Here is a 56,655-nt window from a genome sequence, read left to right as displayed (position 1 = left end):
CCCCGGAAACCCCGCGGTGCGGCGGGTGCGCCCTCTGCGCCGCTTCCGCTCTGCGTTAGGGGAGACCGCGATGCTCAAGAAGCTGCTGATTGTTGCTGGCATCGTGGGGGTCGCAGCCCTCGTCGTCAAAAAGGTCAAAGCCTCCAGCGATGAGCGGGCGCTCTGGCACGAGGCGACCACCGCACCCGATCTGCGATAGTTTTCCGGTAGGTGTCGGGGCCTTAGCTCAACTGGCAGAGCACCGCCTTTGCAAGGCGGGGGTTAGGGGTTCAAGTCCCCTAGGCTCCACATGTTGTGGGCCGCCTTTGGCGGCCCGCTTTTTTGTGCCCTGGGGGCGCCGGCGGGGGCGGGCTAGGTGGGTAGGACGACGATCATGGGTGGGATGGGGACTCCGTGGGCTTGCTCGGTGGGCAGCTCGGGGGCCGGCAGCCAGTCCAGGCCCAGGGGCTCGGGGCCCTTGCCGTTGTCGGCGGCCAGGCGGGGCTCGCCGTCTATCACCGTTACGGCGAAGACTGAGGTCATGCCGGAGGGATAGGGCATCTCCAGGACGTAGCGGGCTTTGCTGACAATCAGCCCGGTCTCCTCGAAGACCTCGCGCTTCACCGCCTCCTCGGGGGTTTCGCCGGGCTCTATGCCGCCGCCTGGAAGTGTCCACCATTCGCCGCCGCCGGATCGTCGGCTTCGCTCGTGCACCATCAGGACTCGGCCGTCACGCACGATCACGGCGGCGGCCCGTTTTCGTTCGCTCACGAGTCGCAGGCTAACCGGATGAAAGCGTTGCTGCCCAAGGGCTGTGGATAACTTCCGGATCTTTCGGGCGGTAAGCGGCAAGTCACCGACCGAAATGGACACTCGGGGGGTGAGCCGTGATGCCCCGTCGGGGCAGGTGACGAGGCATCACGGCGGTCTGGTCGGCGCTCGGGTCAGGCCGCGTAGCCCGCCCGTGTGGCGGGCATCTCACTGTCGCCGTTGCGGTGTGTCCTGATCGCCAGCACCTGGTTCACGCCGATCCGGGACTGCTCGAAAGCCAGCGCCGACGCCGCCATGTAGAGCCGCCACACCCGGGCGCGGCCAGGGCTGGTCAGCCGTACCGCCGCGGGCCACTCGGCCTCCAGGTTCGCCACCCACGCGCGCAGCGTCGTCGCGTAGTGCTCGCGGAGCGCGTGCACGTCGCGTACCTCGAAACCGGCCTCCTCCAGCGCCGTGACCGTCACGCCGACCGGGGCCAGTTCACCGTCCGGGAAGACGTACGCGTCGATGAAGGACCGCGGCTGGTGCGGCTGCTTGGGCGGCAGGTGCAGCCGGGAGATCTGGTGGTTGAGCAACCGCCCACCCGGCTTGAGCTGCGAGTACAGGATCTCCGCGTACTCCCGGTAGGGCTCGGTGCCGACGTGCTCGGCCATCCCGACGCTGGAGATCGCGTCGAACGGGCCGTCGTCCAGGTCGCGGTAGTCCTGCACCCGGATCTCCACCTGGTCGGTGAGGCCGGCCTCGGCGACCTGCTTGCGGGCGTAATCGGCCTGCTCGACGGAGAGCGTGATGCCCAGCACCTGGACGCCGTAGGTCCGGGCCGCGTGCACGGCCAGACTTCCCCACCCGCAGCCGACGTCCAGCAACCGCATGCCGGGCTTGAGGTCGAGCTTGCGGCAGATCAGGTCGAGCTTGTCGCGCTGAGCGTCGGCGAGACCGTAGCCGAGTTCGTCGGACGCCCAGTAGGCGCAGGAGTAAACCATGCTCTCGCCGAGCACGATCCGGTAGAAGTCGTTGCCCACGTCGTAGTGGTGGCTGATCGCCTGCCGGTCCCGGCGTTTGCTGTGCCTGCCGCCGGTGACCTGCATTTCCTCCGGCGGCGGCTTGGGCTGGGTGCCGAGCACGCCCAGTCGCAGCAGATCGCCGGCGACCGTGTGGAACGGCAGGTCCTTGCGGTCCGGCGCGCGCCAGACCAGTCCGGCGAGCCGGTTGAGGGCGTCGTACAGATCGCCTTCGACGTCGATCTCGCCGGCCACGTAGGCGCGGGCCAGGCCGAGCTCGTTGGGCTGCCACAGGATGCGGCGCAGGGCCCGCCGGTTACGAATGATCAGGGTGGGTGCGTCGGTGGGGCCGGCGGTGGAGCCATCCCAGGCTCGGACTCGTACCGGCATCGGCACCTGTAGTACGGCCTCGAGGAGGCCGGCCAGTTTGCTGGCGGTGGTGACATGGGGGGTGTTGATGATCGCCATGGATCCTCCCGGGGGCGCAGCCAGTCGTCGCTGCGATTCGCGAGATCGCAGAGGCGGCGGCCGGGGTTGAACTGATCCACTATCCGCCCGGCGGGAGGTTTTCCATAAGGTGCTTTTATAGTTTTGTGATCGACGACTCACACTGCGCGCATGACCCGCTCGAGCTTCTCCTGCGGCATCGTCCGGGCCCTATCGCGCCTGCTCTCGGCCAGGGCGGTGAGTACCGTACGGCGTTCCACTTCGGACAGGATGCCGGTGAACGGCGACGTGTCGCGCAACTCAACGGCGTACTCGGAGGACGAGGTCAGGGCGTCCAGCACCGCCTCGTGGCCGTTGTCGAGCACCACCTGCCAGCGGTCCAGCCACTCCCAGGACCGGCCCTCGGGGTGCTGTCGGCGCAATCGCCGGAGGGTGATCGCCACGGCCGCGAGCAGCGCGTCCGGGTTCGACACGAACTTGCCGGCGATCGCCTGATGCAGCCAGAGTTGCTCGAGTTGCTGACGGGACAGGGCCGGCCGGATCAACGCCTCGACGTCGGCCCGGCGCACCCGATGCTGGGTGCCGCCGACGGTCACGTACGGAAGCAGCCCGCGTAAGCACAGGTCAAGGACGTGTTGCCGCGAGGAGCGCAGCAGGATCGCGGCCTCGCCGATGCTCAACAACTCGGAACTACGCATCGCCACGGATGAATGTTGGCCGTCCGGGCGTCCGGCATGCAACAACCGAACGGCTATTGATTCTTTCGTGACATAGACGGGACGCTCGTGAACAGGTAGGTGCGGCTGATCAGCAGCGGCCGGCTCATCTGTTTCCCGGTCAGTCGCTCGGCCAACGCGAACGACGCGGCCATCGAGGTGCCGGCATCGATCCCGGGCGCGAAGCCGACCGCCGACATCTCGGCCGTCACGGTGACCGGGGCGGCCGGGTCGAAGTCCAGTTGCACGCGACCGTCGGACAGCTGCAGGAACCGGCCCCGCCCATCGGCGCCGCGATAGTTGGCCACCACGGTGGTGCCGGCCGACAGCGGCCGGACCAGTTCGTCGGTCACCCCGAGATCACCGTTGTCCTCGACGATCAGCGACCAGTCGTCGACCCGGGTGATGCCGATGAAGTAGCGGTACGCCGTGCCCTGCTGCCCGTCCCCCGACTGGACCAGCTGCTCCCAGCTGATCCGTTCCAGCTCTTTGCCGCCGAGTCGCTTGATCACCTGCTGCGGGATCAAGCCGCGAACCCACGTGAAGCAGTACCCCTGCCCGAAATCAGGCGTCGGGGAGAACCAGCGGTAGTCGTCGGCGACGGCGTCACGCGGGGTGGCGGCGGCGGCCGGACTGCCGGTGGTGCGCGGTGTGCACGCACTGAGGGCACCGGCCGCGACCAGAAGGACGAGAGATCGACGACGCACGGGGGTCAGTAGATCAAAGGTCGGCGCCCGGCGGGAGACGTCAGGCGGCCCGACGTCCGGAGACCGAGGTCTCCAGCTCCGCCGGAGGAGGCAACGGGGAAACTTCGGCGTTGATCGTCCGCCTGCGCTCGGTGACGAAATAAACACAACATCCGGCGTACGCCGCGGCCAGCACCCCGCCGACGGCCCGCACCGAGACCGGCCCCGCCTCGAGGATCGTCAGGATCAACGCGGCTTCCGCCCAGCACCCGAGCAGGATCGCGTTGATCGTGTCGGTACGAACCCAGCGCCGGGTTCGCCGGCGGGCCTGGCGGCGGATCTCGACCAGCAGCGAGTGACCCATACCGATGGCGAGCAGGCCGAGAAGCACGGTCGCGAACACGGAGTGGGCGCCGCCGGCGACGGCCGCGATCGCGGTACCCCCACCAAGCAGCGCGAGACCACTCACGGTCCCGATGCGCGCACCTCGACGTTCCTCCACAACATCTGAAGGTCGGCAAGATCGGCCCGACCCTGAGGATCCTCGGTGATCGGAGACACGTCACGCGAAGGCTGCGCCGATCGTCCGGTTGGTATGAGCGAAAAGATCACGGTGCTGGTCACCGGAGCGAGCGGAACGCTGGGGTCCGCGGTGGTCCCGCGGCTGCAGAAGCAGGGGTACGCGGTACGGCCGATGACCCGGTCGGCGCGGGCCGGCTGGGTGACGGCCGACCTGCGTACCGGGGACGGACTGGCCGAGGCGGTGCGTGGGGTGGACGTGATCGTGCACCTCGCCTCGGCGCCGGGCCGGCCGCAGAAGACCGACGTCGAGGGAACCCGGCGGTTGATGGCGGCGGCAAGGAACGCCGGCGTCGGGCACGTCCTGTACGTGTCGATCGTCGGCATAGACCGCGTGCCGTACCCCTACTACCGGGCGAAACTCGACACCGAGAAGGTCGTCGAAGGAAGCGGCGTCCCGCACACGATCGTCCGGGCCACCCAGTTCCACCAGTTCGCCGAGATGCTGCTGTCCGCGCTGAGCAAACCGGGCCCGGTGATCATCGACCCGAGCTGGCAGGTGCAGCCGTTGGACGTCGAGGACCTGGCCGAGGAGATCGCCGAGCTGATCGGCCGGCCCGCGGCCGGCAAGGCGATCGAGTACGGCGGGCCGCAGGTGCTCACCTTCGACGACCTGGCCCGGTCGTGGCTGGCGGCCCGTGGCCGGAAGCGGCCGATCTGGCGGCTCGGCATCCCGGGCAAGGTCTCGCGGGCGCTCCGGGCCGGCGCCCTGACCACCTCGGCCACGCCGACCGGGTCCCGAACGTGGCGGGACTACCTGGCCGAGAAGTATTGAGCGAGGATGGCGGGCGTGATGGGAACCCTGCAGCTCGAGCCCGCCCAGTCCCGCCCCGACCTACTGGCCCCGCCGGTGGAGAAGGCTCTCGCGGTGTGGCCGGTCGAGGCACCGATCGACGGCGACCAGGTGCTTGTCGCACCGATCGACCCCGGCCTGGCCGACACGGCGGCATTCTGCGAGGCGTACGGCGTGGGCCTGGACGTCTCGGCCAACTGTGTGATCGTGGCCGGCAAGCGCGACGGCGTCACCAGGTACGCGGCCTGCATCATCCTGGCCACCACCCGGGCCGACGTGAACGGGGTGATCCGCCGCCGGCTGGACGTCCGCAAGTGCAGCTTCGCCCCGATGGACGAGGCGGTCAGCCTGACCGGCATGGAGTACGGCGGCATCACCCCGATCGGTCTGCCCGCCGATTGGCCGATCCTGGTCGACAGCCGGGTGGCCGCGACTCCGCACGTGATCATCGGCTCGGGCGTGCGGCACAGCAAGATCGCGGTGGCCGGCCCGGCGCTCGGTGCCCTGCCCGGCGCCGAGGTCATCGAGGACCTGGCCAAGCTGATCTAGGTTTGTCGATCTCGTTCCACGTGAAACCTCATAGATCGATATCGACGGCTTCGCGCCGCGCGATCTCCTCCAGCGCGGCCAGCAGCGTCGCCGGTTCCTGGGCACCCTGCACCGTGTACTTCCCGTCGATCAGGAAAGTCGGGACGCTGGTGATGCCGAGCTCGCGAGCCTCGGTGAGATCGGTGGTCACCGCCCCGGTGCCGGCCTCGGACTCGAGGTAGGCCAGCGCGGCCGCGCCGTCCAGCCCGATCGAGGCGGCCACCCCGGCCAGTGCGGGCCGCGAACCCAGGTCGGCACCGCCGGTGAAGTGCGCCCGCTGCAGCGCGTCGAGCATGTCGGCCTGCCGGCCCTGGCCGCTGGCCCAGGCGATCAGTCGGTGGCTGTCGAACGTGTTGGCCGCGATCGCCCGGTCGTAGTCGAGGCGCAGCCCGTCCGCGGCCGCGATGGAGGTGACGTGCGCGAGCATCTCCTCGGCCCGATTCCAGCCGCCGACTTTCGCAGCCATCGCGTCCCTGATCGGGACCGGCCGCGGCACCGGTGCCGGGTCGAGCTGGAACGCCCGGTATGTCACGGTGACGTCGCCGTCGAACTGGGCGATCGCCTTCTCGAGACGCGCCTTGCCGAGGTAGCACCAGGGGCAGACGACGTCGGACCAGACTTGGATATCCACGGACGGCCTCCACCTAGGACTGGGCGGCTACCTGCCGCTTGAGGCGAGCGAGGATGGCCGACCCGCCCCGGAGGCGAAGCGGACTGATGGCGTTGGCCAGGCCCATCCGCGCATACAGGTCGTCCGGCACGGCGACGATCTCGGCCGCCGACGCCCCGGCCAGGCCCTCGGCCAGGATGCCGGCGAACGCCCGGGTGGTGGGTGCCTCCGGCGGACAGTCGAACCAGATCTCCACCGTGTCGTCCGGCCGGACCGTGGCCTTGAGGAAGAACTGGGTCTGGCACTCCGGCACCTGTTCCATACCGTCGTGCCCGGCCAGGTCGGCCGGCAGCGGCGGCATGGCGTCGGCGAACTCGAGCAGCATCTCGAGGACGACCTCGCGCGGGGCCGAAGCGAACTCGTCGACGATCTCGGCCAGCTTCGGGGGCATATCACTCACAGGAACCGACCCTACTTCGCCATGTCAGGCCGGCGTCGACGTAGGGAGGAGGGCCACGTCACTCAGGCTGATGATGCCGACGACGTTGCGATCGGAGTCGCAGACCAGCAGCCGGCGGACGCCGCGCTCGCGCATGGCCTGCACCGCCTCCTCCACCGTGGCCGACTGCTCCACCATGATCAGCTCATGTGAGGTGATCGAGCCGAGCGTCGTCTGCTTGGGGATCCGGTTCTCGGCGATCGCCCGGATCACGATGTCCCGGTCGGTCACCAGGCCCACCATGGTCGGCCCGCTGGTCACCACCACGTCGCCGATGCCCTGATCGCGCATGGCCTGCGCGGCCTCGTCGAGAGTCGTTGCCTCCGGCAGATAGACGACCTGCCGGGTCATCACGTCCGCGACCGAGATCTTGGCCATGTGTACCTCCCGTGTGGAAATCGGTTACCCGAGTGCACTCGTGATTACACGCGGTATGTCGCTCATCAGCACGTCGGCGCGCTCACCGGTTCGCCGGTTGCGGAATTCGGTGATCCCCTCGCACCTCTGCCCCGGCCGGCTCCTCGCGCAGGGTCTTCAGGAGCAACGTGGACATCCGCAGAAGCATGCCGAGCAGCGTAGAGAGGGAGTCCGACATAAGCACCCAATATTCGGAGTGTCGCCATCGTCACTCTGGGATTGGTGCTTGTTAAGTGGAAAGCTGTCCCCACAACAAGAGGTGAAGGAACGTTAAGGAGGCGGCCAAATGCTCTGGCGCAGCTTCGTAGCAATGGGGGACAGCTTCACCGAGGGTATGAACGACGCGTACCCCGACGGAACGTTCCGCGGATGGGCCGACCTGGTGGCCGCGCGACTCGCGATCGACACCGGGCCCGACTTCGGGTACGCGAATCTCGCGATCCGCGGCAAGCTTCTCGATCAGATCATCGACGAACAACTCGAACCGACCCTGGCAATGGCGCCGGGCCTGGTCAGCATCGCGGGCGGCGGAAACGACTCGCTGCGGCCCCGGGCCGACCCGCACGCGCTTGTCGACAAGCTCGACGCGGTGGTCGGCCGGGTGCGGTCCACCGGCGCCGACGTCATTCTCTTCCGGTTCGCCGACATCACCGCCCACCTGCCGGGGCAGCGCATCGTCGGGCCGCGCGCGGCGGTGCTCAACGACGGCGCCACCGCGATCGGCGAGAAGCACGGCGCGTACGTGGTCGACCTGTTCGGCGACGACGCATTCCGGCACCCGCACATGTGGGCCCCGGACCGGCTGCACCTCTCGCCGGCCGGTCACCGGCGGGTCGCTGCGCAGGTGCTTACCGCGCTGGGCGTCGGGGTGGAGGAGGAATGGCTGCTGGTGCCGCCGTTGCCGGAGCCGACCCCGTGGCTGATGGCCCGCGGTGCCGACATGCGCTGGGTGCGGCAGCACTTCGTGCCGTGGGTTGGCCGCCACCTGCTCGGCCACTCCAGCGGTGACCTGGTCACCGCGAAGCGCCCAGCTCTCGCTCCGATCGAATAGCACCGTCCGCCGCCCCGCCACCACCCTTAACCGGACTGAAGGCATAGTTGAACCATGTCCGTAGGAAACGATCCGGCGCAAAACCTCCAGGCGTACGCGCATCCCGACCGGCTGGTCACCACCGAGTGGCTGGCCGCCAATCTCGACACACCCGGCCTGGTGGTGGTCGAGTCGGACGAGGACGTGCTGCTCTACGACACCGGGCACATCCCGGGCGCGGTCAAGGTCGACTGGCACCTCGAGCTGAACGACCAGGTCACCCGCGACTACCTCGACCCGGCCGCGTTCGCGGCACTGTGCGAGGCCAAGGGCATCGGCCGGGAAGACACGATCGTCTTCTACGGCGACAACTTCAACTGGTGGGCGGCGTACGCCCTCTGGGTCTTCCGTCTTTTCGGGCACCGCGACGTTCGGCTGCTGGATGGCGGCCGGCAGAAGTGGGTGGCCGAAGGCCGCGCCGTGACCAGGGACAAGACGTCCCGGGCGAAGGCCGACTACCCGGTTCCAATCCGGAACGACGCCGAGATCCGCGCCTTCCGTGACCAGGTCATGGGCCACATCGCCAGCGGTCGTCCGCTGGTCGACGTGCGTTCCCCGCAGGAGTACACCGGCGAGTTGACCCACATGGCGGCATATCCGCAGGAGGGCGCGCTGCGCGGCGGGCACATCCCGGGCGCGGTGAGCAAGCCGTGGAAGTCGGCGGCGAACGAGGACGGCACGTTCAAGTCGGCCGACGAACTCACCAAGATCTACCGCGACGAGCTGGGCCTCGAGTCGGCCGACGACATCATCGCCTACTGCCGCATCGGCGAGCGGTCGAGTCACACCTGGTTCGTGCTGCACCACCTGCTCGGTTACCCGCAGGTCCGGAACTACGACGGTTCCTGGACAGAGTGGGGCAATCTGGTCAAGGCGCCGATCGCCCGAGGCCCGGAGGCCGGCGGTCTGAGCTGAAGGTTAGGAACGGGCGAGATTTCTGTCGGGGGAACCCGGTAACTTCTCGCCCGTGAGCAACACCTTCCAGGTTGATCTACGGGGAATCGTCGACCTGCTGAGTCACCACCTCTACGCGAGCCCCCGCGTCTACGTCCGTGAGCTGCTGCAGAACGCGGTGGACGCGATCACCGCGACCGCCTCGGAAGACGGCCGGGTCGAGATCACCACGGGCGCCGACGCGCTGCGCGTCAGCGACAACGGCATCGGCCTCACCGAGGCGCAGGTCCACGAGCTCCTGGCTACGATCGGCCGCAGCTCGAAACGCGATGAGCTGGGCTTCGCGCGGCACGAGTTCCTCGGCCAGTTCGGCATCGGCCTGCTCTCCTGCTTCCTGGTGGCCGACGAGATCCGGGTGCACACCCGGCGGGCCGGTGCCCCGGCGGTGCTCTGGACGGGTTACTCCGACGGGCGCTACGAGGTGCGGCCCGGCGAGGACCGCGAGCCGGGGACCACGGTCACCCTGCTGCCGCGCCGAGGCGTCGAGACGCTCCTGAGCGGTGCAACGGTGAAGGAGCTGGCCGAGCTCTACGGTTCCCTGCTCCCGGTGACGGTGGAGGTCGACGGCGTCCCGGTGACCAGCGGCGAGCTGCCCTGGAAGACCGGCCGAGAGGCCTACTGCCAGCGCGTCTTCGGCTTCACCCCGTTCGACGTGGTCGAGATCAACGTGCCCGAGGCCGGCCTCACCGGCGCCGCGTTCGTGCTGCCCACGGCGGTCAACCCGGCCGCCCGCGGTGGCCACCGGGTCTACCTCAAGCGGATGCTGCTGGCCGAGAACATCGAGGGGCTGCTCCCCGAGTGGGCGTTCTTCGCCCGCTGCGTGGTCGACAGCACCGAGCTGCGCCCGACCGCGAGCCGTGAGGCGCTCTACGAGGACGGCCTGCTCGACGACGTCCGCGATGCCATCGCCGACCAGCTGCGCGGCTGGCTGGTCCGGCTGGCCGCCACCGACCCGCGCCGGCTGGCCCGCTTCCTCGGCGTGCACCACCTCGGCGTGAAGGCACTGGCCCTGCACGACGACGAGATGTTGCGCCTGGTCGAGCAGTGGTGGCCGATGGAGACCAACATGGGCCGGGTCACCCTCGCCGAGTTCCGCGAGCGGCACGGCGTGATCCGCTACGCGGCCACCACCGACGAGTTCCACCAGCTGTCCGCGGTCGCCGCGGCACAGGACATCGGCCTGATCAACGGCGGTTACGTCTACGACGCCGACATCATCGAGCGGCTGGCCACAGTGGACCGGACGGTGCGGGTCGAGCGGCTCGAGCCGACCGACCTGACCACCCGCTTCTCGAGCCTCGATGCCGAGACCGAGCTGCGGCTGCGCCCGTTCCTGGCGGTCGCCCAGCGCCGGCTCGACAAACTCGGCTGCGAGGTGGTGATCCGGGCCTACGACCCGGCCACCGTCCCCGCGCTCTACCTGGTGAGCCGGGCGGCCGCCTTCCACGACGAGTTCACCACCAGCCGCGACAAAGCCGACGACCTGTGGGGCGGCGTGCTCGACGCGCTGTCCCAGGTCGCCGCGCCGGAACGACCGCAGCTGGTGCTCAACCACCGCAATCCGCTGGTGCGCCGGGTGCTCGGCCTGGCCGATCCCGAGCTGGCCGGCCTGGCGGTCGAGTCGCTGTACGGCCAGGCGCTGATGCTCGGCCACCACCCGATCCGGCCGGCCGACGCGGCCCTGCTGAACACCTCCTTCCTGGGCCTGCTGAACCGGGCCGTGACCGCCGAGGAGCAGAAATGACGAGCGCACCCGAGTTGTGGTCTCTCCTGGGCCAGGCCGAGGAGATGCCGTACGGTTCCGCCCAGATCGCCCTGGTCGAGCAGGTGCTGCGCCGGGTCGACGAGGCCGGTGACCCGGGGTTGGCGTTCTCCGCCCGGCTCTTCGCCACCACGGCCTATGTGTACGGTGGCGAGCCCGGCAAGGCGTTCGTCCCATTCTCCTGGTGCGTCGCCGACTTCGACCGCAACCCGGCTCCGTACCACCAGCGCTGGCAGCACAACCTGCTCTGGCTGTTCAAGGCGATGGTCAGCGCGCTGACCTCGTTCCCCGAGGTGCCGTTGGCCCGCACCTACGCCGTGCTCGACGACATGGAACGCCGTTATCGCGAGAGCGGTCACGGCATGCACGCCGTCTACAAGCATCGCTACGTGGTCGCCGCGCATATCGGGCAGACCGAGGAGGCGGACGCCTGGTTCGAGCGGTGGCAGTCGGCGCCGCGTGACAGCCTCTCCGATTGCGTCGGCTGCGACCCGACCGACGTCGCCAAATATCTTTCGTCCCGGGGTCGTTACGCCGACGCGGTGGCGCTGGCCGAGCCGGTGCTGTCCGGCGATTTGTCCTGCACCGAGCAGCCGCAGGGCATCCTCCGCGAGCTGACCGTTCCCTATCTGCTGACCGGCGAGACGCAGAAGGCGGCCGACGCCCACCGCCGGGCCTACCGCCTGGAACGCGGCAACCTCGCCGACCTACGGAACATCGGCTCCCACCTGGGTTTCGCCGCGCGCACCGGCAACGAGCACCGCGGCCTCGAGATCCTCCAGCGGCACATCGACTGGCTGGAGAAAGCACCGTCACCGGCGGCCGAGATGAATTTCGCGGCCGATGCCGCCATGCTGCTGCGCCGGCTCACCGAGTCCGGGCACGGCGATCTGACCGTCAGTCGCAAGGATCGCGCCGACATCACGGTGGCCGCGCTCGCAACCGAGTTGGCCGAGCGGGCCACCGCCGTCGCGGCGAAGTTCGACGCCCGCAACGGCACCGGCCACCAGGGCGAGTTGATCGCCGAAAAGATCAAGGCCCAGCCGTACGAGACCGACGTGTCGCTCTCGCCCACCGCCCGTTCGGCCCGACCGGAAACCAGCACCCCCGAGCCCGCTCCCGAGGTTCCGGCGGTCGCCGACCCGGCCGAGCTCCTCGATCTGGCCACCGAGCAGTTCGAGCAGGAGCGGGTGCCGGCGCTGGCCGCCACGCTGGCCGCCCTCGACGAGCGCTTCCCGGAGCTGGCCGATCCGTTGCTCGCGGCACGTCGGCTCGCGATGATCGGCAACCTGGCGAGCTGGCGGGGCGACGACACCTTCGTCGAGACGTGGGCCGACGCGGCCGATCTATTCAGTGCCGCGGGCGCCGAGGGAGAGGCGATCGTGCTCCGCGCCCGGACCGCCGTGGCCCGCGCCCAGCAGGGTGAGCCCGGCCAGGGCCCGGCGATCCAGGCCGACATCGACCAACAGGAAAGCACCGGTGGCCCACGCGAGCGGGCCAACGCGTGGGCCCGGCTCGCCGTTCTGCACGCGGTGAGCGGCGAGTTGCCGAAGGCGATCGAGGCGATCACCCGCTGCACCACCTGGGCGGCGGAGTCGGCCATCCCCCGGACCATCGCGTCGCACGCCGAACTGCAGGCCCGCATCCTCGGCAACTCCGGCGACCGCGAGGGCGCCGCGGTGGCGGCCCGGGTCGCCTGGGAGTTCTACCGCGAGCACGGTCCGCGCTTCCGGCTGGCCTCGTCCGCTGCCCTTTACGGTCAGCTGGTCGACGACCCGGCGGTGCAGATCGATGCGTTCGGCTCGGCGATCGCGGCCGGTGACGCCGGCGAGGTGCTGCCCGCCCGGATCGGTCGCGGCCGCGCGCTCAAGCAGGTCGGCCGTCCCGTCGACGCCGTCGACGACCTGGTCGAGGCGGTTGCGCTGTGCGCCGAGCTCGACCTGGTCGCCGGCGGTGCCCACGCCCGGTGGGAGCTGGCCGAGGCGTACGCGATGGCCGAGCGCCCGGTGGAGGCCGCCGAGGTGGCCGAGGAAGCCCTGATCGTCTTCGACGAGCTGGACGATCAGGAGTCCGGCAACAACGCCCGGTTCCTCCTCGCGAAGCAGTACCGCGAGATTGGTGACATGGCCGGCGCGGTCGAGCGCTACCGCGAGCTGATCGAGCGGCTCGCCGACAATCCGGACGGCCGGGGCCAGGTCGGTGAGGAGGCGGCCGGCCTGCTCTTCGACCTGGACCGGGACGCCGAGGCGGCCGAAGCCTTCCGGGCCGCCGGCGAGGACCTGCACGGGGCCGGCGACCTGATCGGCGAGCTGCGCACGCTGCGCCGCCGGATCTCCGCGCTGCACTTCGCCGACGACCCGGAGGCCGCGACCGAGACGTTCCAGTTGGCCGGCGAGCGGTTCGCGGCACTGCCCGAGGAGTTGGCCGCCGAGCCCAACGCGATCTGGCAGAACGGCATGACCGCGTTCGAGCAGTCCCGCGTCCTGATGTCCCGCGAGCGGTACTCGGAAGCCGTCCCGATCCTGCTCGGGGTGCCGCCCCGGCTGCGCGCGATCGGCGCCGTCGATGACGCCGACCACCTCGACGGCATGTACGCCGAAGCCCTGCTCCGCTCGGGTGATCCGGCCGCGGCCGAGGCCCATCTTCGCGACCTGCTGGCCGGCATGGCGCCGGACGCTTCGGGCCGGGAACTGGCCGAGAAGATCTATCAGGAGGCCCAGGATGCCAAATCCTGAACGGCCGTTAAGGCAACCGCTTGACAGCGGGTTAAAGTTGCCACGTGACGACGGTTGATCAGCAACAGCGGTCGGGGCCGCCCGCTCCCCGGCGGCGGTCGCGCCGCGACGAGATCCTCGAGATCGCGGTAGGGCTCTTCGCGGCCCGCGGATATCACGGTGTGTCGATGGACGACATCGGCTCGGCCGCCGGTGTCACCGGGCCGGCGCTCTATCACCACTTCGCCGGCAAGGAGGCGATGCTGGTGGCCGCGCTGATCCCGGTCAGCGAAGGTCTGCTGCACGGCGGCAAGGCCCGGGTCAGCCAGCATGTCGACGACGCGAGCGCCGCACTCGGCGACCTGATCGACTTCCACGTGGAGTTCGCCCTGGCCAACCCGGCCGTCATCGCCCTGCACCTGCACGAGCTGGACCGTCTGCCCGACGAGCCCCGCCGCCAGATCCGCCGGCTGCAGCGCCTCTATGTCGAGGAGTGGGTCGGCGTCCTGGCGACGCTGCGCCCCGAGCTGGAGGCGGCCGAGGCCCGGGTGCTCGCCCACGCGGCGTTCGGCCTGATGAACTCGACGCCGTTCCTCGGCGGCGAGGTGGACCGCCGCCGCCGAGCCGCATTGCTGCGCGAGGCAACCATCCACGCACTGACTGGTAAGTAAGTAAAACTGAAGAAACAGGCGGGAAGCCGGCCACAAGCCAGGCACCGCCGCATCAGTGCGGCCCAGGGCCACCGCCCAGGGCCGGCGAAGACGACAAAGGGGTCGCCATGATCGAGTCGTTGCTTGTCGCGAACCGGGGCGAAATCGCCCGCCGGATCATCCGTACCGCCAACCGGCTGGGGATCCGCACCATCGCGGTCCACTCCGAGGCGGACGCCGACCTGCCCTTCGTCCGGGAGGCCACCGAGGCGATCTGTGTCGGCCCGGCCAACCCGGCGCAGAGCTATCGGAACACCGAGGCCATCCTGGCCGCCGCGAAGTCGACCGGCGCCCAGGCGATCCACCCCGGCTACGGGTTCCTCAGCGAGAACGCCGACTTCGCCCGCACGGTCGAGGCGAACGGACTGATCTGGGTCGGCCCGCCGGCCGACGCGATCACCGCGATGGGCGACAAGATCAACGCCCGAAACCTGATGGCCGAGGCCGGCGTGCCGGTCGCGCCGGGCGCGCACGACCCGGCCGCCACCGTCGAAGCCGCGATCGCGGCGGCCACCGCCATCGGCTATCCGGTGATGGTCAAGGCCGCGGCGGGCGGCGGCGGCATGGGCATGGCGGTCGCGGCCGACGAGGCGAGCCTCCGCACCGAATACGCCAAGGTCACCGCGTTCGCCGAGCGGATGTTCGGCGACGCCGCGGTGCTGATCGAGCGCTACTACCCTCGAGTGCGCCACGTCGAGGTGCAGATCCTCGGCCTGGCCGACGGCCGGGTGATCGCGCTGAGCGAGCGGGAGTGCTCGGTGCAGCGCCGCAACCAGAAGCTGGTCGAGGAGGCCCCGTCCCCGGCGGTGAGCCCCGAGCTGCGCGAACGCCTGCTGGCGGCGGCGGTCCTGGCCGGCGAGGCGGTCGGTTACCGCAACGCGGGCACGGTCGAGTGCCTGCTCGACCCGGCGACCGGCGAGTTCTTCTTCCTCGAGATGAACACCCGCCTGCAGGTCGAGCACCCGATCACCGAGCTGATCCACGGCATCGACCTGGTCGAGCTTCAGCTGCGGATCGCATCCGGGGAAACGGTCGAGCTGCCGGCTGGAACACATGGACACGCGATCGAGCTGCGGATCAACGCGGAGGACCCGAAGCGCTTCCTCCCCGGCCCCGGCAAGATCACCACCTGGGTCGAACCGACCGGCGACGGCACCCGAGTCGACTCCGGCTACGCCGACGGCAACACGGTCACCCCGTTCTACGACTCGCTGATGGCCAAGCTGATCCTCTTCGGCACCGACCGGGACGACGCGCTGGCCAAGGCCCGCGCCGCGGTGGCCGGCTTCCAGATCGCCGGCCCCAAGAACAACCTGCCGTTCTTCGCCGAGCTGCTGGAAAACGACGAGTTCCGCTCCGGCGACTACGACACGGGCATCGTGGGGAGAATGCGATGAGTGAAGTCAGCATTCGCGAGGTGGCACCACGGGACGGCCTGCAGAACGAGGAGCCGATCCCGACCGAGTCCAAGGTCCGCCTGATCGACGCCCTGAGCGAGACCGGCGTCCGGCGCATCGAGGCCGTCTCGTTCGTGCACCCGAAGGCGATTCCGCAGATGGCGGACGCCGACGAGGTCTGGCGGCAGGCCCACAAGAACCCGGAAGTCCGCTATTCGGCGCTCATTCCGAATACCAGGGGCGCACAGCGCGCGATCGCCGCCGGTTTCCGGGAGATAGAGGTCGTCGTCTCGGCCAGCGACACCCACAACCGGCGCAACCTCAATCGGTCCACAGAGGAGTCGGTGGACGACATCGCCGCACTGATTCCGCTGGTCCACGACGCGGGCGCGACCCTCGAGGTGATCGTCGCGACGAGTTTCGGCTGCCCGTTCGAGGGCGACGTGGATCCGGACCGGGTGGCCGGCATCGTGGCTCGCGTCCGCGCCGACGGCGCGGACCGCATCGCCTTCGGCGACACGACCGGCATGGCGACTCCGCGCCGGGTTCGTGATCTTCTTTCGGCCGTACGCCCCGACCTGCTGCACTTCCACAACACCAGGGGTACGGGGTTGGCGAACATCCTCACCGCTCTCGACCTCGGGGTGACCGAGTTCGACGCGAGCGTCGGTGGAATAGGCGGCTGCCCGTACGCTCCGGGCGCTTCCGGCAATGTCGCGACCGAGGAGGTCGTCCACATGCTGCACGACATGGGCATCGACACCGGAATCGACCTGGACCGCCTGATCGAGACGGCCGAGATGGCCGAAAAACTGCTCGGCCGCACCCTCCCATCCGGTGTCCTCCGAGCCGGACCACGTACGAGATTGGTGTGATTTCCTTCGCAGTCTGCTGCGATCATTTTTCCTATTTGTCGGCGTGACCCTCGCTCGGCCGCTTCGTTACCAATACCGAGTGGCCGATGTCGCCGGAATACCGGCGGATCCGCCACCGGCCGAACGGTCGACAACGAGGGGCGGAACCGATGACGGGACTGGGAGTCGAGCGCTTGATGCGCGCGGCGTACCCGTCGCCGTCCGTGTCGCTCACCGCAGCGTCCATGCCCTTGCCGCCTCACATCCAGGGGGCGGAGCGGCAGCGGAGCCGGTGGGGTCTGCGCCTTCTCGTCATCGGCGGACTGGCCGGTGCGGCCTGGCTGCTCACCGGTAGTGCCGCGCAAGCCGCGGACTGGGCCGACGAGCCATCCGGCTCATTGCTCGGCGCGGTTCTGGGCGGCGACGCCACCGCGCCGGTCACCGATCTCCTCGCAGCGGCCGCTCAGCCGCTGGAGACGGGGCCGGCCCATCAGCACCACGCCGTGGCCGACATTCTCGAGGTTCCGCAACGGGTGCTCACGCATTCGGCGGAAACCGTGAACGAGATCGCCCGCGGCGGCATCGAGAACGATGTGGACGCTGGCCCACGCCGCCTCACCGGCGGATCGGCGCCCGATCAAAAGCGGATCGGCACCCAGGACAACGCGCGCCCGGCTACGGAACAGCCTCTACTGGAACCGGTCGATGAGCCGGTGCAGGTGGAAGCGCCTCCGACGCCGGTCGCACAGCCGAACCGCGTACGTCTCACCAAGGCTTTGCGTGCCCCGGCCCCCGCCGCCCTCCGGTCCGGTACCGCCGTCCGGCACGTCAAGGCAACAACCTCCGCACCGGTCGCGCACCGGAACCGCCATGTCACCGCTCACGCGGTCGTCGCGGTACCGGAAGTGGTGCGCGAGGGCACTCCCGGCGGACCGGCTGCGCCACTGCAGCTGCACCTCGGGGACGTCAGCGGCACCCCGACCACCGGGTCGGGGACACCGACGGAAGGTGGCTCCGCAGCCTTCCTGCCGGCTGCGATCGCGAGCAGCACGATGGCCTGCCAACGGCTGCCGATCGCGTCCGATGTCGAGGTCCGGCGGTACGACGCCGAGGCACCGACCGTCTCACCTGACTGAGTGATGGCGTCCGGCGGTCCACCCGACCGCTGGTAACCGGCCGGCACCGGCTTCGGTGTCCGCGTTCCGGCTCGATTCCCGAACCGCTTGCGAACAAGCGGCGAATCAACGACGCCTGAAATCACGCAACCGCACCGAAGCGCAATTGGCGCATGTCGACAAAGCGGAGTCAGGACAGAAGCTAAAGAGCCAGGGCACCGCTGCGCCCGAAATGCAGTTCCGGAACGTCATTAACTAAATACGTAACACCATTTGTCGAAACATTTCTGAAAGGCATCTTCCCCCATGAAGACTTGGGTTCGCAAAACTCTGAGCGTCGGTGTCCTGGCTGCTGGCGCCCTGCTGTTCGCCCCGGGCGGCGCCGCCCACGCCGATTCCCGTCAGGTGACCGGCGCCAACAACGGCATCCTCAACGGCACCCAGATCGCGGTGCCGGTGCGGGTCCCGGTCAACATCGTCGGCAACTCGCTCGGCATCCTCGGCGTGGCCGACTCCCGCGCCGTCGGCCTCAACCGGACCGAGAGCACCCACGGCGGTCAGGCGACCGGTGTCAACAACGGGATCCTCAACGGCACCCAGGCCTACCTCCCGGTCAGCGTGCCGTTGAACATCGCCGGCAACTCGGCCGCGGTGCTCGGCTCGGCCCAGTCGAACGCCATCGCCGCCAACGCCGAGAGCGCGCACACCACCGAGGGCTTCTTCCCGGGTGACGGCCAGTTCACCGGGGCCAACAACGGGTTCCTGAACGGCACCCAGATCTACGCCCCGGTCGACGTTCCGATCAACGTCTGCGGCAACTCGCTCGCCATCCTCGGCGGCGCGTCCTCCCAGGCGCTCTGCGCGAACAACGTCTCCGTTCGCCGGAGCAGCTTCAAGAAGGAGAGCGGCAAGACCACCGAGGGTGGCTGGCAGGTCACCGGGGCCAACAACGGCATCGCGAACGGCACCCAGCTGCTGGCCCCGATCAGCCTGCCGGTGAACCTCTCCGGCAACTCGGCTGCCCTCCTCGGCTCGGCCAGCTCCCGCGCGGTCTCGGTCAACGAGTCGGCGCAGGGCGGCCCGGGCGGGTTCGGTCAGTTCACCGGGGCCAACAACGGGATCCTGAACGGCTCGCAGATCGCGGTTCCGATCAGCGTTCCGATCAACGTCTGCGGTAACTCGCTCGGCATCCTGGGCGCGGCCAGCTCGACGGCGGCGTGCGCCAACGGCGTCGACTTCGGCGGCTTCGGCGGCGGCAGTGGCTTCGGCGGCGACTTCGAGGACGACGACTGGGGCTTCGACGGCGGTCACGGCCACGGCCACGGGCACGGTCATGGCCACGGCCAGGACCCGGACGACAACGCCGGTGTCAACGGCGAGGACCCGGACGACGACAGCTACCTGGGCGACAGCGGCGAGGAGCCGGCGACCAACGGCTACGGCCAGACCCAGGGCGAGGAGCCGGCGTCGAACGACGGCTACGGCACCCCGCAGGGCGAGGAGCCGGCGGCCCAGGACGACAACACCGACGACACCTACGCCGGTAACCAGAACGCTGCCACCGGTTCGAAGACCGACGCCAAGGGCGGCCGGGCCAAGGGCAAGAAGGCCGAGTCCTCCCCGGTTGCCGGTCTGACCGAGACCGTCAGCGGCTTCTCCGACAGCTCCGGGCTGGCCGGCCTGGGCCTGCTCAACACCCTGCGCTGAACCACGGCGACAGCGGTAAATACCGGGTAGCGCCGTCCCGGGCGCGACCTGGCGACGCCACGAGGCGTCGAGCAAGACCCGGTGCCCCTCCACGGCACCGGTCGTAAAAGAACGAACGGGAGTCTCCGCAACCGGCGGAGGCTCCCGTTCGTCGTTGCCGTTCGCTCTCCGGATGCGCTAGCCTAACGATCGTTCAGGTTCTAACGACCGTTAAGGAACCTGGCGATTCAGGAGGGAACGAGTTGACCATCGACGAGGAGTCGCTCGCGCAGGTCCGCAAGCGCGTGCTGGCCGGCGGCGCAGAGCGTTACCACACGGCCAACGCGGCCAAGGGCAAGCTGTTCGCCCGCGAGCGCATCGCCCTGCTGGTCGACGACGACTCCTTCGTCGAGGACGGTCTCTACGCCAACAGTCTGGCCGACGGATTGCCCGCCGACGGCGTGATCACCGGAACCGCCCGCATCGACGGCCGCGACGTCTGCCTGATGGCCAACGACTCCACGGTCAAGGCCGGTTCCTGGGGAGCCCGCACGGTCGAAAAGATCATCCGAATCATCGAACGCGCCTACGAATACGGCGTTCCGATGGTCTATCTGGTCGACTCGGCCGGCGCCCGCATCACCGACCAGGTCGACCTGTTCCCCGGCCGCCGCGGCGCCGGCAAGATCTTCCACACCCAGGTCCGGGCGTCCGGCTCGATCCCGCAGGTGTGCGCGCTGTTCGGCCCGTCCGCCGCCGGTGGCGCCTACATCCCGGCGTTCTGCGATGTCGTGATCATGGTCGAGGGCAACGCGAGTATGTACCTGGGCTCCGACCGCATGGTCGAGATGGTCACCGGCGAGAAGACGACGCTCGAGGCGATGGGCGGGGCCCGAGTGCACTGCGCCGAGTCCGGCGTCGGTCACTTCCTCTGCAAGACCGAGCCCGAGGCGCTCGACACGGTCCGTCGCTACCTTTCTTATCTGCCGGCCAACTGGCAGCAGAAACCGCCTGCGGTGCAGGCCCCCGAGGGCCAGGCGTCGGTCGATCTGGCCGCGCTGGTTCCGGCGAGTGAGCGCCAGGCTTTCGACATGCGGCGGTACGTGAAAGGCCTGGTCGACAAGGATTCTTTCTTCGAGATCCACGCGTTGTGGGCCCGGGAACTGACGGTCGGCTTCGCTCGGCTGAACGGCGAGGTCGTCGGGGTGCTCGGCAACAACTCGATGTTCAAGGGCGGTGTGCTCTTCGTCGACTCGGCCGACAAGGCGACCCGCTTCATCCAGCTGTGCGACGCGTTCAACGTGCCGCTGATCTTCCTGTCCGACGTGCCCGGCTTCATGGTCGGCTCGGCGGTGGAGAAACAGGGCATCATCCGGCACGGCGCCAAGATGATCACCGCGGTCTCCGAGGCCACGGTGCCGAAGATCTGCGTGGTGGTCCGCAAGGCGTACGGCGCGGGCCTTTACGCCATGGCCGGCCCCGGCTTCGACCCGGACGCCACGATCGCCCTGCCCACCGCCAAGATCGCGGTGATGGGTGCCGAGGCCGCGGTCAACGCGGTCTACGCCAACAAGATCGCCGCGCTGCCGACCGACGAGGAACGGGCCGCGTTCGTCGCAGCTCGCCGCGCCGAATACGAACAGGACATCGACATCATGCGCCTGGCCAGCGAGCTGGTCGTGGACACGGTCGTCGAGCCCGACCAGCTTCGCACCGAAATAGGCCGGCGGATCGCCGCCGCGCGCACCAAGGACCGCAGCTTTTCCCGGCGCCGGCACGGCGTCACGCCCGTCTGACAGGAGAGGGACATGGTCGACTTCCGGCTCGACGAGGAGCAGGAGGCGCTGCGCGCGAGCGTGCGCGACTTCGCTCAGGAGCAGGTCGCGCCGGTGATCGGCGAGCATTACGAACACAAGACTTTTCCGTACGACCTGGTCCGGCAGATGGGCAAGATGGGCCTGTTCGGGCTGCCGTTCCCGGAGAACTTCGGTGGCATGGGCGGTGACTACTTCACCCTCTGCATCGCCCTGGAAGAGCTGGCCAGAGTGGACAGCTCGCTCGCCGTCACCCTCGAGGCCGGGGTCTCGCTGGGCCTTATGCCGATCTACCGGTACGGCACACCCGAGCAGAAGAAGCAGTGGCTACCCCAGCTGACCAGCGGCGAAGGGCTGGCCGCGTTCGGACTCACCGAGCCCGGCTCCGGCTCCGACGCGGGTGCGATCACCACCCGCGCGGTGCTCGACGAGTCGACCGGCGAGTGGGTGATCAACGGGGCCAAGGCGTTCATCACCAATTCCGGCACCGACATCACCCGGCTGGTCACCGTGATGGCCGCGACCGGCACCAACCCGGACGGCTCCAAGGAACTCTCCACGATCATCGTCCCGGCCGGCACACCCGGCTTCGCGGTGGCACCCGGTTACTCCAAGGTCGGCTGGTGCGCGTCGGACACCCACGAGCTGTCCTTCGACGACGTGCGGGTGCCGGCCGCCAACCTGCTCGGCGTGCGGGGCCGCGGCTTCGCCCAGTTCCTGCGCATCCTCGACGAGGGCCGGATCGCGATCGCGGCGCTCGCCGTCGGCCTGGCCCAGGGCTGCGTCGACGAGTCGGTCAAGTACTCCAAGGAGCGCGTCGCGTTCGGCCGCCCGATCGGCAACTACCAGGCGATCCAGTTCATGATCGCGGACATGGATCTGCGGGCGCACACGGCCCGGCTCGGCTACTACGACGCCGCGGCCCGGATGCTCGCCGGTGAGGACTTCAAGCGGTACGCGGCGATCGCGAAGCTCAACGCCAGCAACGCCGCCATGGAGAACAGTCGGTACGCAACGCAGGTGCACGGTGGCTACGGCTTCATGAACGAGTCGCCGGTGGGCCGCTTCTACCGCGACGCCAAGATCCTCGAGATCGGCGAGGGCACCTCCGAGGTGCAGCGCATGCTCATCGCCCGAGGTCTCGGTCTGTAACGGCACAATGGACACATCGGGCGAATCGGGACCAGAGATCCGTCCGCTTTCCGACAGGGTTGGATGTCTGCTCGCCCGTATGCTCCCACGTGCATAGGTTCGGACCATGGCGGCAGATGGGGGCGCGGGCCAGGGTGGCTCTGGCTTCGACATCGTGCTGCGCCGGCACCGTCTCCAGGCCAAGCTGACCCAGGAAGAATTGGCCGCTCGCGCAGCGATCGGGGTCCGGACGGTCCGTGACCTCGAGCGCGGTCGCGCCTCCCGCCCGCAGCGCACCACCGTCGAGCTGCTCGCCGCGGCTCTCGGTCTGGCCGGCACCGAGCGGGAGGCATTTCTCGCCGCCGCCCGCGGTCAGCACGCCGAGGAACCGCTGCCGCCGACCGCGTTCCAGCAGATGCCGCCGTCGGCCGAGTTGATCGGCCGCGACTCCGACGTCGCCGAACTGGTCGCCCGACTCACCGATCCCGACGGCCCGCGCGGGGTGACCCTCGTCGGCATCGCCGGCGTCGGCAAGACCAGCCTCGGCCTGACCGTGTCGCACCGGGCGGCCGCGGCCTATCCGGGTGGCGTGGCCGGCATCGTGATCACCGAGGGCTCGTCGGCCGGCGAGATGCTCAGCGTCATCGCGGCGGTGTTCGGCGTGGGCCGCGCCGACGACCTGCTCGGCCACTTCGCCGACCGGGCCGCCCTGGTCTTCGTCGACGCGGTGGAGCGTGCGCCCGAGGCCGGCGCCGAGGCGCTCAGCCGACTGCTCGACCGGATTCCCTCGATGCGGTTCCTGGCCACCGGCCGGCATCCGGTCGGGCTGCCGGTCGAACGCGTCTGGCCGCTCGCCCCGCTGGTCGCGCCGCCGCCCGAGACGAGCAACACGATCGCGGCAATCTCGGCGTACCCGGCGGTGGGTCTCTTTCTGGAACGTCTTGGCCGGGTGCGCCACACCGAGCTGGAGCCCGATGAGGTCGCGCCGCTTGCCATTCTGGTCCGCCGCCTCGGCGGCATTCCGCTGGCCATCGAGCTGGCCGCGGCCCGCGGCCGCGTCCTGACCATCCCCGAGATCCTCGATCGGTACGGCGACCGCGTGCTCGATCTGGACCGGCCGTCCAGCTCGCCGGATGGTGTGGTCTCGCTGCGCGAAGCCGTGGCCGCCAGTTATCGCCTGCTCAACCCGGGTGAGCAGCACGCGCTGCGCCGGCTGGCGATGTTCCAGCACCGCTGGTCGTTGGTGCTCGCCGAGCAGATGACCGCCGGCACCCAGACCGACGGCGCCGACGTCGTGCACCTGCTCGATCGTCTGCTCGAACTCGGCCTGCTCAGCGTGCGCGGACGCCGCACCTTCCGGTTCCGGCTGCTCGACGTGGTGCGCGACTATGCCGCGGAGCAGGCCGTCGCGGCCGGCGAGTTGACCGACGCCCGCCGGCGGCATGCCCGGGTCGTCGCCGAGCTGATCCAGCAGATCGCGCCCGACCTGATCGGCACCGGCCTGACCGACGCCGCCACCCGCCTCGACGATGTGGCAAGTGACCTCGGCTTCGCGATCGCCTTCGCGGCCGGCGAAGATCCGCACACCGCGCTGCGCATCGCCGGTGCGCTTCCGCGCTGGTGGCGGTTCCGCGGGCGGGATGTCAGCGGCCGGCAGTGGCTGCGCCGCCTGCTCGACGATCCGCGCACCGCCAACGCCGACCCGGAACTGCGGGCCTGGGCCAAGATCGGTCTCGCCCAGCTGGCCCTCGAGCACGGCGCCGGGGCCGAGGAGATCGAATCGGCGACCGCCGCGGTGGCCGAGTTCGAGCGGCTCGGCTCGCTGACCGGCCAACTCGCCGCGCACAACCAGCTCGCCTCGCTGTGGATGACCACCGGTAGTTACGGCGAGGCCCGCCGGCATGGCGAAGCGGCCCTGGCCCTGGCCCGGGACAGCGGCAAGATCCGGGACATGGCGGTCGCCGAGAACAACCTGACCTGGCACGAGATTCGCGAGGGTGACCTGGCGGCCGCGCGTCGCCGGCTCGCCGCGGTCGACGAGCTGGCCAGTAGGTGCGGCGAGGAGCGGTTGCGGGCGGTGGCCCTGACCAACCTGGCCGAGGTGGCGCGGCTCGAGGGCCGGCCGGAGGAGGCCGAGCGGCTGGGCCGCAGCGCCGTCCCGGAGCTCGACCGGGTCGGCGACCCGAACCACCGGCGGCGGCTGCTCGCGACGATCGGCCTCGCGCTGGCCGAGTCGGGGCAGGTCGAGGAGGCGCTCGAGATCCTGGAGCGCCTGCGCCTGCCCGACGAGCTGCCGCCGGACGGGCCGGCCGCGGTGGTCGAGGCGGCGGTGGCGTTGCGGCAGGGCGAGCAGAAGCACGCGGCGGAGTGTTTCGCCCGGGCCGCCGAGGCGTACGACGGTGCGCATGATCCGCGAGACGTGGTGGAGGCGCTGGTCGGGCTCATCGTGAGCACTCCGAACCAGGACGAGCAGGCAGCGGGGGTGCGGCGGTTGGCCGACCTGTGCCGGTCGGGCGGAATCACGCTGCTTGCACGTGAACGTGCCCGGCTCGGCCCGGCGATTACCGCCCAGGTCGTGGCGCTTGACCCCTGATGTGGCGCGGACGGCCGGCGATCGTGCCCCCCACGCGCCGGCCGTCGCAACGCCCCACCAGTAACGCGGCGAAAACGAAGGCTCCCCCGTCAGCCCCGTGCGTTCGCCTCGGTCGCGCCGCATCCCCCTTGCGCTGATCACAGTAGCCGCGGGCGCACCGGTCACTCAGGAGATATGTCCGTTTGCGCCCTCGGGTGGCGCAGTTCTGCCGGTATTTCTGCCGGTCTTACGCGGCCTGGACGGCAGTCTGGTCGGAGCTGCCGGCGGTGGCGCACGGGTTGACCGCGTCCCGGATGGTGCGCAGCGAGTCGAGCATGCCGGCCAACTGCTCCGGGGACAGCTGCCCGATGAACCACTGCTGGATCAGGGCGAGGTGGCCGGGGAGGACCTGGTCGAGGCGGGCGCGGCCGGCCTCGGTGATCACGGCGTAGGAGCTGCGGCGGTCGCTCGGGCAGGCCTCGCGACAGACCAGGCCGTCGCGGTCCATCCGGTCGACCACGCGGGTCACCCCACTGGTGGACAGCGACGTCTGACCGGCCAGATCGGTCATCCGCAGGCGACTGCCGGGCGAGCGGGCGAGGCGCATGAGCACCTCGAACTCGACGGCGGACAGTCGGTGTTCCTCGAACTGCGCGGCGAAACGTGCGGTCAGGCCCGTGTAGGCCTCGGAGAACAGGCCGGCTGCGGTGAAGCGGGGGTCATCCAGGTCGGTACTCACGGGCAACAGCCTACCTCAAACACTTGACAAGCGGAATATTGCTGCCGCTATAGTTGCTGTGTCACGCAATCATCCCCGCTCGTTGCTCGAAAGAAGGAACAAGTCATGACCGAGTCCGTCGCCAGCACCCGTCCGTTCGAGGGTCTGCAGATCCCCGCGGCCGGCACTTACGAGCTGGACGCCGCGCACAAGCGGGTCGGGTTCGTGGCGCGTCACCTCATGGTCAGCAAGGTTCGCGGGCAGTTTGCCGAGGCCGGCGCGACCATCACGATTGCCGAGGACCCGCTGCAGTCCTCCGTCACCGCCTCGATCACCACGGCCAGCATCGAGACCGGCCAGGTCGACCGGGACAACCACCTGCGCAGCGGCGACTTCTTCGAGTCGGAGAAGTACCCGACCATCGAGTTCCGCAGCACGGGCATCAAGTCGCACGCCGGTGCCGAGTTCGTCCTCGACGGCGAGCTCACCATCAAGGGCGTGACCAAGCCGGTCGAGCTGGTCGTCGAGTTCGAGGGCGCCACCACCAGCCCGTACGGTTTCGGGGTCTTCGGTTTCAGCGCGCACACCGAGATCGACCGTGAGGACTGGGGCCTGACCTGGAACATGGCGCTCGAGTCGGGCGGCGTGATGGTCGGCAAGAAGATCAAGATCGAGATCGAGGGCGAAGCCATCCGCCAGGCCTGAGCCTTCTGACAGTCCACAAAGAGCCGCTGCCCGATTGCCGGGCGGCGGCTCTTTTGGTGTCTGGCGGAGGCGGCCCGAGGATGGCAAGGTGGACCGAGCGCACACGTGCGCTCACATAGTGGTGATCGAAGTCCGTTTTCGTCCCTGGCGATGCCGGGAGGGGTGAGTGGGCAAGGATCTGGCAACGATCGCCTTTGCGCCCGAAGGCCGGGTCAATTTCCGGCATAAGGTGCGCAGCTGCATGGACGCGCTGGCGCAGATGCTCGACAACGACGCGTTCGACGACCAGGACGGGATGACCGGGCTCGAGATCGAGCTCAACCTGGTCGACGACGAGGGCCGGCCCGCGATGCGCAATGCCGAGGTCCTCGGCCACCTCGCCGATCCGGTCTTCCAGACCGAGTTGGGGCAGTTCAACCTCGAGCTCAACGAGCCGCCGCGGCCGATCGCCGGCCTCGGAAGCTACGAACAAGACATTCTGGACAGACTTCGCCGAGCGGCCGAACGGGCCGCGAAGGCCGACACCGGACTCGTGCTGATCGGAATGCTGCCCACCCTGACCCCCGACCACCTGGTGCTCGAGAACCTGTCGGCCAACGAGCGCTATCGCCTGCTCAACGACGAGATGGCCGGGGCCCGGGGCGAGCAGTTCCGCCTCGACATCCACGGCGAGGAGCGACTGCGCAGCGCCAGCGACTCGATCGTGCCCGAGGCGGCCTGCACCAGCGTGCAGTTCCATCTGCAGGTGGCGCCGGGCCGGTTCGCGCGTTACTGGAACGCGTCCCAGGCCATGGCCGGCCCGCAGGTGGCGATCGGGGCCAATTCGCCCTGGTTCCACGGGCGCCGGCTGTGGGCCGAGACCCGGATCGCCGTGTTCGACCAGGCCACCGACGTGCGGCCGGACGAACTCAAGGCCCAGGGCGTACGCCCGCGGGTCTGGTTCGGCGAACGCTGGATCACCTCGGTGTTCGACCTCTTCGAGGAAAACGTGCGGTTCTTCCCGCCGCTGCTTCCGATCATGGAGGACGAGGACCCGCTCAAGATCCTCACCGCGGGTGGCATCCCGCGCCTGGGTGAGTTGCGCCTGCACAACGGCACGGTCTACCGCTGGAACCGGCCGGTCTATGACGTGCTGGACGGCCGGCCGCACTTGCGGGTGGAAAACCGGGTGCTGCCGTCCGGCCCGACGGTCGCCGACCTGCTGGCCAACGCCGCCTTCTACTTCGGCCTCAGCCGCCAGCTGGCCGACGAGGAACGCCCGATCTGGTCGCAGCTCCCGTTCGACACCGCCGAGGACAACTTCTATCGCGGTGCCCGGGACGGCATCTCGGCGGTCATGCACTGGCCGGGGACCGGCGAGATCGCGGTCACCGACCTGGTCCGGTCGGTGCTGCTGCCGAAGGCGGCCCAGGGCCTGGACCGGTTCGGCGTCGACCCGGCCGATCGGGACCACCTGCTCGGCATCATCGACGGCCGGTGCCGCACCGGCCAGAACGGCGCGAGCTGGCAGACGGCCGTGGTCCGCGACGCCGAACGCCGAGGCCTGACCCGGGAGGCCGCGCTCTACGACATGCTCCGGCGTTACCGGACCCACCAGGACACCAATGAACCGGTGCACAGCTGGCCGGTCTGATCAGTCCTCGGCCTTGGGGTTGATCCGGGCGACCGTGGGTGCCTGGGGCGGGGGCGTGACCGTCGACTTCGGATCTTTCACCTCGGGGGCCTTGGCCGGCTGACTCGCCTTCCGGCCCCGGAACCGACCGGGCCGGGCCGCCGCCGCGATCTCCGGATCGGCGATCTCGGCCGGCGGTGCGGGCGGGTCGTTGAGCGGCGCCGGTGTCTTCGGCGCGGAGACCGGGGTGGGTTCGGCGTCGCGCTTGGCCGGCGTGCCCGCGGCCTTGACCGGCTTCGGCTTGGGCGCGGTGCCGCTCGGCTGCGGCTGGGCGGGCAACTTCGCCCGGCCCGTCGGGTTCGCCGGCGCAGACTCCGCGGCCTCGCGCGTTACGGCGGATTCCGGCGGGCTTACCGGCTCGGCGGCTCCGCGGGCTTTCGGGGGCTTGCCGCCCTCGGGGACCCGCGCGGTCTCCGTGACCCGTGCGGTCTCCGTGACCCTTGCGGTCTTCGAGAACGCGCTGGTCGAAGCCGGTTCAGGCCGGTTGGCGCCGGCGGGCCGCGCCGACGGGATGGCGGCGGCTCGGCCGGTGGCCGGGGCTGTCGCCGGCCAATCCGTTGCTGTTGCGGGTGTGGTCGTTTCGGTGTCCGCCTCGTCGGCGTCGGCGAACTGGCCGGCGCGGCGGTCGGTCCAGGCCCGGGCGGCGGTGATCGTCAGGGCCGAGCCGGCCAGACCGGCCAGGACGGCGTACGGCGCGATCAGGTAGGCCGACTCGAGCGGGCCGAGGTCGCCGGTCAGGCGCGGGGCCAGGACCAGGAACGAGGCGGCCACCAGCAGCGGGCCGACCGCGCCCGAGGTGGTGGCACCGAGGCCCAGGTCGCCCCGGCGGGCGGCGGTGAACGCGGCCAGCGCGCCGACCAGGAACGCGGCACCCAGCGTGAGCAGGGCACTCGGCCAGTAGATGGTGCCGTACCGGCCGCCGGATGTGGCCTCGGCGAACTGCCAGCTGGTCAGGTACGTCGCGGAGTCGCGGTGCAGGGACAGCTCCACCACGATCGCGGTGATCGCCAGCGCCCAGAGCCAGGCGGCGGTCGCGATCAGGTTGACGGCCACCGGCCGGGAACGAATGGCCCAGTACGCCACCAGCACCCCGAGGATCACGCCGATCAGCGCGTACGCCGCGGCGATCGTCTGTGGGGTGCGTGCTTCCATCCGTACGGCATCGCGGGCCGGAAGCGCGATCAGCGCGACGGCCACCAGGGCCCCGACCCCCGCGGAGATCGCGAGAGCCACCCCGAGAGGCCCGCGGGACCGCTCAGCGGTTGCCCCGCCCAGCCGGCTCGCGATGACCGCGCCGAAGACCGTGGCGCTCGCGGTGATCCATGTTGCCCAGCCGAGACTGCCCAGCCAGATGCTGGTGTCGGCGGTCGTGGTCTGTGGCCAGACGACGACGCCCAGGCCGTAGCCCAGGCCCAGTTGTGCGGCACCGGTGCCGGCGGCGACTCCGGCCGCGGCGGCAACCCGTGTTGTCCAGCCCTTGTCGGCCATGCGGGGCACTGTAGCGGTCACTTCCTATGCCTGCTAATCCATCGGTGGTGGTCATGCGGGCTCTTCGACCCGCCTGAGTAACACATGTGCAGCAAGATTGAGTACGTTGACCCGTGCGGGTGACGGACGCGGAGGAGCGGAGATGTCCGACGAGAGCGACGAGACGCGAAGCTTCTCGCCGTTGGACGAGACGGATGCCGATGGCCGTCCGGTCCGCAAGCCGGAGCTCGACGAGACCCAGGCAGACGGGCCGGCGGTCGACGCCGACCCGACGACGGTGACTCCGCGTGCTGACGCGACCTCGGTGATGCCACCGGCAGCCGACGACGACTGGGCCGCGCCGAGCCGGGGCAACCCGGTCTGGTCGGGCCGGGCCGAGGTCCGCGCGCCACAACCGGGGCGTACGTCCTACGACACCGACTGGCAGGCCGGCCCGCCGCCGGTGCCGTCCGAGCGGGATCGCTGGTGGATGCCGATCGTGGTGGGCATCATCGTGCTGATCCTGCTGGCCGCGCTGGGCTGGGGCATCTATCAGATCGTGCAGAACTCCGGCGACGAGACGCCGGCTACCACCCCCACCACGAGCGCGGCCACCACCGCCCCGACCAGCGCGGCAACGACCGCACCGTCGACCGCGCCGACCGTGACCACGCCGGAGACGACACCGCAGACCACCGAGCCGACCCAGACCGAGGTGCTGGTGCCGGCGCTGAAGGGATTGGCGCTGGACGACGCGCGGGACGCGCTGAACCAGACCGGGTTGCGTTACCGGGTGCTTTACCGGGAGAGCACGTCGCCGCCGGGAACCGTGATCGACAGCGATCCGGCGGAGGGGCAGGAGGTCCCACCGGACACCAGGGTCACGATCGTGGTCTCGGGGACGGACCCCTCGGCGGCCACGCCTTCCACGCCTTCCACCTCGGCGAGCGCCGGCGGTTAGCGGTTGGTGCGGACGCCGCGCGAGATGGTGCCGGACACCACGCCGGGCTGACGGCCGTTGCGAGCCCGCGGGTCGGGCGCCTTGCCGACCGCACGCAGGCCGCTCACCTGCACAAAGATTGAACGACGCTCCACCGCGTCCCCGGCCGTGTTGAGCTCGTAGCCGTCCAGCCAGATCCAGCCCTCATATGTCGGCCAGTCATGGACCCGGATGACCCTGAAGAGCATCGGCGCCGCGAATTGGACGCTCGCTGCCTTCGTCACGTGTATGACATCACCGGACCGAGGAAGCACGTCATCTCCTGCCCTGAAACTTGTCGCGGGGTGAACCTTGACACAGAAGCACTTAGTGTGCCCGGTCGAAACACCATTGCAAGCTTCCGACAATGCCAATCGTCAAAGCGTTGCAGAACGTTACCGTCGCCGTTGTCAACCTCGTCCTGAAGTGGATCTGTCCACGTCGGACGGCAGGTTAACCTGGCACCCCGTAAACGGCACCGTTTCGGTGCATCGAGCCGGACCGGACCGCTTCACTCGATGGTGCGTAGTGATGCGGGCCATACCGAAAGATTGCACCACGAGTGGAGTCGATGCAAGTTGCATGTCAGCCTTCCGTGATTGTTGGTCTTCGTCACGGTGCTCTTGAACGATTAAATGATCGACAGAGAGACTGAAGCTGTGAATCTGCACCGGAGTCCCACCATTCGCCGGCGCCGGCTCGGTGTCGAGCTGCGCCGGCATCGGGAGGAGGCGGGCGTCACGATCGACGTCGTGGCGGACCGCCTTGGCTGCTCGACGTCCAAAGTGTCCAGGATTGAGACGGGTCATACCAGCGCCTCGCCCAGCGACGTCCAGAACATATTGGACATTTACGGCGTCGGCCCGGCTATCACGGCGGAATTGGTCCAAATAGCCAGAGAAGCTCGCCAGAAAGGATGGTGGCACCCGTATTCCACTGTCCTGACCGGCGCATATGTAGGGCTCGAGACGGCTGCAAGATCTATTTGGAGCTACGAGCAACAACTGGTTCCGGGGCTGTTGCAGAGCGAAGAGTACGCAATTGCCCTTATTCGGGGCGCTCGTCGTGACTTCACAGATCAAGAAATAGAGCAACGAGTCCGTGTCCGGATGGAACGTCAAGCGTTATTGATTCAGGACGATCCGATTGATCTTCGGGTGGTGCTGGATGAGGCGGTACTGAGCCGGCCGGTCGGCGGTGATGCGGTGATGCGCGGTCAGTTGCAGAAATTGATCGAGGCCGCTCGCCTGCCGAACGTCACGTTGCAGATCTTGCCGTTCGCGGTAGGCGCCCATGCGGCCATGGACGGCACGTTCGTGATCCTCGAGTTCGAGGAGGAAGGAGACGCCGATGTCGTGTTCATCGACAACGCAACCGGCGGCCTCTTTCTCGAGAAGACCGAGGAGCTGCGCAAGTACACCTCGATCTTCGACACCCTCCGAGCGGCCGCGCTCACCGCGGGCGAGTCCCTCGAGTGGATTGAAATGCTGGTAGAGGAGCCATTGTGGAAGTCGAAGCGAAGGGTTTCCGGCTAGATCTGAGCCGGGCACAGTGGTTCAAGAGCACGCGCAGCGGTCCCAACTCCGACAACTGCGTCGAAGTGGCCTTCGTCGACGAAGCCATCGCGGTCCGGGACTCGAAGAACCCCGGCGGCGCGGCGCTGGTCTTCACGGCCGCCGAGTGGGACGCGTTCGTCGGCGGCGCGAAGGACGGCGAGTTCGACCGCTGACCTCGCAAAATGCCCTATTTCGGCCGGCTTGCCCGCGTAGCGCGGGTGGGCCGGCCGTAGTCATTTCCGGACTCGCCTCGTTGAACGGCACAAGCGCGGCCGGTCCGCGCCGACGGCCGGGTCATCACCGAGCGAGGCAAGGCAGACAAATGACGATAGGTTCAGAAAATCTGAACAACGGTAGCGCGACGGCGCAGGACCGATTCAGTGGTGGAGTCAGCGCGTACCGGCAGAATCGGCGCGAAGCGCTGTCCGGTGATACCGGCGAGACCGACCTGATGTCCCGGGCCGGGTTGCCCACCCGGTCGCCGGGCCGGTCGCACAGCATCGAGCCGACGGGCGTGCTGGACCGCGCGGGGATGCTGCCGTCGCTGGACCTGCCGGCCCTGACCGAACCGGTCTTCCCGTCGTCGGGGTGGCCCGACTCGAGCTCCGGGTCGTCGCAATCGATGGCCGATCATCCGCTGTTGCGCGGGTTGCTCCTGGAACTGCCGACCCGCGGCTCGCTGCCGCCGTCGGATTGGCTGGACCGCTGGTTCGAGGCGGCCCGTTCCATCCTCGAGCTGCTCTACGTGCAGGAAGCCAAGAAGAACTGAAGTTCAGCGTGAGCTGACCGGGATCCGTGGACGACTGCGGCCGATCGGGGCCAGCGCCAGCAGGCTGAGTCGGCTGTGCCGGACCGCCGCTCGCACCCCGATCGCCACGACCGCGACGCCGACCGCGGTGATCGCGTAACCGGCCACATCGGACGCCGGCACCTCTACCAGGCGCGCGGCGATCGGCACTCCGAGAAGTGCCGCGAGGCCGGTCACCTGCATCGGTACCAGGATCAACGGATGGGCGGCGGCGGCCCGGAGGCCCGGCGGCAACGGGGCATGCGGTGCGGTGGCGAACGCGCCGGCGCCGCGCCGCACCTGACCCAGCCGCCGCACCCCGATCGTCAGGACGACGAGGGCGGGGATCGCGGCCAGCAGGACCGCGGCGGGGGCGTTCGATTCGCCCGGCCGGACCCAGGCGGTCGCCGGGACCGCCACGAACACCGCCGATCCGATGATCACCAGCGCGCTCAGCCAGCCGGCGCGGCGGCGTAACTGGGCTGCGGACCGGGCTCCCTGGAGTCCGTCCGCGACCAGACCGGCGGCGGTCCAGGCGATGGCCAGTGCGCCTACCAGCGTCAGATCAGTGATGATGTCCACATCGACAGCCTTCACCGATGCTCGGACGACCAGAACCGGGTTATCACCGGACCGGTCCCCTACGTCTGGCCGGTGCGCACCCCTAGTGGTCAGACCGCGAAGGTCTCCACCGGCGTGGTGGCCGGGGCCGGGGGTGTCGCTTTCCACAGGCCGAGCTTCTGGGCCGCCAGCCGGGACAGGTAGTTCGGGTTGAGCAGCACGTAGCGCCTCCACAGGCGCTTGGGCTCCAGGCCGAGCCGCCACAGCCATTCCAGGGCGTACTTCTGCATCCACGCGGGCGGGTTCTTCAGCAGGCCGGCGTGGTAGTCGAAGGCGGCCCCCACGGCCAGCAGTGGCATATCCAACAGTGGGCGCATCGCGTAGGCGAACACCTCCTGCCGGGGGCATCCGAGACCGACCAGGACGACCCGCGCGCCGGAGGCTTTGATCCGCTCGGCGATCTCGACCGGCTCGCCCGGCGTCGACTTCCGGAACTTGGAGGCCTCGACACCGGCGATCTTCAGTGCCGGGAACATCTTCTCCAGCGCCGGCACCAGCCGGGTAAGCGTCGGCTCGGTCGACCCGTACAGATAAACCGGGAGACCCTCGGCCGCAGCCCGTTCGACGACCTTGAGCGTCAAAGTAGGCCCGTAGACCCGATCGGCCAGCCCGGCGGAGTGCAGAACGTTCAGCCCCCAGCGAACGGGTTGCCCGTCCGGTGTGACGAGATCGAAGGAATTGAGCCGGGCGTTGTGGGCGGGATCCTGAACTCCGGTCATCACTCCGTGAACAGCGAGTGCCGTAACGGCAAACCCACGGCGCTCCCGGGCGGCGACCATGATCCGTTCGGTCGCATCCGCATAGTCGGTCACATCGACCAGAACCCCGAGAACGTTCCGTTTCCCCTGGCCAACACCGTTCTGAGCAACGGTCACGAGACGACTCTCCAGGATCCGACAGCAGGAAGCCAGCCGCGAGCTTACCTCGCTGCTGCTATTTCACCCGTTAGGCGACGCCCCGTCGCACCCCAAGACCCCGAAACCAAATCGTGATCAAGAAGCCAAGCCACCCCGACGCGCCCTGCGCCGCGTGAGTCGAGATCAAACCGCAACCAACAGCGAGAAGCAAGCATCTCACGCACGGTGACCGCAAGGGGGTGACCGTCAGCACGTTGAGCGACCGCAACGTGGGGGTGACCACGCCCACGGCGGTCTAGGCGCAGCCACAGCGGTCTGGGCGCAACCATCGCACCGCGGGGTTTCCGGGGGCTCGGCCCCCGGAGCAGATATGACGAGGGGGCCTGCGTTCGCGCTTTCTGCGAACACAGGCCCCCTGGCCCACTCGTGGGGATGGGGGGAGTTGAACCCCCACGTCCTTTCGGACACACGGACCTGAACCGTGCGCGTCTGCCATTCCGCCACATCCCCGTGGCAAGTTGGCTTGCTGGGCCAACTTCTTGTTACTGGCTGCGACAGACTACGCTGTCGCTCGTCACCAAGCGAGTTGTTATCGCCTGCAACGCCGAGAAGATTAGCACGGCGTTTGTGGGGGTCATACGAGGGTCAGAAGTGCCGGTCGTGCTTGAGCTGAAGATGCGGAAGCGGCGGCCGGATACCATCATGTCCTCGGAAGCCGAGGAGGAGCCGGTGAGCGTGCTGCAGCGCTTTGAAAAGCGATTGGAAGGCCTGGTCGAGGGGGCCTTCGCGAAGGTGTTCAAGGGTGTCGTGCACCCGGTGGAGATTCTGAATGCCATGCAGCGGGAGGCAGAGGCGCACAAGGCCATCCTCGCCGGTGGCCGCACCTTGGTGCCCAACCGCTACGTGATCGACCTCTCACCTTACGACCACAGCCGGCTCGCGCCGTACGCTGCCGCACTCGCCCAGGAGTTGGCGCAGTCGCAGGCAGAGTTCATCGGCGAGCAGGCGTGGACGGTCTACGGCGATGTAATCGTCGAGATCGAGCGAGGCGAGGGTCTCGACACAGGCATGTTCCGGGTGACCGCGGAGGTCTACACGGGTGGCGAGGTTGCCCCCGTGCAGCAGCCGGCTTATGACGCCGGCCCGCAGTACCCGCCGTACGACCAGCATCAGGGTGGATATCAGCAGCACGGCGGCCCGAACGGCCGCAGTGTGGGTCTGGTCTCCGGGGACGGGCGCACCTACCCGTTGCAGATGGGTTCGACCGTGATCGGCCGTGGCGACCAGGCGAACCTTCGCCTACCCGACGTCGGCATCTCACGGCGGCACGCCCGTCTGGACTACGACGGCAACCAGGTGGTCCTGACCGACCTTGGTTCGACGAACGGCACGATGGTGAACGGCCAGCGGGTTTCCGCCGTGGCGCTCAACCCGGGCGACATGATCCAGCTGGGCACCACCACGTTGACCTTCCGAGTGGACGGCTAGGCACCTTGCCCGAATTCGTCCTTACCGTCGCCCGGTTCGGGTTCCTCATCCTTCTGTGGATCTTCGTGTTCACAGTGGTCGGGGTGATCCGGCGGGATCTCTTCGCGGGGGTCCGGTCCAAGAGCATCGTCGCCAGCCCTCGGGGGGTGGGTGGCGCGATGCCCGCGGGCCGGCCGGCAAAAGTGAAACGCGGTAAGGCCGCACGGCAACTCGTCGTGACGGCCGGCCAGTTGGCCGGCACTCGCATCACTCTGGGTGAACTGCCGATCACCATCGGTCGGGCAGAGGATTCGACGCTCGTCATCACCGACGACTTCGCCTCGGCCCGGCATGCTCGGATCGTCCCGCGGGACGGAGGGTGGTTCGTCGAGGATCTCGGCTCGACGAACGGCACCTATCTCGACCGCGGTAAGGTCTCCGGACCTACTCCCGTCCCCCTTGGCGTTCCGATTCGGATCGGGCGCACATCTCTCGAGTTACGGCCATGACCCTGACCCTGCGCTATGCCGCTCAGAGCGACCGCGGTCTGATCCGAGACCTGAACCAGGACTCCGTCTACGCCGGGCCGCGGCTTCTTGCTGTCGCCGACGGGATGGGCGGCATGGCCGCCGGCGACGTGGCCTCCAACATCGTTATTGCCGCGATGGCGCCGCTCGATGAGGACGTGCCGGGCGATGCCCTGGTCGACGCTCTTCGGCACGCCGTCGGCCAGGCGAACCAGCATCTGCGGGACACCGTCGACGCCAACCCTCAGCTCGAGGGCATGGGCACGACGCTGACCGCGGTGCTTTTCACCGGTAGCAAGTTCGGCATGGTGCACATCGGTGACAGCCGTGCCTACCTGCTGCGCCGGGGCGAGTTCGCCCAGATCACCAAGGACGACACGTACGTCCAGATGCTGGTGGACGAGGGCCGGGTCAGTCCGGAGGAGGCGAGCAGCCACCCACAGCGGTCGCTGCTCACCCGCGCTCTGGACGGCCGCGACATCGACCCGGAATATTCGGTCCGCCAGGTGCTCGTCGGCGATCGCTACCTGATCTGCAGCGACGGCCTGTCCGGCGTGGTCAGTTCGGACACGATCGGGCAGACGATGCGGGAGATCGCCGACCCGCAGGCGTGCGTCGAGCGGCTGGTGCAGCTGGCGCTGCGCGGCGGCGGCCCGGACAACATCACCGTGGTCATCGCCGACGCGATCGACAAGGACATCGTCGAGCAGGCACCGATCGTGGGCGGCGCGGCCTCCCTGGACCGGGGCAACACGACGGTGGCCGACAGCTCGACCGCGGCGGCCCGCGCGGCCGCTCTGCAGAAGCCGCGGCAACCGCAGCCCCCGCCGGCCGAGCCGGAGAACTACGACCGCGAGCCGCGGCCCAAGCGGCATCCGGTGCGTACCGGTCTGCTCGTGGTGGTGCTGCTGGCGGTGCTGGGCGGCGGCCTGTGGCTGGGCTATCGCTACACCCAGGATCAGTACTACGTGGGTTCGACCGAGGCCGGCCAGCTCGCCATCTTCCAGGGCGTGCCGGGCCAGATCGCCGGGCTCGACCTGTCCAGCGTGAACGAGACCAGCCCGGCCCGCCTCGACGACCTGACCACGGTCGCGCAGGAGCGGGTCAAGCAGGGCATTCACGCGCAGAACCGGTCGGACGCCGTCGAGACGCTCAACGAGCTCACCGACGACGACCCGGCCAATCCCAATCTGAAGCCGCTCTGCGCCACGGCCGGCACCACGCCGAACACCACGGCCACGACGGCTCCGGCCGGCACGGGGCAATCCTCGGCGCCGGTCGCTCCGAATGCCTCGGCGACACCGACCGTTGCTGCCACTACGCCATCCGCTCAGGTAACCGAGAGCGCCCCGCCGGTTGACGATCCGGCGGCGTGCCGGACCGTCAACTGACCATCCGCTCGACACGTCTGGGGATGTCTTGACCGCGCCCGCCGTACCGGCCCCTTCGCCCTCGTCCACGGGTGAGATGTCGCGTATCCCGGGGATGAAGACCCAGCGCAATGCCGAGCTGGGTCTCCTGGCGTTCGCGATGGTCCTGGTGGCGGCGTACGGCGCCACCGTCGAGGCGAACCGGATCGGGGAGATCACCCCGACCTTCTGGGTGCCGGCCGCGCTGCTCAGCGTGCTGTTCCTGGGCCTGCACGTGGTGGTCCGGTTCACCGCGCCGTACGCCGATCCGGTGCTGATCCCGGCGGTGGCGCTGATCAACGGGCTGGGCGTGGGGTTCCTGCGCCGGCTCGACATCGGTGACGCGCTCTCCGAGAAGCTGCCGGTGCCCGGCATCTTCGCCGGCATCGGTGGCCGTCAGCTGGCCTGGACACTGGGTTCGTTGATCCTGGCGGCGATCCTTCTGCTGCTGGTTCGCGACCACAAGGTCATCTCCCGGTACGCGTACACCCTGGGCCTGGTCGGCATCGTGCTGGTGATGATCCCGGCGGTGCTGCCGAGCAGCCTCTCCGAGGTGAACGGCGCCAAGCTGTGGATCCGGCTGGGCGGGTTCTCGATCCAGCCCGGTGAGTTCGCGAAGCTGGCGCTGGTGTCGTTCTTCGCGTACTACCTGGTCCGCAAGCGCGAGGTGCTCTCGCTGGCCAGCAAGCGGTTCCTCGGCATCGACTTCCCGCGCGGCCGCGACCTCGGTCCGGTCGTCACGGTCTGGCTGCTCAGCCTCCTGGTCCTGGTCTTCGAGAAGGACCTGGGCACCGCGTTGCTGTACTTCGGCCTGTTCGTGGTGACGCTCTACGTCGCCACCGAGCGGGCCAGTTGGCTGATCATCGGTCTGCTGCTCTTCTTCGGCGGCGTCTACCTGGCCTACCTGCTCGGCGCGTCGGTGGGCGGCCCGTTCGCCAACTTCTACGACCGCGCCCAGGTCTGGCTCGACCCGTTCGCCCTGTCCAACTACGAGCGGCTCGGCGGCAGCTATCAGCTGGTGCAGAGTCTGCTGTCGCTGGGCACCGGCGGGCTGTTCGGTTCCGGGCCGGGGGCCGGCTCGCCGCGGTTCGTGCCCGAGGTGCAGACCGACTTCATCTTCGCCGGGATGGGCGAGGAGATCGGCCTGTTCGGGCTGTCCGCGCTGCTCGTGGTCTACCTGTTGATCGTCGAGCGCGGCATGCGGGCCGCCCTGAACGTCCGCGACTCGTTCGGCAAACTGGTCGCCGGCGGTCTCGCGTTCACCCTGGGCTTGCAGGTCTTCGTCATCCTGGGTGGCATCACCGGACTCATTCCGCTCACCGGCCAGACCACCCCGTTCCTGTCCGCGGGTGGCTCGTCGCTGATGGCGAACTGGCTGCTCATCGCGATGCTGTTGCGCATCTCGAACGCGGCGCGCGGCCCGGCGGCCAGCGGCGCGGGCTCGGACCGCCCGGGCCCCGGACCGAAGAAAGCACCCACTCAGCTGCACGGCGCCATGACGGAGGTGATCCAGCCGTGAATGCTCCCCTGCGACGGGCCGGCGTGGTCACTCTCGTCCTGTTCGGTCTGCTGTTCGCGAACCTGAACTGGGTTCAGGCCTACAAGGCGGACGACTACCGCACCAACGACTTCAACCGCCGGGTGGTCGTCGCCCAGTACGAACGCCCCCGCGGCGTGATCGAGGCGGGCGGCACCGGCCTGGCCCAGAACAAGGTCACCGGCGACGCTCTGAAATACCTGCGGGTCTACCCGAAGAAAGAGGCCTACGCGCCCGTTCTCGGCTATCGCCCGGTCAGCCTGGGCGCCACCGGGATCGAGAACAGCGAGAACGACTTCCTCTCCGGGGAGAGCGACAAGCTCTTCGCCGACCGGGTGAAGGACATGTTCACCGGCAACAACACCGGCGGCGGCAACATCGTCCTGTCGCTGAGCACCAAGGCGCAGGAGACGGCGTACAAGGAACTGCTCAACAACGAGCGGGGTGTGGAGAAGGGTGCCGCGGTCGCGATCGACCCGCGGACCGGCGCGATCCAGGCGATGGCCTCGATCCCCAGCTACGACCCCAACCCGCTGGTCAGCCACGACGAGAAGGCGGCCGCGGCGGCGTACAACAAGCTGCTCAAGGACTCCGACCAGCCGCTGCTGAACCGGGCCACCCAGGAGACGCTGCCGCCCGGCTCGACGATGAAGGTGATCGTCTCGGCGGCCGCGCTCAGCGACGGCTACAAGACCGACACCGAGATCCCGGCCGGCAGCCAGTACAAGGAGAGCGGCGCGGTCATCCGCAACGCCGAGGACGAGGTCTGCCCGGGCAGTCAGGTCACGCTCAAGGAGGCGCTGACCGAGAGCTGCAACACCGGCTTCGCGAAGCTGGGCGTCACGCTCGGCCGCGACAAGGTCGTCGCGATGGCGAAGGCGTTCGGTTTCGAGGACGACTCGCTGACCGTCGGCAACCTGGAGGGCAGCGGTCTGCCGGTGGCGGCCAGCCACACCGGTGCCATCGCCAACCCGGACGGCAGCGTCGACAAGGGCGCTCTGGCCCAGTCCTCGATCGGCCAGCGGGATGTGCGGATGACCGCCATCCAGGGCGCCCTGATGGCCGCCACGGTGGCCAACGGCGGCAAGCAGATGCGCCCCTACCTGGTCCAGCAGGAGCTCAGCCCGGACCGCCGGACGATCTACACCGCCAACCCCAAGACGGCGCGTACGCCGATCAGCGAGAGCGTGGCGAGCGACCTCAAGGACATGATGGTCAGCGTGGTGGAGAACGGCACCGGCACCAAGGCCAAGATCAAGGGCTACACGGTCGGCGGCAAGACCGGCACGGCGCAGAACGCGGTCGGCGCCGACCCGCACGGCTGGTTCATCGGCTTCGCCTTCAATGACAAGGGTGAGGCGGTCTCGGCGGTCTGCGTCATGCTGGAGAACGTGTCCGGTGGCCATGCCAGCGCCGAGGCTGCCCGAATCTCCGGGCTCATCATGAAAGCGGCAGTCGGAGGGGGAGGGGACTGAATGATCAGCCCTGGGGTGACCCTCGGCGGCCGGTACCGCCTCGACGAGCGCATCGCCGGCGGTGGGATGGGCGACGTGTGGCGCGGCACCGACGAGGTGCTGGGCCGGACGGTTGCTGTCAAAATCCTGCTCCCGGCCCTGCTGGACGAGCCCGGCTTCGCCGAGCGGTTCCGCGGCGAGGCCCGCACCATGGCCACGATCAACCACCCCGGGGTCGTCGACGTCTACGACTACGGCAGTGACCAGCAGCTCGCGTTCCTGGTCATGGAATACGTAGAAGGCGACGCGCTGTCCCGCACGCTGAGCCGGGTCGGCCGGCTCACCCCGGCCCGCACCATGGCGCTTGTCGCCCAGGCCGCCGACGCGCTGCAGGCGGCGCACGCGAACGGCATCGTGCACCGCGACGTGAAGCCCGGCAACCTACTGGTGCGCCCGAACGGCACGCTGGTGCTCACCGACTTCGGTATCGCCCGGTCGGCCCTGGTCGGCCAGCTGACCGTGGCCGGTTCGGTGCTCGGCACCGCCTCGTACATCTCGCCCGAGCAGGCTTCCGGCGAGGGCGCCACGGCGGCCTCCGACGTCTACGCGCTGGGCGTGGTCGCCTACCAGTGCCTCTCCGGGCACCGGCCGTTCGACGGCGCCACACCGATCGAGATCGCCATGAAGCACGTCCGGGAGACGCCCCGGCCGCTGCCCGCCGACATCCCGCCCTCGGTGCGCGCCATCGTGGACCGGGCGCTGGCCAAGGACCCGGGTGCCCGCTGGCCGTCCGCCTCGGCGATGGCCGCAGTGGCCCGGCAGGCCGCGTCGGCGCTGGCCACCACGTCACAGCAACCGGCCGGTCAGCCGGCTCGCACGCCCGCGCCGGCCAGCCCGGCCGCGGCCCCGTTCTCGGGTGCGCCGATCAGCGGCAGCGCTCGCCCGCCGTACCCTCCGGTGCCGCGACCCACCTCGGGCGCGCGCGGTGCCGCGTCCGTACCCTCCGGGCCGCCGATGCAACAACAACCCCAGCCGCAGCCGTACCACCCGCCGTACGCCGCGCCTCGGCCCGCTCAGGCGCAGCCGATTCCGACGGCGAAGCCGGAGAGTTCGGCCGGCCGGCAGGTGTTGATCGTGCTCGCCGTGGTCCTCGCGCTGCTGGTCCTGCTGTGTGCCGGGGTCATCTCGTTCCTCTACAAGCAGGGCAACAACGCGATGAGCGACCGGCCGGTGTCCGTGGCAGTCGCCCAGAAGGGCACCGCCGACAATGAACCGTCGGCGGCGTCGTACCGTCTAACCAGACAGACCGGCGCCAAACCCGGCTGGAACCGTGCTAACGAAGGACGACAGACGCTATGACGGCGCAGGCCCGCCTGCTCGGTGGCAGGTACCAGGTCGGCGAGCTATTGGGCTACGGCGGAATGGCCGAGGTGCACCGAGGACGTGACCTCCGGCTGGGCCGCGACGTGGCCATCAAAATGCTGCGCACCGACCTGGCCCGCGACGCGACCTTTCAGGAACGATTCCGGCGCGAGGCGCAAAACTCGGCCGCCCTCAACCACCCGGCGATCGTTGCCGTCTACGACACCGGCGAGGAGATCTCGTCGACCGGCGAGAAACTGCCGTTCATCGTGATGGAGTTCGTCAACGGGCGGACCCTCAAGGAAGTTCTCGCCCAGGAGCAGCGGCTTCAGCAGCGCCGGGCGCTCGAGATCATCGCCGACATCGACGCCGCGCTGGAGTTCAGCCACCGGCACGGGATCATCCACCGGGACATCAAGCCCGGCAACGTGATGATCACACAGAACGGCCAGGTCAAGGTCATGGACTTCGGCATCGCGCGGGCCCTGGCCAGCGGCGCGACCACCATGACGCAGACCAGCGCGGTGATCGGTACGGCCCAATATCTCTCCCCCGAGCAGGCGCGCGGTGAGTCCGTCGACGCCCGCTCCGATGTGTACGCGGCCGGCTGCGTGCTCTTCGAGCTGCTCGTCGGGCACCCGCCGTTCGTCGGCGACAGCCCGGTGAGCGTGGCCTACCAGCACGTTCGGGAAGAACCGAAGGCGCCCAGCGACGTCAACCCCGAGGTGAGCCGGGACGTCGACGCGATCGTCCTGAAGGCGCTGGCCAAGAACCCGTTGAACCGGTACCAGAGCGCCCAGGAGATGCGTGCCGACGCGCTGCGTGCGGTCGCCGGTCGTCCGGTGCTGGCCACCCCGGTGATGAGCCAGGCCGAAACGATGGCGATGCACGGTCAGGCGACTCGGCAGTGGCAGCCGCAGGCCGCCACCACCATGCAGCGCCCGATCGGCGGCATGCCGCCGCAGCCGGAGCGGAAGTCCTCGTCCTGGGTGATGGCCGCGCTGGCCGCCCTCGGCGTGCTGGTCGTGGTGGTGCTCGGGGTCGCGCTGGCGATGTCCCGCAACGACGACAAGACCGGCGACCAGCAGCAGGCCGTCACGCACACCATGCCCAACCTCGAGGGCAAGACCGACGCGCAGGCGCGGGCGGCTCTCAAGGCGCTGAACCTGAACAACATCTCGCCCGAGGCGCCGACCAGCGGCAAGGATTGCACCGGCAAGATCGTCAGCCAGGACCCTCAGGCGAACACCACGGTTCCCGAGGACCAGACGATCAGTTACCAGATCTGCAACGCGCCGGACAAGGTCACCGTGCCCACCAACCTGGTCGGCGGAACCAAGCAGAACGCGCAGGACCAGCTGACCCAACTCGGCCTGGTGCCGGAGTTCAAGCAGGTCAGCAGCGCCCTGCAGGTGGACACCGTGACCGACGTGGAGAAGAAGGGCGAGGACGTCGCCCCGGGCACCAAGATCACGGTCAGCATCTCCAAGGCCAACAAGGTCAAGATGCCGAAGGTGACCGACCAGACGCTGGACACCGCGCTGGCCCTGCTCGATCAGGCCGGCCCGTTCAACGTCTCGCAGAAGACCGTCCCCGCGACCGACGGCACCCAGGTGCCCGGCCAGGTCATCGACCAGGACCCGAAGGCGGGCGCCTCGGTCGAGAAGGGTGACAAGGTCACCATCACGGTGGTGGGCGACGCCGAACCGAGCGGCGACCCGTCGCCGACCGACACCGAGACGCCGGGCAACGGCGGCACCGGTGCCGGTGACGTGATCCAGGGTGCTGTCGCTACCGTCCGCGAGGACTACTAACCGGTCAGGCTGACGCGAACGCCGCTCGCCGTCGAATCTCCACCTCGGCGGCCAGCGGCGGGGCCTTCGCCAGGGCCGACGGCAGGCCGCAGGAGGCCAGCCAGTTCGCCAGCATGGTGTGACCGCCCTCGGTGAGCACCGACTCCGGGTGGAACTGCACACCCTCGATCGGGAGCGTGCGGTGGCGCATCGCCATCACCACGCCCGACTCGGTGCGGCCGGTCACCTCGAGCTCGTCCGGCAGCGTCTCGGGCAGGACCGCCAGCGAGTGGTACCGGGTCGCGGTGAACGGTTCCGGCAGGCCGGCCAGCACGCCCGCGCCGGTGTGGTGCACCTCGGACGTCTTGCCGTGCAGCAGCTCCGGGGCGCGGGTCACGGTCGCTCCGAAGGCCGCGCCGATCGCCTGGTGACCCAGGCACACGCCGAACATCGGAACCTTCCCGGCGTACGCCCGGATTGTCTCCATCATGATGCCGGCCCGGTCCGGTGTGCCCGGCCCCGGCGAAAGCAGAATGCCGGCGGCGCCGAAGGTGCCGACGTCGGCGACCGAGATCTCGTCGTTGCGCCGCACCTCGCACTCGGCGCCGAGCTGGCCGAGGTACTGCACCAGGTTGAAGACGAATGAGTCGTAGTTGTCGATAACGAGGATGCGCACGTCAGTCACCTGGGAGAGCGGCCTTCGACTTCGAGGGGGAGGTTGAGGGGTGCGGAGCGTTCGATTCGGTGCTGTAGGGGATCTCGTCCGGGCCGTTGACGCTGTCCGACGAGATGACGTTCGGGTCCTCCTGGGCGGGGCCCTGCTCGGTGCCCGACCCGACCTGCACGTCATCGAACGGCAGCAGCGGGGTCGCCCGGGGAAAGACCACGTACCAGAGCAGGGCGCTGGTCACGGCGACCAGGCCGAGCGAGCCGGTCAGCTTTCCCCAGAAGCCGAACGGGAGCTTGCGCCAAATCCAGGCGTACATCGCGCCTACGCCTTCGTCTTCATCTCGGCCGGCATGCCGGCGTCGGCCAGGGTCTGGCTCCGCGGCACCTTCGAGGCGAGCTCGGCGTGCACGATGAGCCGCTGGTAGTTGTTGAACTTCGGGTTGCACGTGGTCAGCGTGAGCAGGGCCTTCGTCGCTTTCACGCCCGGCTTGTCGGGCACCGCGGCGACCACCTCGACGGCGCTCGGCTTCACGACCTCGTGGCCGTAGACCTTGTAGACGTACCAGTAGTCCTTGGTCTCGACGCCGATCACGTCACCCGGCTTCAGCTCGTCGAGCCGCCAGAAGATCTTCCGGATCCGGTGGCCGGCCACCGAGAAATTGCCGATCTGGCCGGGCAGCGCGGTGTCCGGGTAGTGGCCGGGCGCGTACTTGATGTCCTGCGGACGGACACCGTTGACGACCACCCACTCCTTGTCCAGCTTCGGGATGTAGAGCCGGCCGACCAGCCCGCTGCCGGGCGCGGCCGGTGCCTTCACGGTCGAGGCGCTCGGCGCCACCGTCGGGTCGCTCCACTGCTGGTCGAGCTCGTCGGCCAGGGCGTTCTGCTCGTCCTGCACCTTCGCCGAATTGCCGAATACCTCGTAACCGGCGAACAGCAGGATGATCAAGCCGAACGTGATCATCAGCTCGCCGGAGAACCGGACACCCGTCCGGATCCGCGAGCCGACCGTCGGCCGGGTCAGCTCGGAGTACACGCTCTTGTAACCCTCGTCGGTCTGCTCGGGCCGCAGCTTCACCACACGCTCGCCGCGCTTTGGCTTCAAGTCGTTGCCCTCGTCAGCCGGTTCGGGAGTTCTGGCCGATCCGCCGGGGCGGACCGGAGGGGCCGAGGCCGCGCCGAGAACGGCGTCGGCGCCGGCGCCGGCCTTCGCGGCCTTCGCCGCAAGGCCAGGCACGGCGGCCATGAGAGCGGTGGGTTCCTTCACCGCCGCTGATCTGGTTTTAACCGCGGGGAGTACGCCGGTGGGCGCATCAGTGGTACGGATGATGGCCGTCTGGCTCGGGTCCTGCGGCAGCCCGGCGCCCTGGGCCGGCCGAGTCGGGCGAAGCGCCGCGAACGGGTCGACCGGTGAGGTGGGGCGGGCCGCCGGGAAGGCCTCAGCGGGTGGGGGCGAGAGCAGCGGAAGGCCGTGGCCGTTCGACGAGTCGTGGCCGTTCGCGGGGTGGCCGTTCGCGCGGGCGCCGCCGAAACCGCTGACCGGGGCTCCGGCGTAGCCGTTCGTGCGGGCCTCGGGCCGGACTGCGGGGGCCTGGGCTGCGGGGGCCTGGGGTGCGGCCAGGCCGTTCGTGCGGGCCTCGGGCCGGCCGAGGGAGGTCTGGGGGGCCGGGGCTGCGGCTAGGCCGTTCGTGCGGGTCTCAGCATGGCCCAGGGAGGTCTGCGGTGCCGGATAGCCGTTGGTGCGGACCTCGGGCTGGCTGGGATAGCCGGGCTGGGCGAATGGCGCGTCTCGGCGGGGCGCTTCGGGCCGCGCGGCGGTGACGGCCGGGCGTGCCTGCTCAGCGGCCGGGGCAGCTTCCGGGGCAGCTGACTGCTCAGCTGCGGCGAAGAAGTCGAACGCGGCGTTGGCGCCGGCCGCGGTCGGCGGCGGCTCGGGGGCGCGGCGGCGGGCCGCCAGCGCTGCCGCGTGCACGTCCTCGGCCACCTCAGCGCGGGGAGAGGCCGTCGGCGGGCCGCTGGGGCCGGGCCTGGTGGCCGGCGGAGTGCCAAGGCCGGTCGGGGCGCCAGGGCCGGTCGGGGCGCCAGGGCCGGGCGGGTTGCCGAGGCTGGGCAGGGTGCCGAGGCTGGGCGTAAGCGTGGTCGGGGTGTCGGCGAGGCCCGCGGAGGACGGGGTCGCGGCGACCGATGGCTGGCCTGCGAATTCCGGCGAAGCGGTCGATCGGGACAGTCCGGCTGGGATAGTCGAACCAGTGGGACCAGGGGAAGCGGGCCGGGCGAAGCCGCCGCGGGCGGCGGCAATGCGTCGCTCAATGGCTTCGTCGGTGCTGATCACGGCGGTCTCGGCCGCTGCGGGAGTCGCGGGCGCGACCGGCGGCGAAGCCACGGCCGGGCGCGTCACGGCCGGGTGGGGAGCGGTTGGCTGGGACGCCGCCGGGTGGGACGCGGCCGAGGCCGGCGCACCTGATCGCGGGGCGGCCGGCGGCGTCGCGGGAGTCTGCGGCGACGCGCCTGAGCGCGCGGCCGGGCTCTGCGGACGGTCGGCCGGCGTCGCCGTGGGCGAGATGGCCGGCAACAGCGCGGTAGCGAACGAGGCCGGCGGTGGTTCGGCTGCGCGCGCGGGTGGCTGCGGTTCGGGTGGGAACGTGGCCGAGGGCGGGGTGGGCGTGCCGCCCAGGCCGACCGGTGCGGACAGCGGCCCGCCCGGCACTCCGTCCGGCGACGCGTCGGTTATCCGCGGGATGTACGCCGTCTGGGCCTCGGCGTCGGGAGCGCGATGCCGCCCCGAGTTGGCGGCCGCGGAGTTGTCCGAAGCCATTACTCGGCCACTCGCGCGGATCGGAGATCACTCGACCCGTCGTACGCCCGCACAGTCACGTTCCTCTCGACGGTTTCCGTGTAGCCGAGGCCGAAATCGGCGACGGCGTCCCGGAATTGTTGGACCCCCTCCGCGGATTCCAACGCTTGACGCATCGCTGTGGGTTCGCCAATCGCCGTGATCTTGAATGGTGGAGAGAAGACCTGGCCGTGTAGCAGCAGCGTGTTGCCGACGCATCGTACCGCGCTGGTGGAGATGACGCGGACATCCATGATCGACATTGCCTCGGCCCCACCTGCCCACATGGCATTTACGACCGCCTGGACGTCACCCTGGTGGACGACAAGATCGTCGTTCTCGGGGGCGTTCGGGCCCAGATCGGTGCCCCGTCGGGGGGAGTCGTTGAGGGAGACCGTGAGTCCGGGGCCGGCCAGTGCGGTGAAGCCGGCCTGGGCGCGCAGTGCGTCGGCCTTGTCGCGGGCTTCCTTGACCGGCAGGTTGGTCTCGGCGAGCCGGGCCGAGTCGGCGTCGACCTCGGCGCGCAGGCTGGCGGCGGTTTTCTCGCGGGCCTTGAGCCGTTCACGTTTGTCGGCGATCACCTGGGCCAGCTGCGGGCGCCGGTCGTCGCGCAACTGGGTGCCGTCGGCGGTGCGGGCGGAGGTGGTGAAGAGCAGGCCGGCCGCCAGAGCGATGAGCGGGACCACGGCCGACCAGCCGCGGGTCCGCTGGGTGCCCCGCCGGGGGCGGAGGCCGCCCAGAGCACGCCGCAACACGAGCCGCCACGAAGGCGCGCCGGTCGTGTATTCCACGGGCTTATCCTCCTGAAACTCCGCTTCGCGTATTTTCCTTGCCTGGCGGGTGCCGGACTGCGCGCCGCCTTGACTACGCTAGCTGTCGAACAGTATTCGCCACGGGCAGCAATCGGGGGATCCCGAGCCGCTCAGCGGTGGGTTGTTCACCACTTGTTGCCCTTCAGGAGAGCACCGTGCCGAAGTCTCAGGTTCGCAAGAAGAAGGTCTACACCCCGCCGACGGACATTCGTCCGGCAGCGGCCGCAGCCGCGTCCAAGAAGCCGAGTCCGATCTTGCTGCCGATCACGGCAGTCACGCTGATCGTGGTCGGCATCGCTTGGCTGGTCGTCTACTACCTGTCCTCGCAGAAGTGGCCGGTCGAGTCGTGGTCGTACTGGAACCTCGCGGTCGGTTTCGGGTGCATGGTCGCGTCGCTGGGGCTCCTGTCCCGCTGGCGTTGACCTCCGGTGCCCGCTTGGCGCGGGTAGTGTGATCTTCGTCCGAATTGAGCGCATCCCGCGCTGTGAGCGGGGTGCGCTCTTCGCCTGACTGAAAAAAGTCTGACGGTACGGCGAAACAACGGCGCCACTTGACCCGCCGCGCGCGGCCATCTATTACTCGTGGGTAACATGGGGCCGGGACCGGCCGTTCGAGGAGGGCACCAACGTGGGGATAGCGCAGATCATCGCTACCGTGCTGGCAGGCGCCGTCACGATCACCGCTGTCGTATTGGCGGTGCGTGCAGTCTTGACCATCACGGCGGTGATCCGGCAGGGCCAACCGGCCCCGGAGCGCTTCACCGACCGCGGCACCCGGACGAAGAAGATGCTGACCGAGACGCTCGGTCACACCCGGATGCTCAAGTGGTCGGCGATCGGTGCCGCCCACTGGCTGGTGATGGTCTCCTTCATGATCCTGTTCCTGCTGGTCGTGGAGGCGTACTTCGAGGTCGTCGACCCCGAGGGCGGGCTGCCGATCGTCGGGCACTGGCTGGTCTACGGCTTTGCCACCGAGTGGATCGGCATCCTCGGTCTGGCCGGCATCCTCTACCTGATCTACGTGCGGCAGAAGGCGCTGCGAGCCAAGCGCAGCCGGTTCCTGGGATCGACGCTCTGGCAGGCGTACTTCGTCGAGGCGGTCATTCTCGGCGTACTCGTCTGCGGGTTCTTGATCCGGGGTTTCAAGGTCGCCAACGACACCTTCGAGTTCCCGGCCTGGGCGACGCCGCTGAGTCACGCGGTGGGAAGCGCGCTGCCGGAGGCGCACGACGGGCCGACCTGGGTCGCGCTGGTGAAGCTGTTCATCTCGATGGGCTGGCTGATCACCATCGGGCTCAACCCGACGATGGGTGTGGCCTGGCACCGGTTCCTGGCGTTCTTCAACATCTTCTTCAAGCGCAGCCCGGAGAAGCCGGCCGGTTCCGGCCTGGGCGCGCTCAAGCCGATGATGAGCGCGGGCAAGCCCCTCGACTTCGAGGAGGCCGACCCGGAGAAGGATCAGTTCGGCGTCGCCCAGGTCGAGCAGTTCACCTGGAAGGGCCTGCTCGACTTCTCCACCTGCACCGAGTGTGGCCGCTGCCAGTCGCAGTGCCCGGCCTGGAACACCGGTAAGCCGCTGTCGCCGAAGCTGATGATCCTGTCGCTGCGCGACAACGCCTTCGCCAAGGCGCCCTACCTGCTGGCGGGCGGCGGTAAGGACCTGACCGGCGAGGAGAAGGCCACCGAGGCCCAGCTCGCGCACATGGACGTGCTGGCCCTGGCCGAGGGCAACCGGCCGCTGATCGGCACCGAGGACGAGCAGGGGATCATCGACCCGGACGTGCTGTGGTCGTGCACCACCTGCGGCGCCTGCGTCGAGCAGTGCCCGGTCGACATCGAGCACATCGACCACATCGTCGACATGCGTCGCTACCAGGTGCTTATCGAGTCGTCGTTCCCGTCCGAGGCCGGCGTCATGCTCCGCAACCTGGAGAACAAGGGCAACCCGTGGGGCGCCCCGCAGAACACCCGGGAAGACTGGACCAAGGGTCTGGACTTCGAGGTGCCGCGGGTCGGCGAGAAGGAAGACTTCGAGTACCTGTTCTGGGTCGGTTGCGCCGGCGCGTTCGAAGACCGGGCCAAGAAGACCACCCGGGCGGTGGCCAAGCTGCTGCACGAGGCCGGCGTCGATTACGCCATTCTGGGCGAGGGCGAGACGTGTACGGGTGACCCCGCCCGCCGGATCGGCAACGAGTTCGTCTTCCAGATGCTCGCCCAGCAGAACGTCGAGACGCTGCAGGAAGCGAACGTCAAGAAGATCGTGGCGACCTGCCCGCACTGCTTCAACACCCTGGGCAACGAATATGAGCAGCTCGGCCTCAAGGTCGAGGTGGTGCACCACACTCAGCTGCTCGCGCACCTGGTCGCCACCGGCAAGCTCACCCCGGTGGAGAAGATCGCGGGCGACCTGACCTACCACGACCCGTGCTACCTGGGCCGGCACAACCGCGTCTTCGACGCTCCCCGCGAGGTGCTCGGGGCGGCCGCCAACGTGGTGGAGATGCCGCGCAACCAGGAACGCTCCTTCTGCTGCGGCGCCGGCGGTGCCCGCATGTGGATGGAGGAGAAGATCGGCAAGCGGATCAACATCGAGCGCACCGAGGAAGCCCTGTCCACCGGGGCCAAGACGATCGCGGTCGGCTGCCCGTTCTGTTACACGATGGTCGGCGACGGCGTCACGGCCAAGGGCGAGCAGGAGAACGTCGAGGTAGTCGACGTGGCGACCGTCCTGCTTCGGTCACTCAAGCAAGACGTTTAGGCGCTCGAACCGGCGGTGGCCGCCGTTGTGGACGCGATGATCGCGATCATCACGGCGGCCTGAATCTCCTCGATCGTCTTGCGGACCGCGGTGGCGGCCCACGAGCCCTCGCCGATCTCCTTCAGCCGGGCGGTGACCTTCTTGCGGTCCAGGTCACCGAACACCTTGCGGTCGAGCTCGGTGGCGGCGACCAGGGCGCAGAGCGCGGCGGTGCGGGGTTCGACCGGGCCGGTGCCGAGAACAGCGGCGCGGATGCGTTCCCGGGCCTCGGCCTCGACGGCCGGCTGCTCGCCGGTGGCCGGCGGATAGAGGGTGCGCGGGAAGACCCACAGCACTCGATCCTTCTCGACGGTCAGCACGCCCTCGGCGACGAGCTTCTCCAGCACCCGCGGACGCGCCTGCTTGGAGAGCTTGGTAATCCAATGACCGGGTTTGCGGGCTTTGTCTAAAGAGACGATCATCGATAAAGCTTGATCGGTCAGAGCGTCGCCGGTCGGGGCCGCGGAGAGCACCACGACCCGCTTGTCCTCGACGTCGACGCGCTCGGCCAGAGCCAACTCGAGGAGCAGAGCACCGCCGAGACCGTTGTCCAGATGCGTGCCGTCGGTCAGCGGTGCGCCGCTCTCGTCGTACGCCAGAAGTAGGAACTCTTCCGCAAGGCTCATGACATGACGGTAGCCGCCAGAGGCGGACGGGACCCGTGTTCACGCACGTGCATGGCTGGTCCGGCACAATAAGGACCGAGGTGAAGCCGATCATGGACGGAGTGCTCGTGACCGCGGTGCTCCCGTTGGGGGCGTTCGCGCTGCTCACGGCGGCCAACGCGTTTTTTGTGGCGGCCGAGTTCGGGTTGGTCACGGTCGACCGGGCCGAGATCGGCAAGCGGGCCCGGGAGGGTGACCGTCGAGCCCGAACGGTCCAGCACGTACTCCATGGGTTGTCTTTTCAGCTCTCCGGTACTCAGCTCGGCATCACTCTGGCCACGATCTTGACCGGTTACCTGGCCGAGCCGGCTCTCTCCAAGCTTTTCGATCCGTTGGTCGAGCCGATCGCCGGCGAAGCCACCGAGGGCGTCACCCACGCGCTCGCCCTGATCGTGGCGACCCTGCTCTCGATGCTCTTCGGCGAGCTGGTGCCGAAGAACGCGGCACTCGCCCGGCCGATGCGGGTCGCGCTGGCCACCGCGGCCCCACTGCGTACCTTCTCCAAGATTTTCCGCTGGTTGATCGCCGGCCTGAACGGCTCGGCCAACTGGCTGGTCCGGCGGATCGGCATCGAGCCGCAGGAGGAGCTGGCCAGCGCCCGCTCCCCGGAGGAGTTGGGTCTGCTCGCCGCGATCAGCGCCCGGGCCGGCGCGCTGCCGAACGAGACGGCCACCCTGATGCGGCGCACGATCCGGTTCGGGGAGAAACGGGCGGCCAAGGCGATGACGCCCCGGGTCGACGTGGTCGGCCTCAAGACCACGGCGAGCGTCGCCGACCTGATCGCGGTGGCCCGGGAGACCGGGCACACCCGCTTCCCGGTCTACGAGAACACCATCGACGTGGTCACGGGGGTGGTCGGGGTGCCGGACGCACTCGGGGTGCCACTCGAGCGACGGGCCGCGACGCGGGTCGCGACGATCGCCAAGGAGCCGGTGTGGGTGCCGGAGAGCCTCAGCCTCGACAAGGTGCTCGCGGTCCTCCGCGCGGCCGACGCCGACCTGGCGATCGTGGTGGACGAGTACGGCGGCACCGACGGCGTGGTCACCGTCGAGGACCTGATCGAGGAGTTGGTCGGGGAGATCACCGATGAGTACGACACCGAGGTCGACGAGGCCGGGACGCTGGAGCTGACCGCACCGGGCGGCGAGAAGACGTTCCTGGTCGACGGCCTGTTGCGGGAAGACGAGTTGATGGAACAGACCGGGTTCGCGCTGCCCGAGGGGCCGTACGAAACGCTTGCCGGTTTTCTGCTCTCCCGGCTCGGCCACATCCCGGTGGTGGGTGAGTCTCTGATGGACCACGGCTGGGAGTTCACCGTCATGGAGGTCGACCGGCATCGGGTCGAGCAGGTCCGGGTCGTGGCGCCGGCGGAGCCCGCCGATGATTAAGATCCTGGTCACGATCCTGCTGCTGCTCGGCAACGGGCTTTTCGTGGGTGGCGAGTTCTCGCTGATCGCCTCCCGGCGGACGGCGCTGGAACCGCTTGCCGCCACCAGCAAACGGGCCCGCTGGGCCCTCTCGGCGATGAACCAGATCCCGTTGATGATCGCGGGCGCGCAACTCGGCATCACCATCTGCTCGCTCGGTCTCGGCGCGCTCGCCGAGCCGGCCCTGGCCCACCTGCTGGAGGGTCCGTTCACCTCGATCGGCCTGCCCGAGGACATGATCCACCCGGTCGCGTTCGTGCTGGCCCTGGTCGTGGTGGTCTTCCTGCACACGGTGGTCGGCGAGATGGTGCCGAAGAACATCACGCTGGCCGGGCCGGAGCAGTCCGCGCTCTATCTGGGCCCGTTCATGCTGGCCTTCTGCACGGCCACCAAACCGCTGCTCAACGCGATGCGCTGGGCGTCGCGGACGGTGTTGAAGCTGTGGAAGATCGAGGCGACCGACTCGGTGAAGACCGTCTTCACGGCCGAGGAGCTGGCCGGCATGGTCACCCAGGCACGCAGCGAGGGCCTGCTCGGCTCGGAACAGTACGCGCGCATCCACGCCGCTCTCGGGCTTAACGACCGCACCGCCGCCGACACGCTGCGGCCCTGGTCGGGGGTGACCACGGTGGCCGACGACGCGTCGCCGGCCACCATCGAAGAGGTGGCCACCCGCAGCGGGCGGTCCCGCTTCCCGGTGGTTCAGCGGGAAACCCGCCGGGTGCTGGGCTTCGTGCACGTCAAGGACATCCTGGGGTACGCGGCGGGACAGCGCCGGCTACCGATCCCGGCCGACATCATCCGGCCGCTGGCCACCGTCCCGCCCACCCGCACGCTCGCCGATCTGCTGCTGGCGATGCGCCGCGACCGCCTGCACATCGTGCTGGTCAGCGACGGCCGGCAGCCGCTCGGCGTGCTCACCCTGGACGACGTGATCCACGCCGTGGTCGGCGAGCCGGCCCACCCACTGCCGACCGCTTAGCGGGCGGCGACGCCCTTGGCTTCCTGGATGCGGGCGTAGACGTGCGTGCGCAACTCGACGAAACGGGCCTCGGAGCGGGTCTTGAGTTGGTCGCGTTCGTCGGACAGATCGATGTCGAGGTTTTCCAGCACGCTGGTCGGTGACGCGGACAGCACCACGACCCGCTGACCCAGATAGACAGCCTCGTCGATGTCGTGGGTGACGAACAGCATGGTCATGCCGAACCGCTGCCACACCGTACGGACGAGGTCTTCCAGGTCGGCTCGAGTCTGCGCGTCGACGGCCGCGAACGGCTCGTCCATCAGCATGACCTTGGGCTGGAAGGCGATCGCCCGGGCGATCGCGACGCGCTGCTGCATGCCGCCGGAGAGCTGCCACGGGTACGCCTTACCGGCGTCCCCGAGACCCACCGCGCTCAGCGACTCGTCGACCAGCTTGCGGCGCTCGGCCCGGCCGATGCCCTTGGACTTCAGCGGCAGCTCGATGTTCTCGGCGACCCGTAGCCAGGGGAACAGGCTCCGCCCGTACTCCTGGAAGACGATCGCCAAGCCGTCCGGCGGACCGGTGACCGTTTGTCCCGCGACCTTGACCTCGCCGGAGGTCGGCGTGAGCAGGCCGCCGAGGCAGCGCAGCAGGGTGGTCTTGCCGCAGCCGGACGGGCCGACGACGCAGACGAACTGGCCGTCCTCGACGGTCAGCGTGATGTCGCGAAGCGCCTCGACCGTGCGGCCCTGGCCGCCGTATGTCTTGCGGAGTGACTTGATCTCCAGCACCGTAGAACTCCTCAATGCCCGCTGCGCTCGGCGGCGCGCGCGCCGTGGTACCAGTTCAGGACTCGCCGCTCGACGAGGGTGAAGGCCAGCGACAGCAGCACGCCGAGCAGGCCCAGGACGAACACACCGCTCCACATCTCGGGGATCTGGAAGCCGCGCTGGAACTCGACGACGGTGTAGCCGAGGCCGTTGGTGGCGCCGAGCAGTTCGCCGATAACCATCATGATGATGCTGATGGACAGTGCCTGGCGAGCGCCGACCACGATCTGCGGACTGGCCGCCCGCAGGATGAAGGTGCGCAACCGGAGCCAGCCGCCGATGCGGTAACTGCGGCAGGTGTCGGAGAGAACCTCGTCGACGCCGCGCACGCCCTCCACCGTGTTGAGCAGCACCGGCCAGACCCCGCCGATCACGATGACCAGCACCTTGGTCGGGTTGCCGATGCCGGCGATCAGAATCAGGATCGGCACCAGCACCGGCGGCGGGATGGCCCGGAGGAACTCCAGCAGCGGCTCGACCAGCGCGCGCAGCCGGCGGTTGGCGCCGATCAGCACGCCGAGGGTGATGCCGAGCAGCACGGCCAGGCTGTAACCGATGAACAGCCGGATCAGGCTGGGGAAGACGTCGCTCTTGAACCGCGCGCCGGTCCAGGTGTCCGGGAAGACCTTGATGATGGTTTCCAGCGGGGGCTGGTAGAAGCTCTTGCTGCCGGCACTCGCGAACCACCAGGTGACCAGCAGGACCACCGGAAGGCCGAGCAGCAGGCCGGTGCGGCTCAAAACGCGGGTCATAGCGGGAGTTCCCTTCGCACCGACGGGTGCCAGGCCAGCACCAGGCGCTCGGCTCGGCGGGTGGCCAGGTTGGCGATCAGGCCGATGAGACCGGACACGACGATCAGCGCATACATCGACGGCACCGCGATGCTGCTCTGCGCCACGGCGATCTCTTCGCCGATGCCTTTCGTGCCGCCGATCAGGAGCTCACCGGTGATGGTGAGGACCAGCGCCACCGAGGCGGCGAGGCGGATGCCGGTCATCGCATAGGGCAGCGTGGTCGGCCAAACCAGGTAGCGCGCCTGCCGCCAGCGGTTGAGCCGGTAGGAGGCGGCGGTCTCCCGGGCGACCGGGTCGACGTCGGTCACCCCGTGCAGCACCTGGATCAGCACCTGCCAGAAGGACGCGTAGACGACAAGCAGCAGGATCGACCGGATCGGCGCGCTGAACAGCACGATCGCCAGCGGCAGCAGCGCCACCGACGGGATCGGGCGGAGGAACTCGATGGTGGACGCGGTGGCGAGCCGCAGCGCCGGTACCGAGCCGATCACGATGCCGAGCACGATGCCGGCCACGACCGCGATGGAGAGACCGATCAGCCAGGTCGAGACCGTACCGATCACGGCCTGCCAGAAACCACCGCGGCCGAGCTCGTCGATCAGGGCCGCGATGATCTTGCTGGTGGGCGGGAAATACTCCTCTTTGAGTACGCCTACCCGCGGGAGTATCTCCAGGAGCGCTCCGAAGCCGACGATCCCGAGCAGCCCGAGCAGGGCCGGAGAGTCTCCGGCCCTGCGCAGGGTGAGTGGTGACGTCGTCACTGGACCAGTTTCGCCGTGTCGGCCGGGGCCGTGAGCAGGCCTTCCTGGACGAGAATGCTGCTCAGCGTGTCGAGCGACGCCTTGTCGATCTCGGTCGAGTACCCCGGGAGGGTCATCGCCGCGGCGGCCTCCGCCTTGATCGTCGTGTAGGTGGTGACGATCTGCCGCACCTCGTCGGGGTGGGCGGCGGCGTAGGTCAGCGACTCCTTCATGGCGGCGGTGAAGCGCTTGGCCAGGTCGGCCTTCTCACCGAGCAGCTGAGTCGAGGTGAAGTAGGCCGAGATCTGCAGGTTGGGGCTGACGGCGGC

Annotated in this window: 54 protein-coding genes and 2 tRNA genes (1 of these 56 cut by a window edge); 33 read left to right on the top strand and 23 right to left on the bottom strand. The window is 69.2% G+C overall.

Annotated features, from left to right (window positions below):
• Positions 1–70: 70 nt before the first annotated feature.
• Entirely contained in the window at positions 71–199 is a 129-nt protein-coding gene (locus Ate02nite_RS49215; RefSeq protein WP_211268820.1) for a DLW-39 family protein, read from the top strand.
• A gap of 16 nt (positions 200–215) precedes the next feature.
• Positions 216–288, top strand: a tRNA-Ala gene (locus Ate02nite_RS38060).
• Between the two features lie 63 nt (positions 289–351).
• Here Ate02nite_RS38060 and Ate02nite_RS38055 read toward each other — a convergent pair.
• The 5 genes from Ate02nite_RS38055 to Ate02nite_RS38035 all read right to left on the bottom strand — a co-directional run bounded on the left by Ate02nite_RS38055 (position 352) and on the right by Ate02nite_RS38035 (position 4,069).
• On the bottom strand, positions 352–750 hold the full coding sequence (locus Ate02nite_RS38055; RefSeq protein ID WP_203812755.1) for an NUDIX domain-containing protein: 399 nt from the start codon (positions 748–750) through the stop codon (positions 352–354).
• A 173-nt stretch (positions 751–923) separates the two neighbouring features.
• Complete coding sequence (locus Ate02nite_RS38050) at positions 924–2,219, bottom strand: class I SAM-dependent methyltransferase (protein WP_203812754.1); 1,296 nt, start codon at positions 2,217–2,219, stop codon at positions 924–926.
• A 137-nt stretch (positions 2,220–2,356) separates the two neighbouring features.
• On the bottom strand, positions 2,357–2,896 hold the full coding sequence (locus Ate02nite_RS38045; RefSeq protein ID WP_203812788.1) for a helix-turn-helix domain-containing protein: 540 nt from the start codon (positions 2,894–2,896) through the stop codon (positions 2,357–2,359).
• 53 nt (positions 2,897–2,949) lie between these two features.
• A complete protein-coding gene (locus Ate02nite_RS38040; RefSeq protein WP_203812753.1) occupies positions 2,950–3,621 on the bottom strand; it encodes a DUF6461 domain-containing protein in 672 nt (223 codons plus the stop codon).
• A 40-nt stretch (positions 3,622–3,661) separates the two neighbouring features.
• Positions 3,662–4,069 carry a hypothetical protein gene (locus Ate02nite_RS38035; RefSeq protein WP_203812752.1) on the bottom strand — a complete coding sequence of 136 codons (408 nt, stop codon included), beginning with the start codon at positions 4,067–4,069 and terminating at the stop codon, positions 3,662–3,664.
• Between the two features lie 126 nt (positions 4,070–4,195).
• Between Ate02nite_RS38035 and Ate02nite_RS38030 the strand changes: the two genes are divergently transcribed.
• Positions 4,196–4,954 (top strand): SDR family oxidoreductase, encoded by a 759-nt coding sequence (locus tag Ate02nite_RS38030; protein WP_203812751.1) that lies wholly within the window; start codon positions 4,196–4,198, stop codon positions 4,952–4,954.
• 18 nt (positions 4,955–4,972) lie between these two features.
• The gene (locus Ate02nite_RS38025) at positions 4,973–5,521 is read left to right on the top strand and encodes a YbaK/EbsC family protein (protein WP_203812787.1); all 549 of its coding nucleotides are present in this window, start codon (positions 4,973–4,975) and stop codon (positions 5,519–5,521) included.
• Positions 5,522–5,549: 28 nt separating this feature from the next.
• Here Ate02nite_RS38025 and Ate02nite_RS38020 read toward each other — a convergent pair whose 3' ends face one another.
• Genes Ate02nite_RS38020 through Ate02nite_RS38010 form a run of 3 tightly spaced genes read right to left on the bottom strand, consistent with a single transcriptional unit; the run spans position 5,550 to position 7,047 of the window.
• Complete coding sequence (locus tag Ate02nite_RS38020; RefSeq protein WP_203812750.1) at positions 5,550–6,191, bottom strand: DsbA family oxidoreductase; 642 nt, start codon at positions 6,189–6,191, stop codon at positions 5,550–5,552.
• 13 nt (positions 6,192–6,204) lie between these two features.
• On the bottom strand, positions 6,205–6,630 hold the full coding sequence (locus Ate02nite_RS38015; protein WP_203812749.1) for a SufE family protein: 426 nt from the start codon (positions 6,628–6,630) through the stop codon (positions 6,205–6,207).
• Between the two features lie 24 nt (positions 6,631–6,654).
• Positions 6,655–7,047 (bottom strand): CBS domain-containing protein, encoded by a 393-nt coding sequence (locus tag Ate02nite_RS38010; protein WP_203812748.1) that lies wholly within the window; start codon positions 7,045–7,047, stop codon positions 6,655–6,657.
• Between the two features lie 325 nt (positions 7,048–7,372).
• Here Ate02nite_RS38010 and Ate02nite_RS38005 point away from each other — a divergent pair, with 325 nt between their 5' ends.
• The 12 genes from Ate02nite_RS38005 to Ate02nite_RS37950 all read left to right on the top strand — a co-directional run bounded on the left by Ate02nite_RS38005 (position 7,373) and on the right by Ate02nite_RS37950 (position 24,906).
• On the top strand, positions 7,373–8,137 hold the full coding sequence (locus tag Ate02nite_RS38005) for an SGNH/GDSL hydrolase family protein (protein ID WP_203812747.1): 765 nt from the start codon (positions 7,373–7,375) through the stop codon (positions 8,135–8,137).
• Between the two features lie 54 nt (positions 8,138–8,191).
• Positions 8,192–9,091, top strand: coding sequence for a sulfurtransferase (locus tag Ate02nite_RS38000; RefSeq protein WP_203812746.1), 900 nt, complete (start codon positions 8,192–8,194; stop codon positions 9,089–9,091).
• A gap of 52 nt (positions 9,092–9,143) precedes the next feature.
• The gene (locus Ate02nite_RS37995; RefSeq protein ID WP_203812745.1) at positions 9,144–10,874 is read left to right on the top strand and encodes an HSP90 family protein; all 1,731 of its coding nucleotides are present in this window, start codon (positions 9,144–9,146) and stop codon (positions 10,872–10,874) included.
• Complete coding sequence (locus Ate02nite_RS37990; protein WP_203812744.1) at positions 10,871–13,627, top strand: tetratricopeptide repeat protein; 2,757 nt, start codon at positions 10,871–10,873, stop codon at positions 13,625–13,627. Before Ate02nite_RS37995 ends, Ate02nite_RS37990 begins: the two co-directional genes overlap by 4 nt.
• Before the next feature lie 44 nt (positions 13,628–13,671).
• Entirely contained in the window at positions 13,672–14,277 is a 606-nt protein-coding gene (locus tag Ate02nite_RS37985; protein ID WP_203812743.1) for a TetR/AcrR family transcriptional regulator, read from the top strand.
• Between the two features lie 107 nt (positions 14,278–14,384).
• Positions 14,385–15,713 (top strand): acetyl-CoA carboxylase biotin carboxylase subunit, encoded by a 1,329-nt coding sequence (locus tag Ate02nite_RS37980; RefSeq protein ID WP_203812742.1) that lies wholly within the window; start codon positions 14,385–14,387, stop codon positions 15,711–15,713.
• Positions 15,710–16,588 (top strand): hydroxymethylglutaryl-CoA lyase, encoded by an 879-nt coding sequence (locus Ate02nite_RS37975; protein WP_203812741.1) that lies wholly within the window; start codon positions 15,710–15,712, stop codon positions 16,586–16,588. Before Ate02nite_RS37980 ends, Ate02nite_RS37975 begins: the two co-directional genes overlap by 4 nt.
• 86 nt (positions 16,589–16,674) lie before the next feature.
• Positions 16,675–17,703 carry a hypothetical protein gene (locus Ate02nite_RS37970; RefSeq protein WP_203812740.1) on the top strand — a complete coding sequence of 343 codons (1,029 nt, stop codon included), beginning with the start codon at positions 16,675–16,677 and terminating at the stop codon, positions 17,701–17,703.
• A gap of 285 nt (positions 17,704–17,988) precedes the next feature.
• Positions 17,989–19,389, top strand: coding sequence for a chaplin family protein (locus tag Ate02nite_RS37965; protein WP_203812739.1), 1,401 nt, complete (start codon positions 17,989–17,991; stop codon positions 19,387–19,389).
• Positions 19,390–19,631: 242 nt separating this feature from the next.
• Entirely contained in the window at positions 19,632–21,164 is a 1,533-nt protein-coding gene (locus tag Ate02nite_RS37960) for an acyl-CoA carboxylase subunit beta (RefSeq protein WP_203812738.1), read from the top strand.
• A gap of 12 nt (positions 21,165–21,176) precedes the next feature.
• On the top strand, positions 21,177–22,334 hold the full coding sequence (locus Ate02nite_RS37955) for an acyl-CoA dehydrogenase family protein (RefSeq protein ID WP_203812737.1): 1,158 nt from the start codon (positions 21,177–21,179) through the stop codon (positions 22,332–22,334).
• Positions 22,335–22,440: 106 nt separating this feature from the next.
• A complete protein-coding gene (locus tag Ate02nite_RS37950) occupies positions 22,441–24,906 on the top strand; it encodes an ATP-binding protein (RefSeq protein WP_203812736.1) in 2,466 nt (821 codons plus the stop codon).
• Between the two features lie 226 nt (positions 24,907–25,132).
• Here Ate02nite_RS37950 and Ate02nite_RS37945 read toward each other — a convergent pair whose 3' ends face one another.
• Positions 25,133–25,624 carry a MarR family winged helix-turn-helix transcriptional regulator gene (locus Ate02nite_RS37945; RefSeq protein ID WP_203812735.1) on the bottom strand — a complete coding sequence of 164 codons (492 nt, stop codon included), beginning with the start codon at positions 25,622–25,624 and terminating at the stop codon, positions 25,133–25,135.
• 105 nt (positions 25,625–25,729) lie between these two features.
• On the opposite strand from Ate02nite_RS37945, the gene Ate02nite_RS37940 reads away from it, so the two are divergent.
• On the top strand, positions 25,730–26,308 hold the full coding sequence (locus Ate02nite_RS37940) for a YceI family protein (RefSeq protein WP_203812734.1): 579 nt from the start codon (positions 25,730–25,732) through the stop codon (positions 26,306–26,308).
• A gap of 166 nt (positions 26,309–26,474) precedes the next feature.
• A complete protein-coding gene (locus Ate02nite_RS37935) occupies positions 26,475–27,941 on the top strand; it encodes a glutamate-cysteine ligase family protein (protein WP_203812733.1) in 1,467 nt (488 codons plus the stop codon).
• Here the strand turns inward: Ate02nite_RS37935 and Ate02nite_RS37930 are convergent, their stop codons facing one another.
• Positions 27,942–29,468 (bottom strand): Hansenula MRAKII killer toxin-resistant protein 1, encoded by a 1,527-nt coding sequence (locus Ate02nite_RS37930; RefSeq protein ID WP_203812732.1) that lies wholly within the window; start codon positions 29,466–29,468, stop codon positions 27,942–27,944. It lies immediately after the preceding gene.
• A 142-nt stretch (positions 29,469–29,610) separates the two neighbouring features.
• Here Ate02nite_RS37930 and Ate02nite_RS37925 point away from each other — a divergent pair, with 142 nt between their 5' ends.
• Positions 29,611–30,408, top strand: a complete 798-nt coding sequence (locus Ate02nite_RS37925; RefSeq protein WP_203812731.1) for a PASTA domain-containing protein — start codon at positions 29,611–29,613, stop codon at positions 30,406–30,408.
• Here the strand turns inward: Ate02nite_RS37925 and Ate02nite_RS37920 are convergent.
• Positions 30,405–30,701: a hypothetical protein gene (locus Ate02nite_RS37920; protein ID WP_203812730.1), complete on the bottom strand. Its 297-nt coding sequence runs from the start codon at positions 30,699–30,701 to the stop codon at positions 30,405–30,407. The genes Ate02nite_RS37925 and Ate02nite_RS37920 overlap by 4 nt on opposite strands.
• Positions 30,702–31,061: 360 nt before the next feature.
• Between Ate02nite_RS37920 and Ate02nite_RS37915 the strand changes: the two genes are divergently transcribed.
• The 3 genes from Ate02nite_RS37915 to Ate02nite_RS37905 all read left to right on the top strand — a co-directional run bounded on the left by Ate02nite_RS37915 (position 31,062) and on the right by Ate02nite_RS37905 (position 32,751).
• Positions 31,062–31,961 (top strand): helix-turn-helix domain-containing protein, encoded by a 900-nt coding sequence (locus Ate02nite_RS37915; protein WP_438871313.1) that lies wholly within the window; start codon positions 31,062–31,064, stop codon positions 31,959–31,961.
• Positions 31,931–32,155: a DUF397 domain-containing protein gene (locus tag Ate02nite_RS37910; protein ID WP_203812729.1), complete on the top strand. Its 225-nt coding sequence runs from the start codon at positions 31,931–31,933 to the stop codon at positions 32,153–32,155. The genes Ate02nite_RS37915 and Ate02nite_RS37910 overlap by 31 nt, the downstream gene beginning before the upstream one ends.
• Positions 32,156–32,304: 149 nt before the next feature.
• Positions 32,305–32,751 (top strand): hypothetical protein, encoded by a 447-nt coding sequence (locus tag Ate02nite_RS37905; RefSeq protein WP_203812728.1) that lies wholly within the window; start codon positions 32,305–32,307, stop codon positions 32,749–32,751.
• Between the two features lie 3 nt (positions 32,752–32,754).
• Here Ate02nite_RS37905 and Ate02nite_RS37900 read toward each other — a convergent pair whose 3' ends face one another.
• From Ate02nite_RS37900 to Ate02nite_RS37890, 3 genes are all read right to left on the bottom strand, one after another.
• Positions 32,755–33,351 (bottom strand): hypothetical protein, encoded by a 597-nt coding sequence (locus tag Ate02nite_RS37900; protein WP_239147999.1) that lies wholly within the window; start codon positions 33,349–33,351, stop codon positions 32,755–32,757.
• Positions 33,352–33,440: 89 nt separating this feature from the next.
• Positions 33,441–34,265: a WecB/TagA/CpsF family glycosyltransferase gene (locus Ate02nite_RS37895; protein ID WP_203812726.1), complete on the bottom strand. Its 825-nt coding sequence runs from the start codon at positions 34,263–34,265 to the stop codon at positions 33,441–33,443.
• 409 nt (positions 34,266–34,674) lie between these two features.
• Positions 34,675–34,757: transfer RNA gene (locus Ate02nite_RS37890), tRNA-Leu, on the bottom strand.
• 192 nt (positions 34,758–34,949) lie between these two features.
• Here Ate02nite_RS37890 and Ate02nite_RS37885 point away from each other — a divergent pair.
• The 7 genes from Ate02nite_RS37885 (at position 34,950) to pknB (ending at position 43,817) form a co-directional block, all read left to right on the top strand.
• Entirely contained in the window at positions 34,950–35,735 is a 786-nt protein-coding gene (locus Ate02nite_RS37885) for an FHA domain-containing protein (protein WP_203732792.1), read from the top strand.
• A gap of 5 nt (positions 35,736–35,740) precedes the next feature.
• Positions 35,741–36,223, top strand: a complete 483-nt coding sequence (locus tag Ate02nite_RS37880; protein ID WP_203812725.1) for an FHA domain-containing protein FhaB/FipA — start codon at positions 35,741–35,743, stop codon at positions 36,221–36,223.
• Positions 36,220–37,632 (top strand): PP2C family protein-serine/threonine phosphatase, encoded by a 1,413-nt coding sequence (locus Ate02nite_RS37875; RefSeq protein ID WP_203812724.1) that lies wholly within the window; start codon positions 36,220–36,222, stop codon positions 37,630–37,632. Before Ate02nite_RS37880 ends, Ate02nite_RS37875 begins: the two co-directional genes overlap by 4 nt.
• Positions 37,633–37,708: 76 nt before the next feature.
• Positions 37,709–39,169, top strand: coding sequence for an FtsW/RodA/SpoVE family cell cycle protein (locus Ate02nite_RS37870; protein ID WP_203812723.1), 1,461 nt, complete (start codon positions 37,709–37,711; stop codon positions 39,167–39,169).
• A complete protein-coding gene (locus Ate02nite_RS37865; protein ID WP_203812722.1) occupies positions 39,166–40,662 on the top strand; it encodes a peptidoglycan D,D-transpeptidase FtsI family protein in 1,497 nt (498 codons plus the stop codon). Before Ate02nite_RS37870 ends, Ate02nite_RS37865 begins: the two co-directional genes overlap by 4 nt.
• On the top strand, positions 40,663–42,000 hold the full coding sequence (locus tag Ate02nite_RS37860; protein ID WP_203812721.1) for a serine/threonine-protein kinase: 1,338 nt from the start codon (positions 40,663–40,665) through the stop codon (positions 41,998–42,000).
• A complete protein-coding gene (pknB, locus tag Ate02nite_RS37855) occupies positions 41,997–43,817 on the top strand; it encodes a Stk1 family PASTA domain-containing Ser/Thr kinase (protein ID WP_203812720.1) in 1,821 nt (606 codons plus the stop codon). The genes Ate02nite_RS37860 and pknB overlap by 4 nt, the downstream gene beginning before the upstream one ends.
• Before the next feature lie 4 nt (positions 43,818–43,821).
• Here the strand turns inward: pknB and Ate02nite_RS37850 are convergent, their stop codons facing one another.
• The 4 genes from Ate02nite_RS37850 to Ate02nite_RS37835 are packed head-to-tail and all read right to left on the bottom strand — an operon-like array spanning position 43,822 to position 48,089.
• Entirely contained in the window at positions 43,822–44,472 is a 651-nt protein-coding gene (locus tag Ate02nite_RS37850; RefSeq protein WP_203812719.1) for an aminodeoxychorismate/anthranilate synthase component II, read from the bottom strand.
• Between the two features lies 1 nt (position 44,473).
• Positions 44,474–44,782: a hypothetical protein gene (locus Ate02nite_RS37845; RefSeq protein ID WP_203812718.1), complete on the bottom strand. Its 309-nt coding sequence runs from the start codon at positions 44,780–44,782 to the stop codon at positions 44,474–44,476.
• A gap of 5 nt (positions 44,783–44,787) precedes the next feature.
• Entirely contained in the window at positions 44,788–47,280 is a 2,493-nt protein-coding gene (locus Ate02nite_RS49210) for a class E sortase (protein WP_239147998.1), read from the bottom strand.
• Positions 47,280–48,089, bottom strand: a complete 810-nt coding sequence (locus tag Ate02nite_RS37835) for a DUF881 domain-containing protein (RefSeq protein WP_203812717.1) — start codon at positions 48,087–48,089, stop codon at positions 47,280–47,282. The genes Ate02nite_RS49210 and Ate02nite_RS37835 overlap by 1 nt, the downstream gene beginning before the upstream one ends.
• Positions 48,090–48,265: 176 nt before the next feature.
• Between Ate02nite_RS37835 and Ate02nite_RS37830 the strand changes: the two genes are divergently transcribed.
• Both Ate02nite_RS37830 and Ate02nite_RS37825 read left to right on the top strand, forming a co-directional pair.
• Positions 48,266–48,532: a cell division protein CrgA gene (locus Ate02nite_RS37830; protein WP_203812716.1), complete on the top strand. Its 267-nt coding sequence runs from the start codon at positions 48,266–48,268 to the stop codon at positions 48,530–48,532.
• A gap of 205 nt (positions 48,533–48,737) precedes the next feature.
• On the top strand, positions 48,738–50,867 hold the full coding sequence (locus Ate02nite_RS37825) for a (Fe-S)-binding protein (protein ID WP_203812715.1): 2,130 nt from the start codon (positions 48,738–48,740) through the stop codon (positions 50,865–50,867).
• Here Ate02nite_RS37825 and Ate02nite_RS37820 read toward each other — a convergent pair.
• Positions 50,864–51,532: a GOLPH3/VPS74 family protein gene (locus tag Ate02nite_RS37820; RefSeq protein ID WP_203812714.1), complete on the bottom strand. Its 669-nt coding sequence runs from the start codon at positions 51,530–51,532 to the stop codon at positions 50,864–50,866. The two genes, Ate02nite_RS37825 and Ate02nite_RS37820, sit on opposite strands and share 4 nt — an antisense overlap.
• A gap of 92 nt (positions 51,533–51,624) precedes the next feature.
• Here Ate02nite_RS37820 and Ate02nite_RS37815 point away from each other — a divergent pair, with 92 nt between their 5' ends.
• Positions 51,625–52,959 (top strand): hemolysin family protein, encoded by a 1,335-nt coding sequence (locus Ate02nite_RS37815; protein ID WP_203812713.1) that lies wholly within the window; start codon positions 51,625–51,627, stop codon positions 52,957–52,959.
• Entirely contained in the window at positions 52,952–53,980 is a 1,029-nt protein-coding gene (locus Ate02nite_RS37810) for a hemolysin family protein (protein WP_203812712.1), read from the top strand. The genes Ate02nite_RS37815 and Ate02nite_RS37810 overlap by 8 nt, the downstream gene beginning before the upstream one ends.
• Here the strand turns inward: Ate02nite_RS37810 and Ate02nite_RS37805 are convergent.
• The 4 genes in view from Ate02nite_RS37805 to Ate02nite_RS37790 are tightly spaced (at most 11 nt apart) and all read right to left on the bottom strand, a layout consistent with a single transcriptional unit that may run on beyond the window.
• On the bottom strand, positions 53,977–54,753 hold the full coding sequence (locus Ate02nite_RS37805; protein ID WP_203812711.1) for an ABC transporter ATP-binding protein: 777 nt from the start codon (positions 54,751–54,753) through the stop codon (positions 53,977–53,979). The two genes, Ate02nite_RS37810 and Ate02nite_RS37805, sit on opposite strands and share 4 nt — an antisense overlap.
• A gap of 11 nt (positions 54,754–54,764) precedes the next feature.
• Positions 54,765–55,544 carry an ABC transporter permease gene (locus Ate02nite_RS37800; RefSeq protein WP_203812710.1) on the bottom strand — a complete coding sequence of 260 codons (780 nt, stop codon included), beginning with the start codon at positions 55,542–55,544 and terminating at the stop codon, positions 54,765–54,767.
• Positions 55,541–56,347: an ABC transporter permease gene (locus Ate02nite_RS37795; protein ID WP_203812709.1), complete on the bottom strand. Its 807-nt coding sequence runs from the start codon at positions 56,345–56,347 to the stop codon at positions 55,541–55,543. The genes Ate02nite_RS37800 and Ate02nite_RS37795 overlap by 4 nt, the downstream gene beginning before the upstream one ends.
• On the bottom strand, positions 56,344–56,655 hold the end of the coding sequence (locus Ate02nite_RS37790) for an ABC transporter substrate-binding protein (RefSeq protein WP_239147997.1). It continues 654 nt past the right edge of the window; 312 of the gene's 966 nt are visible here — the last part of the coding sequence; its start codon lies off the right edge, out of view — the gene reads right to left on this strand; the stop codon is at positions 56,344–56,346. Before Ate02nite_RS37790 ends, Ate02nite_RS37795 begins: the two co-directional genes overlap by 4 nt.

The organism is Paractinoplanes tereljensis (genome assembly GCF_016862435.1).
Taxonomy (GTDB): domain Bacteria; phylum Actinomycetota; class Actinomycetes; order Mycobacteriales; family Micromonosporaceae; genus Actinoplanes; species Actinoplanes tereljensis.
This window is presented reverse-complemented; position numbering and strand designations above follow the sequence as displayed.

Bases quoted from the DNA above. Each gene is read 5' to 3' on its own strand.
- Ate02nite_RS37820 (WP_203812714.1), bottom strand. From the start codon at position 51,532: ATGAGCCTTGCGGAAGAGTTCCTACTTCTGGCGTACGACGAGAGCGGC.
- Ate02nite_RS37860 (WP_203812721.1), top strand. From the start codon at position 40,663: ATGATCAGCCCTGGGGTGACCCTCGGCGGCCGGTACCGCCTCGACGAG.
- Ate02nite_RS38010 (WP_203812748.1), bottom strand. From the start codon at position 7,047: ATGGCCAAGATCTCGGTCGCGGACGTGATGACCCGGCAGGTCGTCTAT.
- Ate02nite_RS38025 (WP_203812787.1), top strand. From the start codon at position 4,973: ATGGGAACCCTGCAGCTCGAGCCCGCCCAGTCCCGCCCCGACCTACTG.
- Ate02nite_RS37870 (WP_203812723.1), top strand. From the start codon at position 37,709: ATGTCGCGTATCCCGGGGATGAAGACCCAGCGCAATGCCGAGCTGGGT.
- Ate02nite_RS37950 (WP_203812736.1), top strand. From the start codon at position 22,441: ATGGCGGCAGATGGGGGCGCGGGCCAGGGTGGCTCTGGCTTCGACATC.
- Ate02nite_RS37970 (WP_203812740.1), top strand. From the start codon at position 16,675: ATGTCGCCGGAATACCGGCGGATCCGCCACCGGCCGAACGGTCGACAA.
- Ate02nite_RS37925 (WP_203812731.1), top strand. From the start codon at position 29,611: ATGTCCGACGAGAGCGACGAGACGCGAAGCTTCTCGCCGTTGGACGAG.
- Ate02nite_RS38030 (WP_203812751.1), top strand. From the start codon at position 4,196: ATGAGCGAAAAGATCACGGTGCTGGTCACCGGAGCGAGCGGAACGCTG.
- Ate02nite_RS49210 (WP_239147998.1), bottom strand. From the start codon at position 47,280: ATGGCTTCGGACAACTCCGCGGCCGCCAACTCGGGGCGGCATCGCGCT.
- pknB (WP_203812720.1), top strand. From the start codon at position 41,997: ATGACGGCGCAGGCCCGCCTGCTCGGTGGCAGGTACCAGGTCGGCGAG.
- Ate02nite_RS38005 (WP_203812747.1), top strand. From the start codon at position 7,373: ATGCTCTGGCGCAGCTTCGTAGCAATGGGGGACAGCTTCACCGAGGGT.
- Ate02nite_RS37905 (WP_203812728.1), top strand. From the start codon at position 32,305: ATGACGATAGGTTCAGAAAATCTGAACAACGGTAGCGCGACGGCGCAG.
- Ate02nite_RS37975 (WP_203812741.1), top strand. From the start codon at position 15,710: ATGAGTGAAGTCAGCATTCGCGAGGTGGCACCACGGGACGGCCTGCAG.
- Ate02nite_RS37980 (WP_203812742.1), top strand. From the start codon at position 14,385: ATGATCGAGTCGTTGCTTGTCGCGAACCGGGGCGAAATCGCCCGCCGG.
- Ate02nite_RS37965 (WP_203812739.1), top strand. From the start codon at position 17,989: ATGAAGACTTGGGTTCGCAAAACTCTGAGCGTCGGTGTCCTGGCTGCT.
- Ate02nite_RS37810 (WP_203812712.1), top strand. From the start codon at position 52,952: ATGATTAAGATCCTGGTCACGATCCTGCTGCTGCTCGGCAACGGGCTT.
- Ate02nite_RS37990 (WP_203812744.1), top strand. From the start codon at position 10,871: ATGACGAGCGCACCCGAGTTGTGGTCTCTCCTGGGCCAGGCCGAGGAG.
- Ate02nite_RS37800 (WP_203812710.1), bottom strand. From the start codon at position 55,544: ATGACCCGCGTTTTGAGCCGCACCGGCCTGCTGCTCGGCCTTCCGGTG.
- Ate02nite_RS37885 (WP_203732792.1), top strand. From the start codon at position 34,950: ATGTCCTCGGAAGCCGAGGAGGAGCCGGTGAGCGTGCTGCAGCGCTTT.
- Ate02nite_RS37845 (WP_203812718.1), bottom strand. From the start codon at position 44,782: ATGTACGCCTGGATTTGGCGCAAGCTCCCGTTCGGCTTCTGGGGAAAG.
- Ate02nite_RS37940 (WP_203812734.1), top strand. From the start codon at position 25,730: ATGACCGAGTCCGTCGCCAGCACCCGTCCGTTCGAGGGTCTGCAGATC.
- Ate02nite_RS38000 (WP_203812746.1), top strand. From the start codon at position 8,192: ATGTCCGTAGGAAACGATCCGGCGCAAAACCTCCAGGCGTACGCGCAT.
- Ate02nite_RS37955 (WP_203812737.1), top strand. From the start codon at position 21,177: ATGGTCGACTTCCGGCTCGACGAGGAGCAGGAGGCGCTGCGCGCGAGC.
- Ate02nite_RS37875 (WP_203812724.1), top strand. From the start codon at position 36,220: ATGACCCTGACCCTGCGCTATGCCGCTCAGAGCGACCGCGGTCTGATC.
- Ate02nite_RS38045 (WP_203812788.1), bottom strand. From the start codon at position 2,896: ATGCGTAGTTCCGAGTTGTTGAGCATCGGCGAGGCCGCGATCCTGCTG.
- Ate02nite_RS37930 (WP_203812732.1), bottom strand. From the start codon at position 29,468: ATGGCCGACAAGGGCTGGACAACACGGGTTGCCGCCGCGGCCGGAGTC.
- Ate02nite_RS37815 (WP_203812713.1), top strand. From the start codon at position 51,625: ATGGACGGAGTGCTCGTGACCGCGGTGCTCCCGTTGGGGGCGTTCGCG.
- Ate02nite_RS49215 (WP_211268820.1), top strand. From the start codon at position 71: ATGCTCAAGAAGCTGCTGATTGTTGCTGGCATCGTGGGGGTCGCAGCC.
- Ate02nite_RS38050 (WP_203812754.1), bottom strand. From the start codon at position 2,219: ATGGCGATCATCAACACCCCCCATGTCACCACCGCCAGCAAACTGGCC.
- Ate02nite_RS37915 (WP_438871313.1), top strand. From the start codon at position 31,062: ATGATCGACAGAGAGACTGAAGCTGTGAATCTGCACCGGAGTCCCACC.